49 protein-coding genes, 2 pseudogenes and 1 riboswitch (2 of these 52 running past the window's edge) are annotated in these 56842 nt (G+C 68.5%); of the genes and pseudogenes, 26 read left to right on the top strand and 25 right to left on the bottom strand.

The features are described 5' to 3' along the window. From cysG to K368_RS0115180, 10 genes are all read right to left on the bottom strand, one after another. Positions 1-347: the start of a siroheme synthase CysG gene (gene cysG / locus K368_RS0115225; RefSeq protein WP_027173082.1), read on the bottom strand. 1144 nt of this gene lie to the left of the window's left edge; only the first 347 of its 1491 coding nucleotides appear in the window; its start codon is at positions 345-347; its stop codon lies beyond the left edge, outside the window. A 15-nt stretch (positions 348-362) separates the two neighbouring features. Next, positions 363-3047 (bottom strand): nitrate reductase, encoded by a 2685-nt coding sequence (locus tag K368_RS0115220; protein WP_027173081.1) that lies wholly within the window; start codon positions 3045-3047, stop codon positions 363-365. Between the two features lie 157 nt (positions 3048-3204). Further along, complete coding sequence (locus K368_RS0115215) at positions 3205-4815, bottom strand: sulfite reductase subunit alpha (protein ID WP_027173080.1); 1611 nt, start codon at positions 4813-4815, stop codon at positions 3205-3207. Beyond that, positions 4812-6599: a NirA family protein gene (locus tag K368_RS0115210; RefSeq protein ID WP_027173079.1), complete on the bottom strand. Its 1788-nt coding sequence runs from the start codon at positions 6597-6599 to the stop codon at positions 4812-4814. Before K368_RS0115210 ends, K368_RS0115215 begins: the two co-directional genes overlap by 4 nt. Positions 6600-6610: 11 nt before the next feature. Beyond that, complete coding sequence (locus tag K368_RS24715) at positions 6611-7834, bottom strand: FAD-dependent oxidoreductase (protein WP_051439881.1); 1224 nt, start codon at positions 7832-7834, stop codon at positions 6611-6613. A 16-nt stretch (positions 7835-7850) separates the two neighbouring features. Continuing rightward, on the bottom strand, positions 7851-8645 hold the full coding sequence (locus tag K368_RS0115200; protein WP_027173078.1) for an ABC transporter ATP-binding protein: 795 nt from the start codon (positions 8643-8645) through the stop codon (positions 7851-7853). Between the two features lie 76 nt (positions 8646-8721). Further along, the gene (ntrB, locus tag K368_RS0115195) at positions 8722-9591 is read right to left on the bottom strand and encodes a nitrate ABC transporter permease (protein ID WP_027173077.1); all 870 of its coding nucleotides are present in this window, start codon (positions 9589-9591) and stop codon (positions 8722-8724) included. Beyond that, positions 9591-10880, bottom strand: coding sequence for a CmpA/NrtA family ABC transporter substrate-binding protein (locus K368_RS0115190; protein ID WP_027173076.1), 1290 nt, complete (start codon positions 10878-10880; stop codon positions 9591-9593). The genes ntrB and K368_RS0115190 overlap by 1 nt, the downstream gene beginning before the upstream one ends. 320 nt (positions 10881-11200) lie before the next feature. Beyond that, positions 11201-12217, bottom strand: a complete 1017-nt coding sequence (locus tag K368_RS24710; protein WP_036266378.1) for a CmpA/NrtA family ABC transporter substrate-binding protein — start codon at positions 12215-12217, stop codon at positions 11201-11203. Beyond that, positions 12214-12801 carry an ANTAR domain-containing protein gene (locus K368_RS0115180; protein ID WP_027173075.1) on the bottom strand — a complete coding sequence of 196 codons (588 nt, stop codon included), beginning with the start codon at positions 12799-12801 and terminating at the stop codon, positions 12214-12216. The genes K368_RS24710 and K368_RS0115180 overlap by 4 nt, the downstream gene beginning before the upstream one ends. A 313-nt stretch (positions 12802-13114) precedes the next feature. On the opposite strand from K368_RS0115180, the gene K368_RS0115175 reads away from it, so the two are divergent. The 8 genes and pseudogenes from K368_RS0115175 (at position 13115) to K368_RS24705 (ending at position 23501) form a co-directional block, all read left to right on the top strand. Continuing rightward, positions 13115-13714 carry a hypothetical protein gene (locus K368_RS0115175; protein ID WP_155935154.1) on the top strand — a complete coding sequence of 200 codons (600 nt, stop codon included), beginning with the start codon at positions 13115-13117 and terminating at the stop codon, positions 13712-13714. Positions 13715-13874: 160 nt separating this feature from the next. Then, positions 13875-15761, top strand: a complete 1887-nt coding sequence (locus K368_RS0115170) for a glycoside hydrolase family 15 protein (RefSeq protein ID WP_036266376.1) — start codon at positions 13875-13877, stop codon at positions 15759-15761. 34 nt (positions 15762-15795) lie between these two features. Beyond that, a complete protein-coding gene (tkt, locus tag K368_RS0115165) occupies positions 15796-17871 on the top strand; it encodes a transketolase (protein ID WP_027173072.1) in 2076 nt (691 codons plus the stop codon). A gap of 232 nt (positions 17872-18103) precedes the next feature. Next, a complete protein-coding gene (locus K368_RS0115160) occupies positions 18104-20959 on the top strand; it encodes a bifunctional transaldolase/phosoglucose isomerase (RefSeq protein WP_027173071.1) in 2856 nt (951 codons plus the stop codon). Positions 20960-21141: 182 nt separating this feature from the next. Further along, the gene (gnd, locus tag K368_RS0115155) at positions 21142-22116 is read left to right on the top strand and encodes a phosphogluconate dehydrogenase (NAD(+)-dependent, decarboxylating) (protein ID WP_027173070.1); all 975 of its coding nucleotides are present in this window, start codon (positions 21142-21144) and stop codon (positions 22114-22116) included. A gap of 14 nt (positions 22117-22130) precedes the next feature. Then, complete coding sequence (pgl, locus tag K368_RS0115150; RefSeq protein ID WP_027173069.1) at positions 22131-22862, top strand: 6-phosphogluconolactonase; 732 nt, start codon at positions 22131-22133, stop codon at positions 22860-22862. A gap of 94 nt (positions 22863-22956) precedes the next feature. Next, positions 22957-23182 (top strand): annotated as a pseudogene (locus K368_RS26055) (antitoxin MazE family protein). Further along, positions 23179-23501 (top strand): annotated as a pseudogene (locus K368_RS24705) (type II toxin-antitoxin system PemK/MazF family toxin). Before K368_RS26055 ends, K368_RS24705 begins: the two co-directional pseudogenes overlap by 4 nt. A gap of 60 nt (positions 23502-23561) precedes the next feature. On the opposite strand, the gene speG reads toward K368_RS24705, so the two are convergent. From speG to apaG, 3 genes are all read right to left on the bottom strand, one after another. Then, a complete protein-coding gene (gene speG, locus K368_RS0115135; RefSeq protein WP_018044098.1) occupies positions 23562-24146 on the bottom strand; it encodes a spermidine N1-acetyltransferase in 585 nt (194 codons plus the stop codon). A 10-nt stretch (positions 24147-24156) separates the two neighbouring features. After that, positions 24157-25329 carry an acetylornithine deacetylase gene (gene argE, locus K368_RS0115130; RefSeq protein WP_027173068.1) on the bottom strand — a complete coding sequence of 391 codons (1173 nt, stop codon included), beginning with the start codon at positions 25327-25329 and terminating at the stop codon, positions 24157-24159. Positions 25330-25436: 107 nt separating this feature from the next. Further along, positions 25437-25829, bottom strand: coding sequence for a Co2+/Mg2+ efflux protein ApaG (gene apaG, locus K368_RS0115125; RefSeq protein WP_018044100.1), 393 nt, complete (start codon positions 25827-25829; stop codon positions 25437-25439). 132 nt (positions 25830-25961) lie between these two features. Here apaG and K368_RS0115120 point away from each other — a divergent pair, with 132 nt between their 5' ends. Together K368_RS0115120 and K368_RS0115115 are read left to right on the top strand one after the other, a co-directional pair. Further along, positions 25962-26378: a hypothetical protein gene (locus tag K368_RS0115120; protein WP_027173067.1), complete on the top strand. Its 417-nt coding sequence runs from the start codon at positions 25962-25964 to the stop codon at positions 26376-26378. Positions 26379-26479: 101 nt separating this feature from the next. Then, entirely contained in the window at positions 26480-27610 is a 1131-nt protein-coding gene (locus tag K368_RS0115115) for a 2'-deoxycytidine 5'-triphosphate deaminase (RefSeq protein ID WP_245259582.1), read from the top strand. Positions 27611-27623: 13 nt separating this feature from the next. On the opposite strand, the gene K368_RS0115110 is transcribed toward K368_RS0115115, so the two are convergent. The 3 genes from K368_RS0115110 to K368_RS0115100 all read right to left on the bottom strand — a co-directional run bounded on the left by K368_RS0115110 (position 27624) and on the right by K368_RS0115100 (position 31291). Then, entirely contained in the window at positions 27624-28622 is a 999-nt protein-coding gene (locus K368_RS0115110) for an Hsp33 family molecular chaperone (protein WP_027173065.1), read from the bottom strand. A gap of 450 nt (positions 28623-29072) precedes the next feature. Next, on the bottom strand, positions 29073-30017 hold the full coding sequence (gene argF, locus K368_RS0115105) for an ornithine carbamoyltransferase (protein ID WP_027173064.1): 945 nt from the start codon (positions 30015-30017) through the stop codon (positions 29073-29075). A gap of 80 nt (positions 30018-30097) precedes the next feature. Next, positions 30098-31291 carry an aspartate aminotransferase family protein gene (locus K368_RS0115100; RefSeq protein WP_027173063.1) on the bottom strand — a complete coding sequence of 398 codons (1194 nt, stop codon included), beginning with the start codon at positions 31289-31291 and terminating at the stop codon, positions 30098-30100. Between the two features lie 316 nt (positions 31292-31607). Between K368_RS0115100 and K368_RS0115095 the strand changes: the two genes are divergently transcribed. Together K368_RS0115095 and K368_RS0115090 are read left to right on the top strand one after the other, a co-directional pair. Continuing rightward, positions 31608-32081 (top strand): RidA family protein, encoded by a 474-nt coding sequence (locus K368_RS0115095; RefSeq protein WP_027173062.1) that lies wholly within the window; start codon positions 31608-31610, stop codon positions 32079-32081. Between the two features lie 2 nt (positions 32082-32083). Then, complete coding sequence (locus K368_RS0115090; RefSeq protein WP_027173061.1) at positions 32084-32836, top strand: glycerophosphodiester phosphodiesterase; 753 nt, start codon at positions 32084-32086, stop codon at positions 32834-32836. A gap of 56 nt (positions 32837-32892) precedes the next feature. On the opposite strand, the gene K368_RS0115085 is transcribed toward K368_RS0115090, so the two are convergent. Beyond that, complete coding sequence (locus K368_RS0115085; protein WP_027173060.1) at positions 32893-33300, bottom strand: hypothetical protein; 408 nt, start codon at positions 33298-33300, stop codon at positions 32893-32895. A gap of 158 nt (positions 33301-33458) precedes the next feature. Between K368_RS0115085 and K368_RS0115080 the strand changes: the two genes are divergently transcribed. From K368_RS0115080 to K368_RS0115070, 3 genes are read left to right on the top strand one after another with little or no spacing between them, the layout of a single operon-like run. Continuing rightward, a complete protein-coding gene (locus tag K368_RS0115080; protein WP_027173059.1) occupies positions 33459-34718 on the top strand; it encodes a GNAT family N-acetyltransferase in 1260 nt (419 codons plus the stop codon). After that, positions 34715-35875: a M20 aminoacylase family protein gene (locus K368_RS0115075; protein ID WP_027173058.1), complete on the top strand. Its 1161-nt coding sequence runs from the start codon at positions 34715-34717 to the stop codon at positions 35873-35875. Before K368_RS0115080 ends, K368_RS0115075 begins: the two co-directional genes overlap by 4 nt. Next, positions 35872-36360, top strand: coding sequence for a glutathione peroxidase (locus tag K368_RS0115070; RefSeq protein ID WP_027173057.1), 489 nt, complete (start codon positions 35872-35874; stop codon positions 36358-36360). Before K368_RS0115075 ends, K368_RS0115070 begins: the two co-directional genes overlap by 4 nt. 3 nt (positions 36361-36363) lie before the next feature. Here the strand turns inward: K368_RS0115070 and K368_RS0115065 are convergent, their stop codons facing one another. Continuing rightward, entirely contained in the window at positions 36364-37308 is a 945-nt protein-coding gene (locus K368_RS0115065) for a cation diffusion facilitator family transporter (RefSeq protein ID WP_027173056.1), read from the bottom strand. 115 nt (positions 37309-37423) lie between these two features. Here K368_RS0115065 and K368_RS0115060 point away from each other — a divergent pair, with 115 nt between their 5' ends. Beyond that, positions 37424-37870 (top strand): HIT family protein, encoded by a 447-nt coding sequence (locus tag K368_RS0115060; RefSeq protein WP_027173055.1) that lies wholly within the window; start codon positions 37424-37426, stop codon positions 37868-37870. A 1-nt stretch (position 37871) separates the two neighbouring features. Here K368_RS0115060 and K368_RS0115055 read toward each other — a convergent pair whose 3' ends face one another. The 3 genes from K368_RS0115055 to K368_RS0115045 form a co-directional block, all read right to left on the bottom strand. Further along, entirely contained in the window at positions 37872-38261 is a 390-nt protein-coding gene (locus K368_RS0115055; RefSeq protein ID WP_027173054.1) for a PilZ domain-containing protein, read from the bottom strand. Positions 38262-38351: 90 nt separating this feature from the next. Continuing rightward, the gene (locus K368_RS0115050; RefSeq protein WP_027173053.1) at positions 38352-38579 is read right to left on the bottom strand and encodes a hypothetical protein; all 228 of its coding nucleotides are present in this window, start codon (positions 38577-38579) and stop codon (positions 38352-38354) included. Positions 38580-38646: 67 nt separating this feature from the next. Then, entirely contained in the window at positions 38647-40704 is a 2058-nt protein-coding gene (locus K368_RS0115045) for an NAD(+) synthase (protein ID WP_027173052.1), read from the bottom strand. A 288-nt stretch (positions 40705-40992) separates the two neighbouring features. Between K368_RS0115045 and K368_RS0115040 the strand changes: the two genes are divergently transcribed. Next, the gene (locus K368_RS0115040; RefSeq protein ID WP_036266371.1) at positions 40993-44427 is read left to right on the top strand and encodes a DNA translocase FtsK; all 3435 of its coding nucleotides are present in this window, start codon (positions 40993-40995) and stop codon (positions 44425-44427) included. A gap of 161 nt (positions 44428-44588) precedes the next feature. Next, a complete protein-coding gene (locus K368_RS0115035) occupies positions 44589-45500 on the top strand; it encodes an outer-membrane lipoprotein carrier protein LolA (RefSeq protein WP_027173050.1) in 912 nt (303 codons plus the stop codon). A gap of 43 nt (positions 45501-45543) precedes the next feature. Here the strand turns inward: K368_RS0115035 and K368_RS0115030 are convergent, their stop codons facing one another. Beyond that, complete coding sequence (locus tag K368_RS0115030; protein ID WP_027173049.1) at positions 45544-46341, bottom strand: lysophospholipid acyltransferase family protein; 798 nt, start codon at positions 46339-46341, stop codon at positions 45544-45546. A gap of 79 nt (positions 46342-46420) precedes the next feature. Between K368_RS0115030 and K368_RS0115025 the strand changes: the two genes are divergently transcribed. Both K368_RS0115025 and K368_RS0115015 read left to right on the top strand, forming a co-directional pair. Beyond that, positions 46421-47230, top strand: a complete 810-nt coding sequence (locus K368_RS0115025) for an exodeoxyribonuclease III (protein ID WP_027173048.1) — start codon at positions 46421-46423, stop codon at positions 47228-47230. Positions 47231-47532: 302 nt separating this feature from the next. Continuing rightward, positions 47533-47644: riboswitch (SAM-I-IV-variant riboswitch) on the top strand. 50 nt (positions 47645-47694) lie between these two features. Continuing rightward, complete coding sequence (locus K368_RS0115015) at positions 47695-48762, top strand: low specificity L-threonine aldolase (RefSeq protein ID WP_027173047.1); 1068 nt, start codon at positions 47695-47697, stop codon at positions 48760-48762. 90 nt (positions 48763-48852) lie between these two features. Here the strand turns inward: K368_RS0115015 and K368_RS0115010 are convergent, their stop codons facing one another. Further along, positions 48853-49152 carry a hypothetical protein gene (locus tag K368_RS0115010; RefSeq protein WP_027173046.1) on the bottom strand — a complete coding sequence of 100 codons (300 nt, stop codon included), beginning with the start codon at positions 49150-49152 and terminating at the stop codon, positions 48853-48855. 456 nt (positions 49153-49608) lie between these two features. Between K368_RS0115010 and rpsO the strand changes: the two genes are divergently transcribed. Beyond that, positions 49609-49878: a 30S ribosomal protein S15 gene (gene rpsO / locus K368_RS0115005; RefSeq protein WP_018044126.1), complete on the top strand. Its 270-nt coding sequence runs from the start codon at positions 49609-49611 to the stop codon at positions 49876-49878. Between the two features lie 215 nt (positions 49879-50093). Then, positions 50094-52265 carry a polyribonucleotide nucleotidyltransferase gene (gene pnp, locus K368_RS0115000; RefSeq protein WP_027173045.1) on the top strand — a complete coding sequence of 724 codons (2172 nt, stop codon included), beginning with the start codon at positions 50094-50096 and terminating at the stop codon, positions 52263-52265. Between the two features lie 254 nt (positions 52266-52519). Here the strand turns inward: pnp and K368_RS0114995 are convergent, their stop codons facing one another. Next, positions 52520-53581 carry a tartrate dehydrogenase gene (locus tag K368_RS0114995; protein ID WP_027173044.1) on the bottom strand — a complete coding sequence of 354 codons (1062 nt, stop codon included), beginning with the start codon at positions 53579-53581 and terminating at the stop codon, positions 52520-52522. 103 nt (positions 53582-53684) lie between these two features. Between K368_RS0114995 and K368_RS24700 the strand changes: the two genes are divergently transcribed. Together K368_RS24700 and K368_RS0114985 are read left to right on the top strand one after the other, a co-directional pair. Further along, entirely contained in the window at positions 53685-54641 is a 957-nt protein-coding gene (locus tag K368_RS24700) for a LysR substrate-binding domain-containing protein (protein WP_081739580.1), read from the top strand. 73 nt (positions 54642-54714) lie between these two features. Next, the gene (locus K368_RS0114985) at positions 54715-54936 is read left to right on the top strand and encodes a DUF2892 domain-containing protein (RefSeq protein ID WP_018044130.1); all 222 of its coding nucleotides are present in this window, start codon (positions 54715-54717) and stop codon (positions 54934-54936) included. A gap of 131 nt (positions 54937-55067) precedes the next feature. Here the strand turns inward: K368_RS0114985 and K368_RS0114980 are convergent, their stop codons facing one another. Then, positions 55068-55331, bottom strand: coding sequence for a GlsB/YeaQ/YmgE family stress response membrane protein (locus tag K368_RS0114980; protein WP_018044131.1), 264 nt, complete (start codon positions 55329-55331; stop codon positions 55068-55070). 208 nt (positions 55332-55539) lie between these two features. Here K368_RS0114980 and K368_RS0114975 point away from each other — a divergent pair, with 208 nt between their 5' ends. Then, positions 55540-55902 carry a RidA family protein gene (locus K368_RS0114975; RefSeq protein ID WP_027173043.1) on the top strand — a complete coding sequence of 121 codons (363 nt, stop codon included), beginning with the start codon at positions 55540-55542 and terminating at the stop codon, positions 55900-55902. 26 nt (positions 55903-55928) lie between these two features. After that, positions 55929-56842, top strand: partial view of a polyamine ABC transporter substrate-binding protein gene (locus K368_RS0114970; protein ID WP_027173042.1) — the 5' portion only. Its footprint extends 253 nt past the window's final position; the window shows 914 of its 1167 coding nt (coding positions 1-914); it begins with the start codon at positions 55929-55931; the stop codon falls past the right edge of the window.

The following is a 56842-nucleotide window of genomic DNA, read 5'->3' as shown; positions in this document are numbered from 1 at the left end:
TCGGCCTCGTCCTCCATGGCGCCGATGCAGAAGGCAGCGCCCTGGAGGTCGGCGGGCTGCCATTGGCGCTCGTGCAGGGTGACGCTTCCAGCGACGATCTCGCCCGGCACCGCGCGCAACTCGTCGCTGGGCTCGGGGGCGTAGACGTCCACATCGGCCCCGGCGGCGGCGAGCAGCTTCACCTTCCACGGCGCCCCGCCATTGGAGCCGGCAAGCACTGCGCGCTTGCCCTGCAGCGGCACGAAGACCGGCAGCACCGCAAGCGGTTCGAGGCCGGCATGTCCGGCGCCCTCACGGGCGGCGATTCCGGCGGGTCGGGTTTCCCGGGGTTGGCGGGGCGTGCTCATCCTATGAAAATGAGCTTATGCGGCGTCGCGCGCAAGCGCCTGCGGCAGCAGCTTGCGGATCTCTGGGATGCACGATCCGCAATTCGTGCCGGCCTTGCAGGCTACGCCCACCGCCTCGACGCTGTGCGCCCCGGCCGCGATGGTGGCGGCGATGACGTCGAGCCCGACCCCATGGCAGGCGCAGACCGTCGGTCCGGCCGACGCCGTCTCGGCCCGGCCGGAGAGGAGCGCGCGGCGGGCGGAGGGTTCGAGGTCGTCGGCGGCGAAATAGGCCTTCTCCGATTCCCAGCCGGGCTTGGCCTCGCCGGGGGCCAGGGCGAGGCAGGCGACGAGGCGGTCGCCGTCATAAGCGGCGAAGCGGTAGCGGCCACGGGCGTGGTCGGCGTATTCGGCGATCTCGAGGCCCTGGAACATCCCCCGCAGCATGAGTGCGACCTCGCGCGAGCTCTCCTGGGTGGCGAAGTGCAGCCCGGATCCGCCCAGGATCGTGGCGCGTGCCCACCACCAGCCGGCGGGAAGCGACCTCTGATCGCGGGTCAGCAGGAAGCCGCGGCTGCGATAGACCGCCGGCGCGATGGCGGCCGGCGTCGCCTTCAACTCGGGCTGGCCGGAAACCGGATCGGGGATGCCGCGTGCGAGGGCGCCGACCCGGCCCTCCGAAGCCGTGGCCCCGCTCCAATGAAAGGCGGCGAAGAGGTCGCCCCGGCGCATCCCGTCGGTGACCATGATTTCGAGGACCGCAGCGCCGTGGGCGGTGGACACCGTGGCAAGACCGCCATGGGTGACACCCATCGCCGCCGCGTCGTCGGGGTGGATCTCGACGAAGGGCACGTCGCGGTGAGCCGAGAGGCGCTGGCTCTTTCCGGTCCGGGTCATGGTGTGCCAATGGTCACGCACGCGGCCGGTATTGAGCACGAAGGGGAAGTCCTCGCTCACGGCTTGCGCCAGGGCCGGCGGCTGCACCGCGACGAAGCGGGCGCGCTTGTCGAAGGTGAAGAACTGCCCATCGGCAAAGAGGCGCTGCTTGCCGTCCTTGCTGGCCCCTCGCTTCGTCAGCGGCCATTGCAGGGGTTTCGCGCCGGCATAGGCCGCGTCCGAGATGTCGCTCACCGCGCCAATGTCGAAGTCGCGGGTGCCATTGTTCTCGAAGGCCGAGAGCGAGGCATGCTCGCGGAAGATCGCGGCGGCGTTCGGATAGGCGAAGGCCTCTCCGTGGCCGAGCCGCTTGGCCACGTCGCTGATGATCGCCCAATCGGCCCGCGCCTCGCCGGGGCTCTTGAGGAAGCTGCGCTGGCGCGAGATGCGCCGCTCCGAATTGGTGACGGTGCCGTCCTTCTCGCCCCAGGCCTGGGCCGGTAGGAGGATGGTCTTCCTCCCGGTGGCGCAGGCGGTGTCACTGTCGGCCACGGCCTCCGAAACGACGTAGAGATCGAGCCCCTTGATCGCCTCGCGGATCGCGTCGGCGCGGGGCATCGACACGACGGGATTGGTTCCCATCACCCACAGGGCCTTGATCTTGCCGCGCTCCACCGCCTCGAACAGGGCGACGGCCTTCATGCCCTCGCCGGTGATGATGTTGGGCGCCGACCAGAAGCGGCGGACCCGGTCCACCTCCTCGGGGGCGAAATGCATGTGGGCGGCCAGCATGTTGGCGAGGCCGCCAACCTCGCGCCCGCCCATGGCGTTGGGCTGACCGGTGAGGGAGAACGGCCCCGCGCCCGTCTTGCCGATGCGGCCGGTGGCCAGATGGCAGTTGATGATGGCGTTGCCCTTGTCGGTCCCCTGAGCCGACTGGTTCACTCCCTGCGAGAAGGCGGTGACGACGCGCTTCGTGCGGGTGAACAGCGCGAAGAAGGCGCCCACATCCGCTTCCGGGAGGCCGGTGGCGGCAGCCGTCGCGGCGATGTCCGGCGCGATCGAACGAGCGCGTTCGAGCGCCCCCTCGAAGCCCGTCGTGTGGTCGAGGACGAAGCGATAATCGAGGGCGCCCGCGCTCGCGAGATGTACGAGGAGGCCGGAGAACAGGGTCGTGTCGGTGCCGGGCTTGAGCCCGAGGAAGAGGTCCGCCTCCTCCCCCGTCTGGGTCCGGCGCGGGTCGATCACCACGAGCTTGGTACCGCGCTTGGCGCGGGCATCGACCATGCGGCGGAACAGGATCGGATGGCACCAGGCAGTGTTGGACCCCACCAGCACGATCACGTCGGCCTCGTCGAGATCCTCGTAGCAGCCCGGCACCGTGTCGGAGCCGAAGGCGCGCCGGTGGGCCGCCACCGCGCTCGACATGCAGAGGCGCGAGTTGGTGTCCACATGCGGCGTGCCGAGGAAGCCCTTCGCAAGCTTGTTGGCGACGTAGTAATCCTCGGTGAGAAGCTGGCCCGAAAGATAGAACGCGATCGCATCCGGGCCGTGCTGCTCGGCGACCTTGCGCAGGCCGCCGGCCACGGTGCCGAGCGCCGATTCCCAGCTCGCGCGCACGCCGTCGACGGAGGGGTGCAGCAGGCGGCTGTCCAGGGACAGGGTCTCGCCGAGGGCCGAGCCCTTGGAGCAGAGGCGGCCGAAATTCGCCGGATGCTCGGTGTCGCCGGCAATCCCCGCCCCTCCGAACCCGTCGGGGGTGGCGAGCACGCCGCAGCCGACGCCGCAATACGGGCAGGTGGTTTTCACCACGGTCGGGGCGGGTGCCTGGACGTGCGCATTCATGGCGGGATCCTCGGCGAATTCCAGGGTTCGAAGGGCAGCAAGAGTCGGGCCGGCGCGCGATGTGGCTCTCCTCCCCACAAGGGGGAGAGGGACCTGTTCTGCCAGCAAGATCGGGTATTCGAATCCGATAGCCCGCAAAGGGGGGGCTTCGCGCGGCTCAGTACACGTCGGCCTGGTATCGCCCGGTCTTCTTCAGGGCGGTGAAATAGGCCACCGCCTCGTCCGGGTTCTTGCCGCCGTGGCTCGCGGCGACGTCGATGATGGCGCGCTCCACATCCTTGGCCATGCGCTTGGCATCGCCGCAGACGTAGAAATGGGCGCCGCCCTCGAGCCAGTCCCAGAGCTCCGCTCCGCTCTCGCGCATGCGGTCCTGGACATAGGTCTTCTCGGTGCCGTCGCGGGACCAGGCCAGCGACAGGCGGGTCAGCACCTTGTCGTCCTTCAGCCTGGTCAGCTCGTCCTTGTAGAAGAAGTCGGAGGCTTGGCGCTGGTGGCCGTAGAAGAGCCAGTTGCGTCCCGGAGCTTGGGTTGCCGCGCGCTCGCGGAGGAACGCGCGGAACGGCGCGATGCCGGTGCCCGGCCCGCACATGATCACGTCCTTCGACAGATCCTCCGGCAGGGCGAATCCGTGCGCCTTCTGCAGGTAGACCTTCACCGTGGTCTTCTCGGAGATGCGTTCGCCGAGATGAGTCGAGGCGACGCCCAGACGTAGCCGTGAGCGGTGATTGTAGCGCACCGCATCGACGGTGAGCGACACCCGGCCCGGATCGGCCTTGGGCGAAGAGGAGATCGAGTAGAGTCGCGGCTGCAACTCGTCGAGGGCTTCCAGGAACACTTCCGCATCAGGCCGCGCACCGGGGAACTTGTGGAGGGCGCCGAGCACGTCGAGATAGGCGGCATCGCCGTCCGGGTCCTCGCCGGCCGACAGGGCCTGCGCCTTCTTGCGCGCCTCGCCTGAGGTGAGGAGGGAGAGGAGCTGGTAGAGCCCGTCCGGCGCACCGCCCAGCGCGTAGTCCTTGAGCAGCCGGTCGCGCAGGGTCTGGCCGCCGATGATCCGTTCCGGCCGGGCGCCGAGTTCGGCGATCACCGCATCCACCAGGGCCGGCGGATTCGATGGGAAAAGGCCGAGGGAATCGCCGACCACGTACTCGATGGGCGTGCCCGTGAGATCAATCTCGATGTGCCACGTCTCCTTCTCGCCGCCCGGCTCGTTGAGGCGGGTGCGGGACAGGAACACGGCCTCCACAGGGTTCTCGCGGCAATAGCCCAGTGGTCCGAGGGGCGCTTCCGCCTTGGCCGCGCCCTCCCCCGCCTCGGCCGTCTTGGCCGTCTTGGCGGTGCCGCCGCTCGCGCCGAACTCCTCATCCAGCTTCTTGAGCATCCGGAGGGTGTCCTTGCCCCCCGGCTGGCACAGGTTCAGGCGCTCTTCCTTCTTCAGGAACAGCGCGTTGGCGTAGTCCGCGCAATTGTAGCCGCACTGGCCGCAATCCTGCTGCGCCATGGCCGCCATGAGCTTCTGCGGCTCCGGTCGTTCCTTGGCGAGCTCCATCCGATCGGGAAGAGGCATCGACGGGTCGTGCCAGGGCGCGTCGTCGTTGTCGGCGAGCTTCGGGCCGCCCCCGGAATCGCCCGGGGCCAGGGCCGTGGCGCCCTCGATGGCGGGGCCGAGGAGGGCGGCGAAATAGCCCGACAGCCACGAGCGCTGGTCGGGGTTGAACGGGGCGTTCTCGGGGATGAGAACGAGCGGGGGCGTGACGTGCTCGCTCATGCTGCGGCCTTCAGGACGGGTTGCTCTTCGGCGAGGTTGCGGAGGGTCTCGGGTCCGGTGCGGGCGGTGAAGGCCTGGAAGCTCTCCTCGCGGCTCTCGCGGCGGGTGAGGTAGCTGCGCAGCAGCGCCTCGATCCGGGCCGGACAATCCTCGGCCTTCACGGCCTTCCAGATCCCGGTGCCGATCTTCGGGCTGTCGCCGAAGCCGCCGCCCACGACGATGTCGTAGCCCTCCACCGTGTCGCCCTCCTCCGAGACGACGACCTTGGCCCCGATGAGGCCGATATCGCCGATGTAGTGCTGGGCGCAGGAATGGTGGCAGCCGGTGACGTGGACGTTCACCGGCACATCGAGTTCGATGAGGTTGGCCTCGATGTAGTCGGCGATGATGAGCGCGTGGCCCTTCGTGTCGGAGGCCGCGAACTTGCAGCCCTTGTTGCCGGTGCAGGCCACGAGGCCGGCGCGGATGCTGGAGGCCTCGGTGGTGAGGCCGAGGGCGGCGACGCGCGCCTGGACCTCGGCGACCTTGGCGTCCGGCACGCCGGAAAACAGAAAGTTCTGCCAGACGGTCATGCGGATGGCGCCGTCGCCGCATTCCGACGAGATCTTCGCCAATTCCCGCATCTGGTCGGAGGTCATCTTGCCCACGGGCAGGATCACGCCGATCCAGTTGAGGCCGACCTGGACCTGTTTGTGGACGCCCACATGGGAGAAACGGTCCATCGGCCCGCGCGGTGCGATGTGCGTTGGGTCGACCCGGTCGAGCTTGTAGCCGAGCTCGTCTTCCACGGCGGCGAGGTACTTGTCGAAGCCCCAGGCGTCGAGGACGTACTTCATCCGGCTCTTGTTGCGGTTGGTCCGGTCGCCGTTCTTGATGAAGACCCGCAGGATCGCGTCGGCGACCTTGTTGCAGGCCTCGGGGCGCAGCACCACGCCGGTATCGCGGGCGAGATCGCGGTGGCCGGAAATGCCGCCGAGCACGAGGCGCATCCAGATGCCGGGCTCGACGGCGGCGCCGTCGAGCACCTTCACCGCCTGGAAGCCGATGTCGTTGGTCTCTTCCAGCACCGGCATGACCCCGCCGCCGTCGAAGGCGACGTTGAACTTGCGCGGCAGGCCGTAGAGGGAGCGGTCGTTGATGATCCAGTTGTGCCAGGACTTGGCGAGCGGGCGCGTGTCGAGGAGTTCCTGGGCGTCGATGCCGGCCACCGGCGAGCCGGTGACGTTGCGGATGTTGTCGGCGCCGGAACCGCGCGCGGTCAGCCCGAGATCGATCAGCCCGTCGAGGAAGGGCTGGCCGTGCTCCGCCGTGATCTCGCGGACCTGCAGGTTGGCGCGGGTGGTGACGTGGCTGTAACCGCCGCCATGGGCATCGGCCAGATCGGCGATGCCGGAAAACTGCCAGTGCTGCAGGATGCCGTTGGGGATGCGCAGGCGGCACATGAAGTCGCCGCTGGCCGGGGCGAGCCAGAACAGGCCGTGATAGCGCCAGCGGAAATTGTCCTCCGGCTTCGGGGCCTTGCCGGTGGCGGCCTCGGCGATGAGGCGGTTGTGCCCTTCGAACGGATTTTCGGCACGCTTCCACTTCTCCTGGTCGCAGAGCTTGCCGCCGGCCTTCACCGTGGCGTCCTGGGCCTTGATGTGGATCGCGTCCGGCCCGGTGGGCTCGGAGGGAGCGGCGGCACCCTGCCCGAGGGCGAGGCCGCCGGTGAGGCGGGCGGCGGCGATGCCCGAGGCGAAGCCTTCGAGGTAGCGCTTCTGCTCGGCGTTGAAGTCGTCGGCCATGGAAGCCTCCATCATGCTGCCAGGGATTGGGAATCGGGGGCGTGGACGCGCCCGAACATCAGGTCGTCGCGGTGGTCGGCGATGGGTTCGCCGGTGCGGATCAGCGTCTTGCACCAGCCCTGTTCGGCGATGTCGCCGACGAAGACGGCGCCGAGGAGCTTGCCGTCGCCGACGATCAGCTTGCGGTAGAGGCCGAGGCCGGGATCGGACATCACGATCGTCTCGGCGCCGTCGGGCGCATCGATCAGCCCGGCGGAGAAGACCGGCAGGCCGGACACTTTCAGGCTGGTGGCCAGCGACGTGCCGGGATAGGCGGCCTCCTCGCCGACGAGATGGCGGCTCAGCACCTCGGCCTGCTCGTAGGCTGGCTCGACGAGGCCGTAGACCATGCCGCGATGCTCGGCGCATTCGCCCAGCGCAAAGATGCGCGGATCGGAACTCGTCATCCGGTCGTCGACCTTGATGCCGCGCCCGACATCGAGCCCGGCGCCCTGGGCGAGGACGGCATTGGGGCGCACCCCCACCGACATCACCACGAGGTCGGCCGGCAGCACGGTGCCGTCCGACAGGACGAGGCGCTCGACCCGGCCGTCGCCCTCCACATGGGCAGTGTCGGCCTTGAGGAGTACGCGGACGCCGCGGGATTCCATGGCCCGCTTCACCAGGCCGGCGGCGTGGTGGTCGAGCTGCCGCTCCATCAGGCGGTCCATGACGTGAAGCAGCGTGGTGTCGACCCCGAGACGGGCGAGGCCGACGGCAGCCTCCAGCCCGAGCAGGCCGCCGCCGATGACGATGGCCCGCGCGCCGGTGACCGCCGCCTTGCGGATGGCCGCCACGTCGGCGAGATCGCGGAACGTGATGATGCCGGGCAGGTCCATGCCGGGCTTCGGCAGGCGGATCGGCAGTGAGCCCACCGCCAGGACCAGCTTGTCGAAGGGCAGGACATGGGTCTCGCCGACCATGACCAGGGCGTTCTCCCGGTCGACCTGGGTGACGGGCGCGCCGGTGATGAGACGGATGCCGTGCGCCTCGTACCAGTCGAGACCCCGGAACGCGCAGGCCGCCTCGTCCACCTCGCCGCCGAGCAGCGACGAGAGCAGGACGCGGTTATAGGCCGCCTGCGGCTCGGCGCCGACGACGGTGACGTCGTAGGCGCCGGGCGCGCGCTCGGTGAGCCGTTCGAGAAAGCGCAACGACGCCATGCCGTTGCCGATCACCACCAGACGTTCCTTCATCACGGAGGTCCGATACTCAAGCCGCCATGGCGGGCTTGGCGTGGCGGGCATAGAGGAATTCGAGCACCGCCGCGCGGGCATGGGTGTAGGTGGCGTCCTCCACGAGATCGAGGCGGCGGCGGGGCCGCTCCAGATCGACCTTCAGGATCTCGCCGACGGTGGCCGAGGGGCCGTTGGTCATCATCACGATGCGGTCGGAGAGCAGCACCGCCTCGTCGACGTCGTGGGTGATCATGATCACGGCGTTCTTCAGCCGCGCATGGATGTCCATGAGCGAGTCCTGGAGATGGGCGCGGGTCAGCGCGTCCAGCGCCCCGAACGGCTCGTCGAGGAGGAGCACCTTCGGCTCCATGGCGAGCGCGCGGGCGATGCCCACGCGCTGCTTCATGCCGCCCGAGATCTCGTTGGGGCGCCGGTCGGCGGCGTGGGTCATGTTCACCAGCGCGAGGTTGTGGTCGATCCACTCGGAGCGTTCGGCCCGGGACTTCTTGCCCTTGAGCACCTTCTCCACGGCCAGCGCCACGTTCTCGCGCACGGTGAGCCAGGGCAGCAGGGAGTGGTTCTGGAACACCACGGCGCGGTCGGGGCCGGGGCTGTTGACCTCCTTGTCCTCGAGAAGGACGCCGCCGGTGGAGGCCTTGAGCAGGCCGGCGACGATGTTGAGCACCGTCGACTTGCCGCAGCCGGAATGGCCGATCAGCGAGACGAACTCGCCCTTGTCGATCTTCACGCTGACGTCGCGCAGCACCTCGTTGGTGCGCCCGGCGCGGGTGAAGCTGATGCCGACATTCTCGATGCTGAGATAGCTCATGGGTCTCGTGTCCCTCTGCGAGAGGCGGTCGGGGCACGGCGCGGCGGGAAGACCCCGGCGCGCCGCGCGAAGGCGTTCAGGCGGTGGCGCCGCGGGTGACGAGGGTGCCGATGAAGGCCACGAACCGGTCGAGGAAGAACCCGATCACGCCGACATAGACGAGGGCGACGATGATCTCGGAGATGTGCGACGAGTTCCAGGCATCCCAGATGAAGAAGCCGATGCCGACGCCGCCGATGAGCATTTCCGCCGCCACGATGGCGAGCCATGACAGGCCGACGCCGATGCGGAGGCCCGTGAAGATGTAGGGAGCCGCCGAGGGCAGCATGATCTTCACGAAGAATTCGAGGGGGTTCAGCCGCAGCACCGCCGCCACGTTGCGGTAATCCTGCGGGATGTTGCGGATGCCCACCGCCGTGTTGATGATGATCGGCCAGATCGAGGTGATGAAGATCACGAAGATGGCCGAGGGCTGGCCGTCGCGGAACGCCGCGAGGGAGAGCGGCAGCCAGGCGAGCGGCGGGATCGTGCGCAGCACTTGGAAGATCGGGTCGAGGCCGCGCATGGCCCAGTCCGACTGGCCGATCAGGGTGCCGACCATGATGCCGACGACGGTGGCCAGGGCGAAGCCGAAGGCGACGCGCTGGATGCTGGCATAAATGTGCCAGAACAGGCCCTTGTCGGTGCCGCCATTGTCGTAGAACGGGTGGGCGATGATGTCCCACGCCTCGGTGACGACGCGCGAGGGCGGCGGCAGGCCGGCGGTGGGCCGCGAGCACAGCAGCTCCCAGATCACCAGGAACGCGATCAGGACCACGACCGGTGGGATCAGGTTGACGGCGATCCGGCGGAACGTCGCCAGGGTCACCAGGGGCTTGCGGGGCGCCTTGACCGCCGCCGGCTTCGCGGCGGCCCCCGGCACGGCGATGGTGGAGGTGTTGGCCATCACGCGATCCTCTTGATGCCGAGGCTGGACAGGTAGGCGGCGGGATCGGCGGGATCGAAGACCTTCCCGTCGAAGAAGGTCTCCTTGCCGCGCGACGTGGAGCTCGGGATCGCGGTGACGCCCAGCGCCTTGGCCGCGTCGCGCCAGATGTCCTCGCGGTTGACCTTGGCGATGAGCGCCTTGGTGTCGGTCTGCGCGTCGAACTTGCCCCAGCGGATGTCCTCGGTGAGGAACCAGAGGTCGTGGCTCTGGTAGGGGTAGGAGGCGTTGTCGGCGAAGAACTTCATGACGTAGGGGCTGTTCTCGACCACGCGGCCGTCGCCGTAATCGATGGTGCCCTTCATGCGGCCGGCGACATCGCCGACGGGGATGTTGATCCACTGACGCTTGGCGACGATTGCCGAGAACTCGTCCCGGTTCTCGGGCTTGTCGCACCACATCTGCGCTTCCAGCACCGCCATGGTCAGGGCCTTGGCGGCGATGGGATTCTTCTCGACCCAGGAGGCGCGCATGGCGAACGCCTTCTCCGGGTGGTCCTTCCACAATTCGCCGGTGGTCAGGGCGGTGTAGCCGAGGCCCTGCTGCACGAGCTGCGCGTTCCACGGCTCGCCGACGCAGAAGCAATCCATCGTGCCGACCTTCATGTTCGCCACCATCTGGGGCGGCGGCACGACGATGGTCTCGATGTCCTTGTCGGGGTCGATCCCGCCGGCGGCGAGCCAGTAGCGGATCCAGAGGTCGTGGGTGCCGCCGGGGAAGGTCATGGCCGCCTTCACCGACTTGCCGGCGGCCTTCTTCTTCTCGATGGCGGTCTTGAACACCTTGGAATCGAGGGCGACCTTGGCGTCCAGATACTCCTTGGCCACGGAGACGCACTGGCCGTTGGTGTTGAGGCGCGCCAGGATCTGCATCGGCACGGGAACGTTGTTCTGCGTCACCCGGCCGGCGCTGATGAGGTAGGGCATCGGCGAGAGGATGTGGGCGCCGTCGATGCCGTTGCCCTCGGAGCCGAGCACCAGGTTGTCGCGGGTGGTGCCCCAGCTTGCCTGTTTCAGCACCTCCACGTCGGGCATGCCATGCTTGGCGAAGAAGCCCTTTTCCTTGGCGACGAACAGCGGCCCGGCATCGGTCAGCGCGATGAAGCCGAGCTTGGCGCCCTTCACTTCGGGGCCGGCACCCTGTGCGAAGGCGCCGCCGGGCAGCGCGGTGCGCGCCAGGGCGGCCAGCGACAAGGTCGCGGCGGCGCCCTTCAGGAGGCTGCGTCGGCTGTTCTGAAACCCGTCAGTCATGGAGAAATCGATCCCTCGAAGCGTGAGCCGCCGACCTGAACACACAAAAAAACCGCCGCCCAAACGCAACCGGAGGCAGCCGCGAAAGCGCGCCAACGGGTTACTTGGGTCAGCGGCTCTGCCGACATTCGTGCCCGTCGCCGTTGACGAGCGGAGAGATCTCAGCAGGTTCCGTGCCAAACGCCGTTCAGCCTGTAACGGCTCTAGGTTCGGGGGTGGGATCGATGGTGCGCGGGCCATCGCGGCTCTGGGCCGGGCCGGGGCGTGCGATGCACAATCGGAAGGCTTATTTTGCCGTCAAAAGCGGCGTCCGGCCCCGATCAGCCGCTCAGAGCGGCATCGAACAGGTCCGGGCGGTAGACCGCGCGGGCCGCGACACGCAGATCGTCGGAAGCCTCGAGCTGCCCGGCGCGCTGCGCCTGGTCGATGAACCAATCCGCGTGGGCGGGATCCGGCCGGTGCGCCGCTTCCCCGAACAGGGCGAAATGCGGGTCCCGCCGCCGGCGCCCGTCGAGATCGACGACGACGTCCCCCGTGATCGCCCGTTCGAGGATCGGCGCCGACGTTCCCAGATAGGCCTCACGCGCGAGGATGGACGCGAGTTCGGCGCTGTTGCCGGGATCGGCGCACCAGCGCCCGGCCCGGTCGAGGGCCCGCACCAGGGGGGCGCACCGCAGGGCCTCGGATTCGGGCAGGGCGAGGACCTTTTCCGGGCACCCGGGCACGAGCTCGCTGCACAGCACGGCGATGCGGCCATAGCCCTCCGCCACGGCGACGCTGTTCCAGGGGCTGCCGACACAGAACCCGTCGATGAGTTCGCGCCGCAGTGCCTCGGCGATCTGCGGCGGCGGGATCACCACGAGGCGGGTATCCGCATCGAGATCGAGGCCGCCGCGCTCGGCGAAGATCCTGAGCTGGTAGGTGTGGCTGGAGAACGGATGCACCGTGCCCAGCGTCAGGGGCCGTCCCTCCCGCGCCCGCCGCCGGGCGATGCGAGCGAAGGCGGCGGCCACGGTGTCCACCTCGTCGTCCGCGGCCTCCATCGCGTCCCATAGGGGCCGAGACACCGTGACGGCGTTGCCGTTGAGGTTCAGCGCCATGGGCACGCAAAGCCGGGTCTGGGGACCGCTGAGCCCCAGCGTGCTGGCGATGGCGAGGGGTGCCAGGATATGCGCGCCATCGAGATGGCCCACCGCCAGCTTGTCGCGCAGGGTCGCCCAGGATGGCTCGCGCACGAGATCGAGGGTGAGCCCCTCTGCCTTGGCGAAGCCGAGTTCCGCCGCCGCGATCAGGCTCGCGGCATCCACGAGGGGGACGTATCCGAGGGCGAGCCTCATCCGAACAGGTCCGCCGCGGTGACGATCGCGCGGGCGATGTCGGCGATCTTGCGCTTCTCGTTCATGGCCTTGCGCCGCATCAGCTTGTAGGCCTCCTCCTCGCTCATGGAACGGGCGGCCATGAGGATGCCCTTGGCGCGCTCCACGATCTTGCGGTCGGCGAGCTCGCCTCGCGCCTCGACGAGTTCCCGCTGCAGCCGGGCGAAGGCCTGGAAGCGCAGGATGGCGATGTCGAGGATCGACCGGATGCGCTGGGGGTGGAGCCCGTCCACCACGTAGGCCGAGATCCCGGCATCCACCGCCGCCTGCATCATCGGCGCGTCGGAGCGGTCGACGAACATCGCCACCGGCCGCTCAACGTGGCGCGACAGGCCCGACATCTGTTCGAGGATATCCCGGCTCGGGCTCTCCAAATGGATCACCACCACGTCCGGGTTGAGGGCGGCCACCTGCGCGGGCAGGTCGGCGGTATCGGGGATGATCACCACATGCGCGATCCCGGCGGCGCGCAGCCCCTCTTCGAGGATCGCAGCGCGGGCCCGGCTCGGATCGATCACGGCGACGGTGAGGGATGGGTCTGTCATCGGGGCCCAATGGGCGGCGGGACGGCCGGTGCATGCCGGCGGGAGAGGGCAAGACGCATACCGAACGGGCCGCTCGCCGAACAGGCCGCTCGACCGCATGGATCTACCCAAGCCCGATGGCGCGGAAAAGGAGCGTCATCGATTTATCGTCTCCGGTCTATTTCGATACGATCGGGAAAGGAAATGGCCCAGCTTCCGCCGCAAACGCAGGCGCTTATGGCTGGGTCGAGGCACGGGGTGGGGTATTCGGATGGTGGAGTGCCGCATATCGCAGCCGGTTGAGAACGCCCTCGCCTCCGAGGCGGGTTCCGGCATGGCGCTTCCCCTGCTGCCGACGATCGTCGTCGCGATGATCGTGTCCGCCGCCTCTTTCCTCTGCCAGACGCCCTCCGCGCCCGTTCCCGAGACGCCCGCCAGCCCGCGGATGGTCGAGATGGAGAGCCGCACGGCGCAGGCGGAGCCGATCGAGACCGCCGATTTGGGGGCGGCTTTCGTCCCCGCCGCCTTCGCTTTCCGCGATCAGTTTCCGTTGCGCGATCCTGTGGCCATGACCGCCGGCGCCGCGCCACGCCGCGCGACCTCCCGCACCGCCGCCGCGAAACCCTCTCAACGGCGGTCCGACTCCGCCCGGTCGGAGATGGCGAAGGCCGAAGCCACACGCCCCGACGCCAGCCGAGCCCCATCGGTCGTCGCAGCGAAGGCCGCCGCCGTGTCGCCCGAGCCGTTCCGGATCGAGGCCGAAGCGGACGAGGATCTCGTTCCTCGTCTCGCCCTGCCCTTCGCGCCGGCGATCTCCGCGATCAGCCGTGCGGGCAGCTTCGTGGGTACCCAGAGCGCGGCGGTGGGTGCCGAAGCTATGGCCCTCGGCAATGTCGTGACCGGACTCGTCGACCGCCTGCCGTTGCGCCGCTGACCGCGCCGGGCCGCGCATCACTCGCGGTTCTGGCCATGACCGGCCTCTCTTTCCGAACGTTGCCGCTGGATTCTCTCCCTGCCGGGGACTAGGTGAGCCTTCATCGAGTAAACGGGCGCGACGACTGGAATGCCGCGGAGTCCCGGCGGCGAGGATGGGCATGGCGGGACGCATCGAGGATTACGCGCTGGTGGGCGATGGCCGCACCGCCGCTCTCATCGGGCGGGACGGCAGCGTCGACTGGCTCTGCTGGCCGCGCTTCGATTCCGCCGCCTGCTTCGCATCTCTGCTCGGCACGGAGGAGCACGGCTTCTGGAAGCTGTCACCGGCAGACGGCGACGCGACGATCTCCCGCCGCTATCGCGAGGGCAGCCTCGTCCTCGAGACGCGCTACGTGACCTCTACTGGCGAGGCCAGGGTCACCGACTACATGCCGGCCAATGACGGCTCGCACCTCGTCCGCATCGTCGAAGGGCTTTCCGGCTCGGTGGACATGCGCATGGTGTTGTCCGTGCGCTTCGATTACGGGCTCGCGGTGCCCTGGGTCTCGCACAACGAGCTCGGCGACCTGCGCGCTATTTCCGGCCCGCACAAGGTGGTGCTGCGCACCCTGGCCCCCCTCGACGGGGTCGGCCAGACCACCGTCTCGGCCTTCAGCGTGGCCGAGGGCGAGAGCATGGCCTTCAGCCTCAGCTACGGCCCCTCCCACGAGGACGACCCGCCGCCGATCCAGCCGCGCAAGGTCCTCTACGAGACCGACCGCTACTGGCGCGACTGGTCGAGCCGCGCCGCCTCGGGCACCCCGTGGGACGCCATCCTCAAGCGCTCCCTCCTCACCCTGAAGGCACTGATCTATCAGCCCACCGGCGGGATCGTGGCCGCGCCCACCACCTCTCTGCCCGAAGAGCTCGGCGGCGTGCGCAACTGGGACTACCGGTTCTGCTGGCTGCGCGATTCCACCTTCACCCTCATCGCCCTGATGGATGGCGGCTATCTCGACGAGGCCCGCGCCTGGCGCGACTGGCTGGTGCGGGCGGTGGCCGGCAACCCGGAACAGGCCCATATCCTCTACGGCATCGCCGGCGAACGGCTGCTGCCCGAGATCGAGCTCGATTGGCTGCCTGGCTACGAGGGATCGAAGCCGGTGCGGATCGGCAACGCGGCCGTCGACCAGTTCCAGCTCGACGTCTACGGCGAGATCTTCGACGCCCTCTATCAGGCCCGCCAGCGCGGGATGCTCGGCGATGCCGACGGCTGGCGCGTGGGCCTCGCCCTCCTCGAGCACCTGGAGAAGGTCTGGAGCGAGCCTGACGAGGGCATCTGGGAGGTGCGCGGCGGGCGCCGCCACTTCGTCCATTCGAAGGTCATGGCCTGGGTCGCCTTCGACCGTGCCATCCGCTCCTTCGAGATGGGCGACGGGCCGCCCGCCCCCGTGGATCGGTGGCGCGCGATCCGCGACCACATCCATGCGGAGGTCTGCGAGAAGGGGTTCGACAAGGAGCTGAACAGCTTCGTGCAGTATTACGGCTCGAAGACCCTCGACGCGAGCCTGCTCCTCATCGCCCATATGGGCTTCCTGCCCCAGGACGACCCGCGCGTCGTCGGCACGGTGGAGGCCATCGGCCGGAAACTGATGCGCGGCGGGTTCCTGCTGCGCTACGACACCGAGGATGACAATACCGATGGTCTGCCCGGCGGCGAGGGGGCTTTCCTGCCCTGCAGCTTCTGGTACGCCGACAATCTCATTGGCCTGGACCGTTGCGACGAGGCCCGTGACCTGATCGAGCGGCTGATCGGGGTCTGCAACGATCTTGGTCTGATCGCGGAGGAATACGACGTGGACGCCAAGCGTCTGGTGGGCAATTTTCCCCAGGCCTTCAGCCATGTCACGCTGGTGAACACGATTCTGAACTACAGCCGCGCCTACGGGCCGGCGCGGGAGCGGAGCGGGAAATCCGCCCTCGCCCGCGCCACCGCCCCCAACCGGGCGAGTTCCCCCAGCGAGGGCGGCGCAGACTTAACGGATGCCGCGGCGCAGCGCAGCTGAGCGCCGCCGCCACAAACGACGGGAAGACGAGACCATGAGCGGAGCCGACAACAGGCCGACCGAGGCCCTGAGCGAGATCGACAAGCTGTCGATCGATACGCTGCGCACCCTGGCGATCGACGCCGTGCAGAAGGCGAATTCGGGACATGCCGGCGCGCCGATGGCGCTGGCGCCCGTGGCCTACACCCTATGGAACCGCTATCTCCGCTACGACCCGGCCCATCCGCACTGGCCCAACCGCGACCGCTTCGTGCTCTCGGCCGGCCACGCCTCCATGCTGCTCTACGGTCTGCTGCATCTCGCCGGCGTCGCTCAGACGGATGGCGGCAACGAGCCGGCCGTCAGCATCGAGGACATCAAGAACTTCCGCCAGCTCGACAGCAAGACGCCGGGCCATCCGGAATACCATTTCACCACCGGCGTCGAGACCACCACCGGGCCCCTGGGCCAAGGGGTCGCGAACTCCGTCGGCATGGCCATGGGCGGGCGCTTCCTCGGCGAGACCCTGAACCGTCCCGACCTGCCGCTGTTCGACTTCAACGTCTACGCCATCTGCTCGGACGGCGACCTGATGGAGGGCGTGGCCTCGGAGGCCGCCTCCATCGCCGGGCACCTCCGCCTGTCGAACCTGTGCTGGATCTACGACAACAACACCATCACCATCGAGGGCCATACCGAGCTCGCCTTCTCGGAAGAGGTGGCGACGCGCTTCCTCGCCTATGGCTGGCAGGTGCTGCGGGTGGCCGACGCCAACGACGTCCATGCCGTGTCCAGCGCCCTGGAGACCTTCCTCCAGTCCGGCGACCGCCCGACCCTGATCGTCGTCAACTCGATCATTGGCTATGGCGCGCCCAACAAGCAGAACACCTCGAAGGCGCATTCGGACGCCCTGGGCGTGGACGAGGTCAAGGCCGCCAAGCGCGCCTATGGCTGGCCCGAGGACGCTCAGTTCCTGGTGCCGGACGGAGTGAAGGAGAACTTCCAGGCCGGGATCGGCGAGCGCGGTGCCGCGCTCTTCGCCGATTGGGAGCGGTTCATGGCGGAGGCCAAGGCCGACGAGCCGGCGCTTGCCGAGGAGATCGACGCCCTGCTCGCCGGCCGCCTGCCCGAGGGCTGGGACAAGGATATCCCGGTCTTCCCGGCCGACGCCAAGGGCATGGCCACGCGGGAATCCTCCGGCAAGGTCCTCAACGCCATCGCCAAGAACGTGCCCCACATGCTCGGGGGCTCGGCCGATCTCGCGCCCTCCAACAAGACGAAGCTCGAATTCGAGGGCGCCGGCACCCTGTCGCCGTTCGAGCCGGGCGGGCGCAACATCCATTTCGGCGTGCGCGAACATGCCATGGGGTCGATCGTCAACGGCCTCGGCCTCGTCGGCCTGCGCGCCTACGGCGCGACGTTCCTGGTCTTCGTCGACTACATGCGCCCGCCCATCCGCCTCGCGGCGCTGATGGAGCTGCCGGTCTTCCACGTCTTCACCCACGATTCCATCGGCGTCGGCGAGGACGGGCCGACCCACCAGCCGGTGGAGCAGCTCCTGACGCTCCGCGCCATTCCGGGCCTCGTCACGCTCCGCCCGGCGGATGCCAACGAAGTGGCGGAAGCCTACCGCGTCATCATGGGCCTGAAGGACCAGCCGGCCGTGCTGGCCCTCTCCCGCCAGCCGTTGCCGACCCTCGACCGCTCGACCTATGCCAGTGCCGCCGGCACCGCCAAGGGCGCCTACGTGCTCGCCGACAGCGAGGGTACGCCCGACGTGATCCTCATCGGCACCGGCTCCGAGGTGCAGCTCTGCGTTGCCGCCTACGACACCCTGAAGGCCGAGGGCATCAAGGTCCGTGTCGTCTCGATGCCGTCCTGGGAGCTGTTCGAGCGCCAGGACGAGGCCTACCGCAACAGCGTCCTGATCCCGGACGTTCTGGCCCGCGTCGCCGTGGAGCAGGGCTCGGTGATCGGCTGGGACCGTTATTCCGGCTCGTCGGGCGCGATCATCGGCATGCACACCTTCGGCTCCTCGGCGCCGATCAAGGACCTGCAGACCAAGTTCGGCTTCACCCCCGAGAAGGTGGCGCAGGCCGCCCGCGACCAGATCGCACGGCACAAGAAGTAAGGTTCGGAGGTTCCCTGCGGGACGAGGCGGTCGGGGTATCCCCCCGAACCACCTCATCCTGAGGCGCCGGAGCGTAGCGGAGGCCTCGAAGGAGGCGTCCAGTTCGCGCATCGGTCCCTGGAGGCCTCCTTCGAGGCCCGCTGACGCGGGCACCTCAGGATGAGGTCCGGACTTGGTGAGATGATGCCGCCTGTTCCCGAGCGGCGTGACGACCACGACGAGGAGTTTTCGCATGAACCCGCTCAAGGCTCTCTTCCCGGAACAGGGCCAGGCCGTGTGGCTCGACTTCGTCGCCCGCGGTTTCATCGCCGATGGACGCCTCAAGGCGCTGGTGGACGAGGACGGCCTGCGTGGCGTCACCTCGAACCCGTCGATCTTCGAGAAGGCGATCGGCGATTCGAGCGAGTACGACGCCGCGCTGAAGGAGGTCATGGATACGGGCGACGCCCGCGTCATCGACCTCTACGAGGGCTGCGCCATCGCCGACATCCAGGCCGCCGCCGACGTGCTGCGCCCGGTCTACGAGGCGAGCGACGGGGCCGACGGCTATGTCAGCCTCGAAGTCTCGCCGTATCTCGCCCTGTCCACCGAAGACACTCTCGAAGAGGCCCGCCGCCTGCACGAGACCGTCGCCCGCGACAATCTGATGGTGAAGGTGCCCGCCACTCCCGCCGGCATCCCGGCGATCCGTGCCCTGACGGCCGACGGCATCAGCATCAACGTCACCCTGCTGTTCGGGCAGGATGCCTACGAGGAGGTGGCCCGCGCCTTCATCGCCGGCCTCGAAGAGTTCGGCGCCAAGGGCGGCGACGTCTCGAAGGTGGCCAGCGTCGCGAGCTTCTTCATCAGCCGCATCGACGTCGCCGTGGACAAGGCCCTGGACGCCAGGATCGCCGAGGCCAACGATCCCGACGAGAAGGCGGAGCTGGAAGCCCTCAAGGGCAAGGTTGCCATCGCCAATGCCAAGCTCGCCTACCAGCGCTACAAGCGCATCTTCGCCGAGCCGACATGGCAGGCGCTCGCCGCGAGGGGCGCCAAGGCGCAGCGCCTGCTCTGGGCTTCCACTGGGACCAAGAACAAGGCCTATTCCGACGTGCTCTATGTCGAGGAGCTGATCGGCCGTGATACCGTCAACACCATGCCGCCGGCCACCATGGACGCGTTCCGCGACCACGGCACGGTCAAGCCCGCCATCGAGGAGAATCTCGGCGACGCCGAGGCGGTTATGGCGCGCCTCGCCAAGGCCGGCATCGACATCGGTGCGGTGGCCGACACGCTCGTGGAGGAGGGCGTCCAGCTCTTCATCGATGCCGCCGACAAGCTCCTTGGCGCGGTGGCGGGCAAGCGCGCCGATTTCCTCGGCGCCAAGCTCGACGGTCAGACCCTGATCCTCGGCGATGCCATCGGCGCGGAAGCAAAGAAGGCCGTGGAAGCGTGGCGCGCCTCGGGCTCGATCCGCCGGCTCTGGGCCCATGACAAGACCGTGTGGTCGAATGCCGACGAGGATCAGTGGCTCGGCTGGCTTCGCATTGTCGAGGACGAACTCGCCCACGTCTCCGAGTATCAGGCCTTCGCCGAGGACGTCCGCCAGACCGGCTTCACCGACGTGGTCGTCCTCGGCATGGGCGGCTCCAGCCTCGGCCCGGAAGTGCTGGCCGAGACCTACGGCACCCGCGACGGCTTCCCGACGCTGCGCATCCTCGATTCCACCGATCCCGATCAGGTCCGCGCCACGGAGAGTGCGGTGAACCTCGAGACGACCTTGTTCATCGTCGCCTCGAAATCCGGCTCCACCCTCGAGCCCAACGTCTTCCGCGACTACTTCCTCGGCCGGATGAAGGCTTTGGTCGGCGAGCGGGCCGGCGCGCATTTCGTCGCCGTCACCGATCCCGGCTCGGCCATGGAGGCAGCGGCCAAGGCCGACGGTTTCCGCCGGATCTTCTACGGCGTGAAGCAGATCGGCGGGCGCTATTCGGTGCTCTCTGCCTTCGGTCTGGTCCCGGCAGCGGCCTCCGGCATCGACGTGAAGCAGTTCCTCGACACGGCGCGGACCATGGTCCGCTCCTGCGGCCCGGCCGTGCCGCCCGCCCAGAATCCCGGCGTTCTGTTGGGCACCGCCATGGCGGCGGCGGCACTCCATGACGGTCGCGACAAGGTGACGTTCATCGCCTCGCCGGGCATCGACACGTTCGGCGCCTGGGCCGAGCAGCTCATCGCCGAATCCACCGGCAAGGACGGCCGGGGCCTCATCCCCGTCGATGGCGAGCCGGTGGGCGTGCCGGCGGTCTATGGCCGAGACCGCTTCTTCGTCTACCTGCGTCTCGACAACCGGGCGGATGCCCGGCAGGACGAAGCCGTGCGCAGCCTGGAGCGCGAGGGGCACCCCGTCGCCCACATCACCATGGCCAACGAGGAGCAGCTGCCGCAGGAATTCTTCCGCTTCGAGATCGCCACGGCGGTGGCCGGCGCGCTCATCGGCATCAACCCGTTCGACCAGCCGGACGTGGAAGCGAGCAAGATCGAGACGAAGAAGCTGTTCGACGCCGCCGAGAAGAGCGGTTCGCTGCCCTCCGAGACGCCGCTCGTCGAAGACGAGACCATCGCCCTCTATGCCGACCCGGCCAATGCCGGGGCGCTGCCGCAGACCGCCGAGGGCTTCGAGGCGGCACTGAAGGCCCATCTCGCGCGGATCAAGGACGGCGATTACGCCGCCCTGCTGGCCTACGTCGCCCGCAACGAGGCGCACCACGCCATCCTGCAGGAGGCGCGCATCGCTCTGCGCGACAAGCGCAAGGTCGCGACCTGCCTCGAATTCGGGCCGCGCTTCCTCCATTCCACCGGCCAGGCCTACAAGGGGGGGCCGGATACCGGGGTGTTCCTGCAGATCACCGCCGATCCGTCCGAGGATCTCGCCATCCCCGGCCGGGCGCTGGGCTTCGGCACCGTGGTGGCCGCCCAGGCGCGGGGCGATTTCGCGGTGCTGGCCGAGCGCGGCCGCCGGGCGCTGCGCGTCCACATCAAGGGTGGCGACGTGGAGGCCGGGCTGAAGCGCATCGCAGCGGCGATCAAGGCGGCCCTGGCCGGATAATCGCACCGCCTCCGAACACCTCAGACGGGCCCCTCTCCCGTCTGGGAGAGGGTTGGGGTGAGGGTCGTGGACTGTCCGGAAAGGTCACACTCCTCACCCTGTCCCTCTCCTTCCAGGAGAGGGGACCCGCGCCCGGCGACGGCAAGTTGGCACGTTCCGAAATCCAAGCACGGAGATCCCCAATGCAACTCGGCATGATCGGCCTCGGCCGGATGGGCGGCAACATCGTCCGGCGCCTGCTGCGGGACGGGCACACGGCCGTGGTGTTCGACCAGAATCCGGAGGCCGTGGCGGCCCTCGTCGCCGACGGCGCCACCGGGGCGGCGAGCCTGGAAGAGTTCGTCGACAAGCTCGATGCGCCCCGCGCCGCCTGGGTGATGCTGCCGGCGGGGGCCATCACCGAGGCCACGGTGGCAAAGCTCGGCAACCTGATGGCCTCCGACGACGTCATCATCGACGGCGGCAATTCCTTCTACAAGGATGACATCCGCCGGGCCGCCGAACTCAAGCTCAAGGGCCTCCACTACGTCGATGTCGGCACCTCCGGCGGCGTCTGGGGCCTGGAGCGCGGCTATTGCATGATGATCGGCGGCGATACCGACGCCCTCGACCGCCTCGACCCGATCTTCAAGACCCTGGCGCCGGGAACCGGATCAATCCCCAAGACGCCCGGCCGCGAGGGCCGCGATTCCCGCGCCGAGCAGGGCTATATCCATGCCGGGCCGAGCGGGGCCGGCCACTTCGTCAAGATGATTCATAACGGCATCGAATACGGGCTCATGCAGGCCTATGCCGAAGGGTTCGACATCCTCAAACACGCCAATTCGAAGGACCTGCCCGAGGGGCAGCGCTTCGACCTCAACATCGGCGACATCGCCGAGGTCTGGCGGCGGGGCAGCGTGGTCTCGTCCTGGCTCCTCGACCTCACGGCGGGAGCGCTGGCGGGCGACGAGAACCTCACCGACTTCTCCGGCTTCGTCGCCGATTCCGGCGAGGGACGCTGGACGCTGAACGCGGCCATCGAGGAATCGGTGCCGGCCAACGTCCTCTCGGCCGCCCTCTACGCCCGCTTTCGCTCCCGCGAGGATGCGTCCTACGCCGACAAGCTGCTCTCGGCCATGCGCAAGGGATTCGGCGGGCACGTCGAGCCGAAATAGCCGGGAGCCGCAGCATGATCCCACTGCCCAACAACGCCGAAATCTTCCCGGACGCGGACAGTGTCGCCCGCGCCGCGGCCGACCGGCTGGTCGCGCTCTGCGCCGAGAGCAAGCAGGAGCGCATCGCCATCTGCCTCTCGGGCGGCTCCACCCCGAAGCGGCTCTACGCGCTGCTCGCCGGGCCGGATCATGTCGGCGCCCTCCCCTGGGAGCGCCTGCACTGGTTCTTTGGCGATGACCGGTTCGTGCCCTGGACGGATGAGGCGAGCAACGTGCACATGGCCCGGACGGCGTTCGGCGACGCGCCGATCCCGGAAGGCCATCTCCATGGCATTCCCACCGACGGGACGCTGGACGCGGCAGCCTCCGCCTATTCCGAGACCCTGCGCGACTTCTACGGCGCCGATAGCCTCGACCCGGCCCGCCCGTTCTTCGACCTCGTCCTCCTCGGCCTCGGCGAGGACGGCCACACCGCCTCCCTGTTTCCGGGCAAGCCCGCCGTGAACGAGCGCGAGGCCTGGGTCGTCGCCGTGCCGGAGGCCGGGCTCACGCCGTTCGTCCCACGGATCACCCTGACCTTCCCGGCGCTCGCCTCCTCGCGCCATCTCCTCGTGCTCGTGACGGGGGCGGGCAAGCGCGAGCCCCTCACTCGCATCGCCGGCGGCGAGGACCTGCCCGCGCGTCACATCTCAAGTGTCGGCACCCTGACATGGCTCCTCGACCGCGCGGCGGCGGATCTCGGCTGAGACCGAGGACCGGCGGTCGGTGAATGTCCTGGTGCCTTGGCATCGTCGCAGGCGGAGCCTACGTTACATGTAACGCCTCGGGAACGGTCTCGTCATGTCGGCATCTGTCGGTCAGCGCGTCAGCAAGCGTCGTGATGCGCTCCGGGCGGCCGGCCTGCGGCCCATCTTGATTTGGGTGCCCGACCGCCCGAAGGGCGGGCTTTGCCGAAGAATGCGGGCGACAGGCTCGGGTCGTGGCGGCGACAGACGCGGCCGATCGGGAACTGGATGCCTTCATGGAGGCAGCGCTCCTCGATATGCTCCCTGAGCGTGAGGCATGAAGCGGGGCGATGTCGTCACCATCGCCATGCCGGCGAGTCCGGCAAACCGCGTCCAGCGCTCATCATCCAATCGGACGCGTTCGTCGAGACCGGTACGGTCACGGTGCTGCTGATATCCGGCACGCTGGCCGAGGTGCCCCTGATCCGCACGACCATCGAGCCGACTGAGGCCAATCGCTTGAAAAAGCGCTCACAGGTCATGGTGGACAAGGCCATGTCGGTGAAGCGTGAGAAGATCGGCGCACGGATCGGGCATCTCGATGCCGAGACGATGCTGGCGGTAACGCTGGCGCTGGCTGTGTTCTTCGCCATTGCCTGAGGGCAGATCGCTGCCGGGGCGATCGCACGAGGCCGATCAGAGACCTTTCGGGATCGACGGCTACGACTTCAGTACCGGCTCCGAAATATCGCCGCTGCCGCGCCGCGCCAGGTATTCCGGCTGGAACAGGCACATGCGCACCGCGTCGCGGTACTTCCCGTTGACGAAGAACTCGTCCTTCAGGATGCCCTCGGGGACGAAGCCGCAACGCTCGTAGATGCGGACGGCGCGGGCATTGTCCTTGTCCACGTGCAGGTAGAGCTTGTGGATGTTGAGGACACTGAAGGCGTAATCCATGGCGATGCGGGTGGCGCGCGGGGCGTAGCCCTGGCCCTGGAAAGCCGGATGGATCGCGATCTGGAACTCGCAGCGCCGGTGCAGGTGGTTGATCTCCACCAGCTCGACGAGGCCGGCCGGCGCGCCCTCCGAATTGGCGATGATGAAGCGCCGCTCGGTCTGGTTGTGGATGTTGCGCTCGTAGAGCTGCGCCAGTTCGGCGAAGGACTCGTAGGCCTCCTCGAACCAGTAGCGCATGATGCTGTCGTTGTTGTTGAGCTGATGCACGAACATCAGGTCTTCGCGCTCCAGGGGGCGGAGCTTCACCGGGCCGTCGGCGGCGATGGTGCGGGGAGCGAACTTGCTCATGGGGTGAGGCTCATGGGGTCACGCATTCCGTGATGAGACGGCGCATGAACGCCTCGCCGGCCTCGAGGGCGGCGAGGGTGATGTACTCGTCGGGCTGGTGGGCCTGGTCGATGGAGCCCGGTCCGCAGACCACGGTGGGGATGCCCGCCGCCTGGAAGCGTCCTGCCTCGGTGGCGTAGGGCACGGAGATGGTGTGGTTGCGCTCCGCCACCCGCAGAGTCAGGCGCTCGGCCTCGGAACCCGGCTCGGGGGCAAGGCCCGGCACCGCCACCTCCTCGATGGTCTCGATCCGCCCGTAATCGCCGTAGCGGTTGAGCCGCCCCGTCAGCACCGTCTCGACCTTGGCCGCGAACAGGGCCGGGATCTCGCCCATGTCGAGGTCGGGCAGGCCGCGGAACTCCCAGTGGAAGGTGCAGATCTTGGGCAGGATGTTGCGCGCCGTGCCGCCGGAGATCGTGCCCACATGCACCGTGGTGGCGGGTGGATCGAACCGCCCGGAGGCATCGCCGCGCTCGATCATCGCATCGGCGATGCGATTCAATTCGGAGACGAGCTCGGCCGCCGCCATGACCGCGTTGGCGCCGAGCATGGGCTTGGCCGAATGCGCCTCGTGACCGTGCACGGTGGTGAGGTAAGTGACGATGCTCTTATGCGCGTCCGCCACCTCGAGATCGGTGGGTTCGCCCACGATCACCGCGCCCGGCCGGGGAAGGTCCTCGCCGAACCGGGCGATGGTGTCGGTGACGCCGAGGCAGGTGGTCTCCTCGTCATAGGAGAGCAGGATGTGGATCGGGCGCTTCAGGTCGGCGGCGAGCATGTCCGGCACGGCGGAGAGTGCCAGGGCGCAGAAGCCCTTCATGTCGACGGAGCCGCGTCCATAGGCGCGCCCGTCCGCGATCCGCAGGGTAAAGGGGTCGCTGGTCCAGGCCTGTCCCGCGACCGGCACCACGTCGGTATGACCGGAGAGGACGACGCCGCCATCCACCATCGGGCCGATCGTGGCGAAGATCGCCGCCTTGTCGCCCTCGGCGTTGGGGATGCGCACATGGCTCACGCCCCAGCCATCGAGATAGGCACAGACGCTGTCGATCAGCGCGAGGTTGGAGCGCGAGCTCTCCGTATCGAAGGCGACGAGGCGCGCCAGCAGGTCGAGCGTGCTCAGCCGTTCTCCGGCACGGGACATCGGCCTAAGCAGGTTTCGCAAAAGTGGCCCCCGGTTTTGCGGCAGAAACCTGCGTCAGAGCAAAAACCCAAGCAGGGTGAAGCGTTGGCCTGCCAACGCGAACCTGCTTAGTGGACGCTGCGGCGGACGTGCGGCGAATCGAGGGAGAAGGCGGGGATCTCGGCCTCGAAGCTCTCGCCGGCGGTGGTCGACATGGTGTAGCTGCCGGCCATCAGCCCGTCGGGCGTGGTGAGCGGGCAGCCGCTGGTGTAGCTGAACGACTCGCCGGGGCCGAGCACCGGCTGTTTGCCGACGACGCCGGCGCCGCGGACTTCCTGGGTCTCGCCGCGGCCATCGACGATGCGCCAGTGGCGCGAACGCAGCTGCACCTGCTCGGAACCGTTGTTCACGATCTCGACGGTGTAGGCGAAGAAGTAGCGGCTCTCGTCGGGCGAGGACTCCTCCTCGACGAATCGGGGCTGGACGGTCACGCTGATGCCGCGCGTCTGGGCCTTGTACATCGCCTTCAAAGCCTCCCGTGCCGTCGCCCACCGATAAGCGACATAGCCTTTTCGCCGTGGTACGTCCCGGGCGAAATCGCGTCAATCGTGCTGAATGCGGGGCCGCCCGCCCCAATCGGAAGGTGGTGCCCCGTGGTCGAGGAGACCGTCTCGCCCCTGCCCGCTCCGTTTCCGAGCCGGGCCGTCCTCGCCAGCCTCGCCATCGCTGTCCTGGCTGCCGCCTTCGCCTGGAACGCGCCGGAGCGGAACGGCTGGGCAGCGCTCGCCCTGGGGGGAGCGCTGGTGCTCGACGGCCTCGCGCTCCTGGCGGGCGCATGGCTGGCCCGGCGCGGCCCGGCGCCCCGGATCGCCGGGCTGCCCTCCGTGGTCCTGGCCTTCGGCCCGGCGGCGGGACTCGGCGCCGTGCTCTTCGCCGTGGCGCTCCTGCTTCGGCCCGCCTGGTTTCCCCCCGTGGCGAGCGCGCTGGCGGGCCTGATCGCCATGGGGGCCATCGCCCGCCTCGTCGTCGCCTGGATCGTGCTGCGGATCGCCAGAGACGAGGAGGGTTAACCGCGCCTTCAGCGATCCGGTAGGATGGTGCGTCGAACCATGCGGCATTCCGATCCCCAGCCGGGGAAGGCGGCCCAGTGCAGAGCGGGCGACGCGAGACCATGCCGGATACCAAGCAGGACACGGCGCCGACGAGCCCGCCCCCTTCCCTCCGCCACAGGTCCGGGGGCATTCTGGCGGCACAAGGGATCCAGGCCCTGCATGCGGCCGGTGCCATCCTCCCCGAAAGCCCCTTCGCGGCCGATCAGGTCCAGCCGGCGAGCCTCGACCTGCGCCTCGGCTCGCGCGCCTTCCGGGTGCGCACCAGCTTCCTGCCCGGTGCACGGCCGGTCTCCGCCTGTATCGCGGCCTTCGCCCTCCATGAGATCGACCTGACCGCCGGCGCAGTGCTGGAGACCGGCTGCGTCTACATCGCCGAAGTACAGGAAACCCTGGCCCTTCCGGCGGATGTCGCGGCCAGCGCGAACCCCAAAAGCTCCACCGGCCGCATCGACGTGTTCACCCGCGTCATCACCGACCGGGGTCAGGCCTTCGACCAGGTGGAGGCGGGCTACCATGGTCGGCTCTATGCCGAGATCTCGCCGCGCACCTTCCCGGTCCGCGTCCGCACCGGGTCGCGCCTGTCGCAGATCCGCTTCCGCCGGGGCGAGCCGCGCCTCACCGACGCCGAACTCGCCGCCCTGCATGCGGCCTCGCCGCTCGTCGCCTCCGCCGCCCCGTCCTTCCAGGGCGGCATCGCCGTCTCGGTGGATCTCGCCGGCTTCGAAGGGCTCATCGGTTACCGCGCCAAGCGCCATACCGGCCTCGTCGATGTCGACGCGCCGGGCCGGCACCGGACCGCGGATTTCTGGGAGCCGCTGCCCGCGGACGGCTCGGGCGCGCTGATCCTCGATCCCGGCCAGTTCTACATCCTCGCTTCCAAGGAAGCGGTGCAGGTGCCGCCGGATTTCGCCGCCGAGATGGTGCCGTTCGATCCGCTGGTGGGCGAATTCCGCGTGCATTACGCCGGCTTCTTCGATCCCGGCTTCGGCTTTGCCGGGGCAGGGGGAGCCGGCGCGCGGGCGGTGCTGGAAGTCCGCTCGCGCGACGTCCCGTTCCTGCTGGAGGACGGCCAGATCGTCGGCCGCCTCGTCTACGAGCGCATGGCCGAGCGCCCCGCCGCCCTCTACGGCGCCGATGCCGGGTCGAACTACCAGGCGCAGGGACTGAAACTGTCCAAGCACTTCGCCTGAGGTCGAAGGCGCCCTACTGCGCCGGATCGATCTCGGCCTCGGCCGGGTCGATGTCGTAGCGGCGCGAGCAGAACTCGCAGGTGATGCCGATGCGGCCGTCCTCCGCGATCATGTCCCGGCGTTCCTGCGGCGAGAACGAGCGGATCATCCCCATGACGCGCTCGGGCGAGCAGCGGCAGCGCTCGTGGATGGCCTGCGTCTCGAACACCCGCACACCGCGCTCGTGGAAGAGCCGGTAGAGCAGGCGCTCGGAGGAGACCTCCGGATCGACCAGTTCGTGGTCCTCCACCGTGTTGACGAGGCTGCGTGCCTCGACCCAGGCATCGTCCTCCGGCGTCGCACCCGCATCGAAATGGGCATGGCCCTCGGGGATGTCGCCGGGGGGGAGGTCGGCGAGGCGGGCGCGGTCGATGGATTGCGGCAGGAACTGGATCAGCAGCCCGCCGGCACGGTAGGTCTTGTCGCCGCCCGCGAACTGTTCGGCCACCGCGAGGCGGACCTGGGTGGGGATCTGCTCGGACTGGCGGAAATACTGGTGGGCCGCCTCTTCCAGACTCTGGCCCTCCAGGGCTACGACGCCCTGGTAGCGGCTGAAATCGTTGCCCTGGTCGATGGTCATGGCGAGATGGCCCTGCCCGATCAGGTCGGCATCCTCGAGAGGGGCGCTCCCCAGAGCTTCGATCCGCGCGGCGTCGAATCGTGCCGTGGCACGCAGGCGGTCCGGCGCCTCGAAATCCACCACGATCATCTCCACCGGGCCATCGGTCTTGGTCTGGAGCTGGAACCGACCCTCGAACTTCAGGGACGAGCCGAGCAGTACGGTGAGCGCCGCCGCCTCACCCAGCAGACGCGCCACCGGGTCGGGATAGCCGTGGCGGCGCAGGATGGTGTCGACGCTGGGGCCGAGCCGGACCACGCGGCCGCGCACATCCAGCGCTTCCACCGAGAACGGCAGGGCGACGTCATCGGCGCCCTCGATGATCGTGGGGGAAATCTCGTGTCCGGAGGTCATGGCCTCTCCATATTTCTCTTCTCGACCTCATCCTGAGGTGCCGGAGCGAAGAAGGCCTCGAGGGAGCCAGCCAGTCCGCGCAATGGGTACTGGGGGGCTCCTTCGAGGCCGCTTCGCGGCACCTCGGGGTGAGGTCGCGCGGGGGGGCGAGCAACGCTACGGGGATCGCGATCCTCGGCATCCACGAGCCGGACGTTCAACCGCCGATCGCGCATCCAGAACCCGATATAGACACGAGGCGGCCATTTCGCATGGCCTTCACCCTCGGTCGAACTCGACATCCGCCACCCGCGAATGCGGCAAGTCCCCGGTCGAGCGCGTCGAGAACGTCGTTCATGCCCGCTTCTCGTCCATGCCCGTTTTTCGTCCTGGCCCTTCTCCTGTTCCGCCTTCCCTGACCGCGACGGGATCGACGTCAGCGCGTAAAGGCGAGTGCGTCCGATCTGGGCCTCATGCCCCCAGGCACCACGCCAGGATGCCCTTCTGCGCGTGGAGCCGGTTCTCGGCCTCGTCGAACACCACCGAGCGCGGGCCGTCCATGATCTCGGCGGTCACCTCCTCGCCGCGATGGGCGGGAAGGCAATGCATGAAGATCGCGTCGGCCTTGGCCGCCGCCATCAGCTTGGCGTTGACCTGATAGGGCGAGAGCAGGTTGTGCCGGTAATGCTCGTCCTCGTCGCCCATGGAGACCCAGCAATCGGTGACGACGGCATCCGCCCCGTCCACCGCCTCGAAGGCGTCGGTAGTGACGTTGATGCGCGCGCCCTCAGCCCTGGCCCAGGCGAGGAGGGCCGGCGGGGCCGACAATTCCAGGGGGGCGGCGATGTTCAGGGTGAAGTCGAACCGTGCCGCCGCGTGCACCCAGGAGGCCAGCACGTTGTTGGCGTCCCCCGACCAGGCGATGGTGCGCCCCTGGATCGATCCGCGATGCTCCTCGAAGGTCAGCACGTCGGCCATGATCTGGCAGGGATGCGAGACCTTGGTCAAAGCGTTGATCACCGGCACGTCGGCATAGTCGGCCAGTTCCAGCATGGTGTCGTGGTCGAGGATGCGGATCATGATCGCGTCGATGTAGCGCGACAGCACGCGGGCGGTGTCGCCCACGGTCTCGCCCCGGCCGAGCTGCATCTCGCTGCCCGTCAGCATCAGTGTCTCGCCCCCGAGCTCGCGCATGGCGACGTCGAAGGAGACGCGGGTGCGGGTGGAGGGCCGGTCGAACACCATCGCCAGCATCTTGCCCGTCAGCGGGCGCTCGGCGGCGATCTCGCCCTTGCGGCGGCGGCCCTTCATGGCGGCCGCGGAGGTCAGGACGGCGCGGAGATCCTCGCCGGAGAAGTCCTTCAGGTCGAGGAAGTGGCGGGGCCCGGTGGCGGTCCCGTTGGTCTGGGGAATCATCGGCTCGTTCTTCGTGTTGGGCATATCGGCAGTGCGGGCGCCGCGGTCCGGCAATGAGGACGGACCCGGACGGCCATGCGTTACTCGGCGGCTCCGCGCATCTGCGCACCGAGCCGTCCGGCCGTGGCGTCGAGACGCTCGACCGCCTCGGCCACGTCCGCCTCGGAGACGATCAACGGCGGCAAGAGTCGGACCACGTTGTCGCCGGCGGGAATCACCAGCAGACGCTCGTCGCGCGCCGCTGCGGTGAAGGCGGTGTTGGGCACGCCGAGCTTGAGCCCGAGGATGAGGCCGGTGCCGCGAATTTCCGAGATCACGCCCGGATGCCGGTCGATGACGGCGCCGAGCCGCTGCTTGAGGAGCAGGCCCATCCGCAGGACATGGTCGAGGAAGCCGTCCGCGAGCACCACGTCGAGGACGGCGTTGCCCACCGCCATGGCCAGCGGGTTGCCGCCGAAGGTGGTGCCATGGCTTCCCGCCGTCATGCCGCGCGCGGCTTCCGCCGTGGCGAGGCAGACGCCGAGGGGGAACCCGCCGCCGATGCCCTTGGCCGCGCTCATGATGTCGGGGGTGACGCCCGCCCATTCATGGGCGAACAGGCGGCCCGTGCGGCCGACGCCGGTCTGGACCTCGTCCATGATGAGGAGCAGGCCGTGCTCGTCGCAGAGCGCCCGCAGGTCGCGCAGCATCTCGGGGGGCACCGTGCGGATGCCGCCCTCCCCCTGGATCGGCTCGATCATCAGGGCCGCCGTCTCCGGGCCGATCGCCGCCACCAGCGCGTCGTGATCGCCGAAGGGCACCTGATCGAACCCGTCGACTTTCGGGCCGAAGCCGTCGATATACTTCTGCTGTCCGCCCGCCGCGATGGTGGCCAGCGTCCGCCCGTGGAACGCACCCTCGAAGGTGACGATGCGGAAGCGCTCCGGGTGGCCGCCCGCCGCGTGGTACTTGCGCGCCATCTTGATGGCGGCCTCGTTGGCCTCGGCCCCGGAATTGGCGAAGAACGCCACGTCCGCGAAGGTCGCGTCCACGAGCCGCCGGCCGAGGCGCTCGCCCTCGGGGATCTCGAACAGGTTCGAGGTGTGCCACAGCTTCTGCGCCTGGGTGGTCAGGGCCTCCACCAGGTGCGGGTGGGCGTGGCCCAGGGCGTTGACGGCGATGCCGGCGCCGAAATCGAGATATCGCTCGCCGTCGCGCGTCACGAGCCAGGCGCCCTCTCCGCGCTCGAAGGCGATCGGAGCCCGGGCGTAGGTCGGCAGAAGGGCGGATGTCACGATCCCGACTTCCCATCGTCAAAGCGGACACGTGGACGAGCCACGGTACCAAATGAAAGTGCCGCCTCGAAACCGGGCGGCACCGCTGCGATTACTAGAGAATTGACCGGTTCTGTCAATGATCGGCCGGGTTCATATGCCTGACATGCCTAAGGATTAAGCTGTCCCGCAGGGCACGATCCGTCGGTCGCACGATGCCCGCGCGGCGGGGGTGGCTCGCGCGGCTCGAGCTTGCGTGGCTCGGAGCAAGTGTGCTCTGTCCCGCCCCGTCGGGCATGACCCCAGGGATCGCATGCCTTCAGGGAAGGACGGACGGATGAGCACGGTCAAGGAACGCCTGGATGCCCTCGGCCTGGTACTGCCGAAAGCCGCGGCGCCGGTGGCGAACTACGTACCCTTCATCCGCACCGGCAATCTGGTGATCATCTCCGGCCAGATCTGCTTCGGCGCCGACGGCACGCTCGCCGACGCCCACAAGGGCAAGCTCGGCGCCGAGATCTCCCCGGAGGCCGGCATCGCCGCCGCCCGGCTCTGCGCCCTCAACGTGCTGGCTCAGGTGCAGGCGGCCGTGGGCGATCTCGACCGCGGCGTGGTGCAATGCCTGCGCCTCGGCGGCTTCATCAATGCCGTGCCGACCTTCGCCGGCCTCGCCGGGATCATGAACGGGGCCTCCGACCTGATGGTCGAGATCCTGGGTGATCGCGGCCGGCACGCCCGTTCCACCGTGGGCGTCGCCGAACTGCCCCTCGACGCCTCCGTCGAGGTCGAGGCGATGTTCGAGGTGAAGTGAGGATGGGGTCGAACGCCCCCGCCTGGCTTACCGCGACGCCCATCGCCCATCGCGGCCTGCACGACCGGGCCGCCGGCATCCCCGAGAACACCCTGGCGTCGGCAAAGGCCGCCATCGCCGACGGCTATGCCATCGAGTGCGACGTGCAGCTCAGCGCCGACGGCGAGGCCATGGTGTTCCACGACGAGGCCCTGGGGCGCCTCACCGGCGCCGTCGCCCTCGTGGCCGAGATGCGGGCGGACGCCCTGCGATCCCTGGCGGTGGCCGGCTCGCCCGAGACGATCCCCACCCTGCCCGACACCCTCGCCGCCATCGCCGGCCGGGTGCCCCTCGTGGTCGAGGTCAAGTCGCGCTTCACCGGCGACCTGCGCCTGGTCGAGCGCGTGGCCGCCATCGTCTCAGGGTATGACGGCCCGGTGGCGGTGAAGTCCTTCGACCCGGTGCTGATCGAGGCCTTCGCCGGTCTCGCGCCGGACATCCCGCGCGGAATCGTCGGCGAGACCGCCCAGGATGATCCGGCCTATGCGCTGATGCCGGAGAGCCTGCGGCGCTCGCTCTCGGACCTGCTGCATCTCGGGGCGAGCCGCCCCGACTTCCTGTCCTGGCGGGTGGACGACCTGCCCTGCGCCGCCACCTATCTCTGCCGCCATCTCGGCCGGATGCCGCTGATGACCTGGACGGTGCGCAATCCCGACCAGCGGAAGCGCGCGCACGAGCATGCCGACCAGATGGTGTTCGAGGGGTTTCGGCCCTGAGGATCGGCCTGATGGGGGCTGTCTTCCCGTGCAAAGACGATGCGAGGGCCGACAGTCTATTTCGGCATGGGGACAAGTCCGTCGAGGAAGGCCGTGACCTCGCGGCGGTTCCAGGATGCGCCATCGGTCCAGAATCGCAGCAGCGCGACGTGGTTGAGCCGCACCCATGCGATCACGCGCGGTCTCGCCAGGCGGGAAGCGCCCTTGGGCAAGAAATCGTCGCGCACCTTCGGATCGGCTCCGATGGACACGATCAGGCAGGGCAGGTCGCGACCGGCACGGTCGGGATACCATTTCACCCGAGGGCCGTTCGAACCCAGCGCCGTCGAAACGAAGATCGTGCCGGGGACGTTGGTGTCCTGTTCGTCGAGATTGGCCATCTCGATCAGGACATCGTCGGCGAAATCATCCGGCGGTGTCCGCCTTTCGCTGCCGGGGCGGACATCGAGAGCCGTCGGTCCCATCTATCTCATCCCTCCTCGGGAATCGTTGCCGTCATTGTTCATCCAAGGCCATTCGAGCCGCAAGGGCGGCGTTCGCCGGGATCGGACTCCGGAGGTCACTGGTGTCTGCGTCCGCACCGCGCGCTTGTCCCCTCGCCCGACAGGGTTAGATTGCGGTCATGGAAAAGACCGGACCGGTAGCCGAGCCAGAGCTGGATCCCGCACCGACCCTGCAGGTGCGCGCGGTCACCGGCCTCGCCGAGATCCCGGCGGCGGAGTGGGATGCCTGCGCCACGTCGCCAGAGACCCTGGCGGCGGGGGACGAGACCCACAATCCCTTCGTCTCGCACGCCTTCCTCTCGGCCCTGGAGGATTCGGGCTGCGTCTCGCGCAGGACCGGGTGGCTGCCCCTGCATGTGGCGGTGGAGCGCGAGGGGCGGCTCGTCGGGGTCGCGCCCTGCTATCTCAAGTCGCACAGCCAGGGCGAATACGTGTTCGACCATGGCTGGGCCGATGCCTACGAGCGCGCGGGCGGGGCGTATTACCCCAAGCTCCAGGTCAGCGTGCCGTTCACGCCGGTCACCGGCCCGCGCTTCCTCATCGCGCCGGGCCAGGACGTGACCGAGGCCGCCTCCGCGCTGATCGCCGGATTGCGTGCGCTCCGGGCGGAGACCAAGGCCTCCTCGATCCACGTCACCTTCATGCAGGAGCGGGAATGGGAGCAGGCCGGCGCGCTGGGGCTTCTCCAGCGGCTCGACCAGCAGTTCCACTGGGACAATGCCGGCTATGCCGCGTTCGAGGATTTCCTCGGGGCGCTCTCCTCGCGCAAGCGCAAGGCGATCCGGCGCGAGCGCCGCGACGCCCTGAGCCAGGGCATCACCATCGAGCACATCACCGGCGCCGACCTGACGCCGGCCCATTGGGATGCGTTCTACGAGTTCTACGCCGATACCGGCGCCCGCAAATGGGGCCGGCCCTACCTCAACCGCCAGTTCTTCGGCCTCATCGGCGAGCGGATGCCGGAGCGCATCCTGCTCATCATGGCCAAGCGCGAGGGCCGCTATGTCGCCGGCGCCATCAACTTCATCGGCGACGTGGCGCTCTACGGGCGCAACTGGGGTTGCAACGAGGATCACCCGTTCCTGCATTTCGAGGTCTGCTACTATCAGGCTATCGATTACGCGATCCGGCATGGGCTGAAGCGCGTCGAGGCCGGGGCGCAGGGAGAGCACAAGCTCACCCGCGGCTACCGGCCGGTGCTGATGCATTCGGCCCACGACATCGCCGATCCCGCCCTGCGCCGGGCGGTCGCCGATTATCTCCGCCGCGAGCGCGACCACGTGCTCGAGGCGGCCTCGGTGCTTGGCGAGATGACGCCGTTTCGCCGGGACTGCATGATAGCCGATCCCGAGACCCAAGAGGACGAAGAGCGCCCATGAGCCCGATCGACCGTATCAAGGCCTTCGCCGACGACCTCACGGCGATCCGCCGGGACATCCATGCCCATCCCGAGATCGGGTTCGAGGAGGTGCGGACCTCGAACCTCGTGGCTGAGGAGCTGCAGCGCTACGGTATCGAGGTTCATCGAGGGCTCGGGGGAACCGGCGTGGTCGGCGTGTTGCAGGGGCGCACGGCCAATGGCCGCCGTATCGGGCTGCGGGCGGAAATGGACGCGCTGCCGATCGAGGAGGAGACCAACCTCCCCCACCGCTCCACCATTCCGGGCAAGATGCACGCCTGCGGCCATGACGGCCACACCACCATGCTGCTCGGCGCGGCCCGCTATCTTGCCGAGACGCGGGATTTCGACGGGACTGCCCTCTTCGTGTTCCAGCCGGCGGAGGAAGGGCTCGGCGGCGCCCGCGCCATGCTCGCCGACGGTCTGTTCGCACGCTTCCCCTGCGACGAGATCTACGGGCTCCACAACACCCCCAGCGGCCCGCACGGCAAGCTCAAGATCCGCCCCGGCCCGATGATGGCGGCGGCGGACTTCTTCGATATCCGCATCACCGGGCGCGGCGCCCACGCGGCCGAACCGCATCGCGGTCTCGATTCCATCGTGGCGGCCTCGGCCCTTGTCCAGGCGCTGCAATCCATCGTCTCGCGCAATGCCGACCCGCTGAAGAGCGCGGTGCTCTCGGTGACCCAGATCCATGCGGGCGCGGCCTATAACGTCATTCCCGAGGGCGCCCATCTCGCCGGCACGGTACGGACCTTCGATGCGGGCGTGCGCACGCTCGTCTCGCGCCGCATCCGAGAGGTGGCCAAGGGCATCGCCCTCGCCCACGGGGTCGAGATCGACGTGGAGATCCGCGACGTGTTCTCGGTGCTGGAAAACAGCGCAGCCCATGCCGCCGCGGCGGCCGAGATCGCCCGCGAGATCTTCGGGTCCGAGGACGTCGACGACGACACGGTGCCGCGCATGGGCAGCGAGGATTTCGCCGACATGCTGAGGGTGGTGCCCGGCGCCTATGCCTGGATCGGCGCGACGCCGGGGCCGGGCCTGCACAACGCCGCCTTCGATTTCGACGACAGCATCATCCCCCTGGGCAGCTCCTACCTCGCCCGCCTCGTCGAGAAGCGCACCGCTGCATGACCAGCCTGTTCGATTTCACGCCCAAGGCCGCCGACGGCACGCCCTATCCCCTGGATCAGCACCGGGGACAGGTCGTGCTCGTGGTCAACACCGCCTCGAAATGCGGCTTCACCCCGCAATACGAGGGGCTGGAGGCCCTCTGGCGCAAGCACCGCGAGGACGGACTCGTGGTGCTTGGTTTCCCCTGCAACCAGTTCGGCGCCCAGGAGCCGGGCGATGCCGGGGAGATCGCGCAGTTCTGCAGCCTGACCTACGACGTCAGTTTTCCCGTCCTCGCCAAGGTGGAGGTGAACGGGGCCGGCACCGACCCGGTCTTCGCCCATCTGAAACAGGAGAAGCCCGGTCTCCTCGGCACCAAGGGCATCAAGTGGAACTTCACCAAGTTCCTGGTGGGCCGCGACGGCAGGGTCATCGGCCGCTACCCGCCCACCGCCAAGCCGGCGGATCTCGAAGGCGACATCTCGGAAGCCCTGGCCGGACGCTGAGCGTCAGACGGCGGAGTCCCTGGCCTGGATCTCGATAAAGACCCGCTTCACCGCCGGGTTCTGCGCCTTCAGCCGGGCATCGAGACGGCCGACCATGGCCTCGACCTCCCCGGCCTTGAGGTCGTCCTCCATGTCGAGGCTGACATTCACCAGGATGTCGGAGGGGCCGAGATGCTGGGTCAGCACCGCATTGACGTGGCTAACGCCGGGCTCCGTCCGCACCGTCTCCTCGATGGCGGCCACGGTCTCTGGGGCCGCCGCCTCGCCGACCAGGAGGCCGTGGGTCTCGATCATCAGGAACAGCGCCATCCCGATCAGGATCGCGCCGATGCCGATGGACGACCAGCCGTCGAGGCTGGGCATCTTCAGCCATTCGGCGAGGATCACGCCGGCCAGGGCCACCATCAGCCCGAGGAGGGCGGCGACGTCCTCGATGAGGACCGTGAACAGGGCCGGGTCCTTGCTCCGGCGGATCGCGGTGATCGCCTCCCGGTCGCCCTTCTCGGCCCAGAACGCCTTGAGGGCGACGGCGCAGGAATAGCCCTCGGCCAGCACGGCGAAGCCGAGGATCGAGAGGTTGACCCAGAAGCCCGGAATGGTGCGGCCGAAGATCACCGCGTCGGCGGAGGCCTCCGGGTAGTGGATCTTGTGGATGCCCTCGTAGACCGCGAAGGCGCCGCCGCCGAGGAAGATGAACAGCGCGACGATGAAGGCGTAGAAATAGACCTCCCGGCCGTAGCCGAAGGGGAAGCGCGCATCCGCCGGCTTCTTCGCCCGCGACAGGCCGACGAGGAGGAGGATCTGGTTGGCCGTGTCCACCAGGGAATGGACGCCCTCGGCCAGCATGGCCGAGGATCCGGTGAAGAACGCGCCCACGAACTTCGCCGCCGCGATGGCGAGGTTGGCTCCCGCGGCGGTATAGATCGCGCCGTTGCTTTCATGCGCCATGCCGGCGAAGCTCTCTCGAAAGGGACGGCCCGCGCGCCGTGGACGCCGGGGGCCAGTCTGTGCAAGGTCCGGCCGGAAATCCGCAGACGAACATCCGCGATGGAGACCGGCCCCGATGTCCTCAAACGCCGAAGCTGCGCAGTACGATCCGCAGAACGTCTTCGCCAAGATCCTGCGCGGCGAGATCCCCGCCCATAAGGTCTACGAGGACGAGCACACCCTGGCCTTCATGGACGTGATGCCCCAGGGGCCGGGCCATACCCTGGTGATCCCCAAGGCGCCGGCCCGCGGCCTCCTCGATGCCGACCCCGCATCCCTGGCCGCCGTCGCCGCCACGGTGCAAAGGGTGGCCCGCGCGGTGAAGACCGCCTTCTCCGCCGATGGTCTCACGGTCTTCCAGTACAACGAGGCGGCCGGCGGGCAGACGGTGTTCCACCTCCACGTCCACGTCGTCCCCCGGTTCGACGGCGTGGCCCTGGGCCGGCACACGGGCAAGATGGCCGACCAGGATCTTCTCGGCATCCATGCGGCCCAGATCCGGGCGGCGCTGGACGGCGCGTGAGTCAGTCGGGACCGGCGGGGGCCGGCGTCGCGGCGACGAGCCGGCGCAGGACGGCGTTCTCGGCTTCGAGTTCGCCGATGCGTTGGATCAGGGCCAGCATCGCGCCCGGCTCGGCCAGCGGCACCGGAGCGGCGGCCGCCGTTTCGTCCACGAAGGCGACGCCGATGCCGTCGGTGCGGCGCCAGCGAAGACTCGCTCGATAGGTCCGCTCCTTCTGGGGGATGAACAGGTCGAACAGATCCGGAAGGGTCGCGGTCTCCGTCAGCGCGAGGCGCGCGCCGACCGACGACAGGTCGCGCACGAGGCAATCCATGCTCGACGCGCCGTTGTTGAAGATGATGCGGCCCTTGAGGAACGTCCTCTGCCGCGCTTCCTTGCGTTTGTCCGACATGACGGTCGGCCTCCGACTCCGCTTGGTGCGACCGGCCGGACCCTCGCATGACGCTTCTTAAGGAAAGATCGCCGCGATGGACGAGTCCGCTCAGTTGAAGCGCCGATCCATGGTCTCGAAGAGGTAGAAGCCGTTGAAGCGCACCGCCGTGGTCGCGGCCCGCTCATCGAAATCGGCCGGCGCCTCGGCCTCGTCGCTCAGGCGTCCGCTGAACGCCCAGTTCCGTCCGCTGAGGAAGCTCGGCACGGCGCGGCTCTCGGGCACCGCGCAGCACAGGCCGCTGACGCTCTTCAGGCAGAACACGTTGTAGCTTTGCATCGGTCGGTCTCCGACTGGCCACCCCGACTCGGGCTCATAGTGGCATAATCGGACGGGACTGTGTCGGTCAGTTTTCCGGAACGTTGCGGGCGAGCTCGTCGAGCCAGATCCGCGCGTTGCCGTCGGACGGCGCACGCCAGTCGCCGCGCGGGGAGAGGGCGCCCCCGGCCGCCACTTTCGGGCCGTTGGGCATCGCCGAGCGCTTGAACTGGCTGAAGCCGAAGAACCGCTGCAGGAAGACGCCGAGCCAGGAGCGGATTTCCGGCAAGGCGTAGGTTTGACGCTTGGCCTCGGGAAAGTCCGGCGGCCATGCGCCGCGCTCCGCATCGCTCCAGGCATGCAGGGCGAGGAAAGCGATCTTCGAGGGTCGGAAGCCGTAGCGCAGGGTGTAGAACAGGTTGAAATCCTGAAGCGCGTAGGGGCCGATCCTGGCCTCCGTGCTCTGGGGCGAGCCGCCCTCCTCCGTGGGCACGAGTTCGGGCGAGATCTCGGTGGCGAGGATCGCCTGTAGGGTGGCGTTGGCGCCGTCCCCGATCTGGCCGCTGGCGATGACCCAGCGGATCAGGTGCTGGATCAGGGTCTTGGGCACCCCGGAATTGACGCCGTAATGGCTCATCTGGTCGCCGACGCCGTAGGTGCACCAGCCCAGCGCCAGTTCCGACAGGTCCCCCGTGCCGATGACGATGGCGCCGCTCTGGTTGGCGAGCCGGAACAGGTAATCGGTCCGCAGGCCCGCCTGTACGTTCTCGAAGGTGACGTCGTAGACCGGCTCTCCCCGCCCGTAGGGATGGCCCATATCGGCGAGCATCTGCCGCGCCGCCGGCCGGATGTCGATCTCCCCGGCGGTGGTCCCGAGGGCCGCCATCAGTGCGTGGGCATTGGCCTTGGTGCCGTCCGAGGTGGCAAAGCCCGGCAGCGTGTAGGCGAGGATGTCCGAGCGCGGGAGGCCGAGCTTGTCGAAGGCCTTGGCGACCACGATGAGGGCGTGGGTCGAATCGAGGCCGCCCGAGATGCCGATCACCGCCTTCTTCGTGCCGGTTGCGGCGAGACGCTGGGCGAGCCCCGCCACCTGGATGTTGTAGGCCTCGTAGCAATCCTGGGCGAGGCGGGCGATGTCGGCCGGCACGAAGGGAAAGCGCTCCACCCGCCGCATCAGTCCGAGATCGCCCGATGGCGGATCGAGGCGGAAGCGGATCGTGCGGTAGGAGAGCCCGCGCCCGCGCGCATTGTCGTCGAAGCTTCCCGCCTGCAGCCGTTCCTGGACCAGGAGGTCGAGGTCGATATCGGCCATGGTCGCCACCGGACCGGCGGCGAAACGCTCGCCTTCGGCGAGGCGGATGCCGACCTCGTCGATGCTGGTCTGGCCGTCCCAGGACAGGTCGGTGGTGGATTCACCGAGACCCGCCGCCGCGTAGACATAGGCGCAGGCGCAGCGCATCGACGCCGACCGGGTGAGCAGCGCCCGGGATTCAGCCCGGCCCACGGTGATCGGGCTGCCCGACAGGTTGGCGAGGACGGTGGCACCGGCCAGGGCCGCATCGGTGCCGGGGGAGGCGGGCACCCAAAGGTCCTCGCAGACCTCGATCCCGAGGGTGAAGCCGGGCAGGTCGTCCGCCGAGAAGAGCAGGTCCGTTCCGAACGGCGCATCGACCCCACCGAGGGTGATCGCCTCGCCGAGAATGCCGGCCCCGGAGGCGAAATGGCGCTTCTCGTAGAACTCCCGGTAATTCGGCAGGTAGCTCTTCGGCACCACGCCGAGCACCCGGCCCCGATGGATGGCGAGGGCGCCATTGTAGATCCGGTGGCGCCAGCGCAGGGGCGCGCCGACCACGAGGATGGGCGTCAGCTCGGCCGAGGCCGCAACGATGCGGGTGATCGCCGTCTCCACCGCGTCGAGGAGGGGCGTCTGCAGCAGCAGGTCCTCGATGGCGTAGGCGGAGACGCAGAGTTCCGGGAACACGGCGAGGACCGCGCCCGCCCGATGGCATTCCCCGGCGAGCGCCAGGATCTCGTCGGCATTGCGCTCCGGATCGGCCGGATGGCTGCGTCCGGCGCAGGCCGCCACGCGGGCGAAACCGTGGCGGTAGAGGGACTTGAAGGCGGAACTTCGTGTCGTTTCGACCAAGGGGCGGGGTGCCTCTCGCAAGGGTGACGCAGCGTCCGCAGCGCGCGGGGCTAAGCGGGCAGGGTCCGCCGAGGGAAACCCGTGTGATCCGAGACGCTTCATCGGGTTCCCTCATCTAACCCGTTACGCGCCGGTGCTCCAGGGGGAGGCGGGCGCTCCCGGTCTTCGGAGATCCGACACTTCGCGGCATGCGGGCAAGCGTCTGTTAACGACGTTGGCCCTAGCGTGGGGAAGAACCGCTCCTGTCGAGGACGCGGACCCGTACCCTTCGAGTCAATCCAGAGCATCATGCGCGCATCGGGACGGCCTCCCTATTCTCATCGTGATCCCTCCCGGCCCGGACGCGGCGGCGACCGCCCCGGCCTGACCTTGGGCGCCCTCGCGCACAGGCTGATCAGCCTACGCGCAAGCCTGACCCGGCGCCTCGCCGGACCGCCCCAGCGCCCTAGCCTGGTCTCGCCGCGCCCCGTGCAATCCTGGCTCACGGCCCCCAGGGACATGGTGCACGACGCCCCCGCTCCCCAGCCCCAGCCTTGGCTGGAGCAGGGCGAGTGGGCCGAGGCGCAGGCCTGGCCGGACCACGTCTTCGACGACCGCGCCACTCCCGATCTCGCCCGCTCTTCGGGCATCGCGGCCCTGGACTCGACAGGCGAAAGCCGGATCGACCACGGCGCATCGAGCCCGCGCGTGCTGATCCGCTCGCCGCGCCGCCCCGCTTCGATCACGCCGGAGGGCTACGACGCGCCGGCCCATTCCGCGCCCGAGCCGGACGCCCCGGCGGTGCGCTACACCCGCACCCCCGATCCGGTACTGCAGGAGCGCCGCCAGCGGGCGCTCGATGCCGAGCGCCTGGCGCAGGAGGAGCAGGTCCGCGCCGCGCGGCAGGCCGAGGACGAGGCGCGGCAGGCCGCCGAACGCGCCGCCCTCGCCGCCGCGGAAGCGGAGCGTGCCGCCCAGGAGGCGGCCGAGGCCGCGCTTCTCGCCGCGATCCCCCCCGAGCCGCCCCAGCCCCTGTGGCGCCAGCCCTATACCCCGCCGCCCGGCGTGCGCTTCTTCCGCTCGCCCGACCGCCGGCCGCAAGCCGTCCTCGCCGCCATCGTCGAGGAGCCGCTGCCCATCCCCGCATCGGTGAGCGAGCCGATCCTCGCCGCCGAGCCGGCCCCGCTGCCCGTCGACCGCGACTGGACCGAGGTCCCGGACTGGGCCGCCATGCGCGCCTGGTTCGACGGCGAGGATTCGACGGCCGTGGAGACGTGGTCGGCGATCCAGGCCGATTCCGCCGAGGCTTCGGCTCCGTCCGTGCCGGAGGTTTCTCCGGTGTCGGAGCTTGCCCCGGTGCCGGATCTGGCCCCGATGAGTGCGCAGGAGAACGAGACCTCAGGCTTCACGGTCTCGCCGCCCGTGGACATCTCGCTCCTGCGCCCGCTGCCGCCCAGCCCCGTCTACGTCCTCGACCGGCTGATGCGGTTCGACCGTGGCGGCGCGCCCCTGCCCGCCAACGGCCAGGATAACGGCCAACATAACGGCCAGTCCGCGCCCGTCAGGGACGAGCCGAGCCACGAGGACCGCGTCGCCGAAGTCGCCGAGGCGGCCACCCTGGCTCTCGTCATCGAGCAGACCGGGCCGGCCCCCCAGCGTTCGGTTGCCGTCTCTGCCATGGCCGCCCGCGCGGCGATCCGTCCGGCCCGCATGCCCGCCGCCCCGGTGGCGCAGGCTCCCGTGATGCAAACTCTCCTGACGCAGCCCCCCCTCGCGGACGCTCCCGTGATGGACGCCAACATCGCGCAAACCTCTCCCATCCAGGCCCCCTCCCCTGCCAGGGCCACTCCGGTCTTCACGCCGCTGCCGCCGCGCCCGGTCCTGTTGCGCAATCCAAAGGCCGCCGCCCCGACTCCGGAGCCCGAGCCTCTTGTGGCGGAAGCGCCGGCCGTCTCCGAAGCTGCTGCGCCCGTCGAGATGGAGGAAGCCCCGGCTCCCGTCCTCGCCCTGCCTGCCCCGCCGCCTGCCCCGTCTCCGTCCCGCGCGATCTTCCCCGAGCCCCGCGCCACCCTGATCCCGGCCGGCCGGCACACGCCGATGTCGCTGGTGGAGAACGAGGATTACGAGCACCCCTCGCTCGAACTCCTGGCCGAGCCGCCGCTCACCGGCACCGAGGAGGTCGATGCCGACGTACTCGAGCAGAACGCATTGAACCTCCAGCAGACGGTGCAGGATTTCGGCGTGCGTGGCGACATCCTCGCCGTGCGTCCCGGCCCGGTGGTGACCCTCTACGAGCTGGAGCCGGCCCCCGGTACCAAGTCGAGCCGCGTCATCGGCCTGTCGGACGACATCGCCCGCTCCATGTCGGCGGTCTCGGCCCGCGTGGCGGTGGTTCCCGGCCGCAACGTCATCGGCATCGAACTGCCCAACGAGACCCGCGAGACCGTCTATCTGCGCGAGCTCCTCGCCTCGGCCGATTTCTGCATCAGCAAGCACAAGCTGGCCCTCTGCCTCGGCAAGAACATCGGGGGTGAGCCGATCATCGCCGATCTCGCCAAGATGCCCCACCTGCTGGTGGCCGGCACCACGGGCTCGGGCAAGTCGGTGGCGATCAACACGATGATCCTGTCGCTGCTCTACCGGATGAAGCCGGAAGAGTGCCGCCTGATCATGGTGGACCCGAAGATGCTGGAACTCTCCGTCTATGACGGCATCCCGCACCTGCTTTCCCCCGTGGTCACCGACCCGAAGAAGGCGGTCATCGCCCTCAAATGGGCCGTGCGCGAGATGGAGGAGCGCTACAAGAAGATGTCGAAGGTCGGTGTGCGCAACATCGACGGTTTCAATGCGCGGCTGGCGGAGGCTCGTGGCCGGGGCGAGATCCTGACCCGGGCGGTCCATACCGGCTTCGACCGCGAGACCGGCGAGGCGGTGTTCGAGACGGAGGAGATGGATCTCTCTGCGCTGCCCTACATCGTGATCGTGGTCGACGAGATGGCCGACCTGATGATGGTGGCGGGCAAGGACATCGAAGGCGCGATCCAGCGCCTGGCGCAGATGGCGCGTGCGGCCGGCATCCACCTCATCATGGCGACGCAGCGTCCGTCGGTGGACGTCATCACCGGCACGATCAAGGCGAACTTCCCGACCCGGATCAGCTTCCAGGTCACGTCCAAGATCGACAGCCGCACGATCCTCGGCGAGATGGGCGCCGAGCAGCTGCTCGGCCAGGGCGACATGCTGTTCATGGCCGGCGGTGGCCGCACCACCCGCGTCCACGGCCCGTTCTGCTCGGATTCGGAAGTCGAGAGCGTGGTCGCCCATCTCAAGCGCCAGGGCCGGCCGTCCTACCTCGAAGCCGTCACCGTGGACGAGAACCCGCCCGAGGAGAAGCCGGCCAAGGCCTCCAAGGCCGAGAAGGCGGCGGCTGCCGAAGCCGAGGAGATCGACGCGCCGATCTTCGATGCCGGTGCCTATGCCGGCGGCGGCATCGATGCGGGGGCCGACCTCTACGACCAGGCGGTGCAGGTGGTGATGCGGGACCGCAAGGCCTCCACGAGCTACATCCAGCGCCGCCTGCAGATCGGCTACAACCGCGCCGCCTCGATCATGGAGAGGATGGAAGTCGAGGGGATCGTCGGTCAGGCCAACCACGCCGGCAAGCGCGAGATCCTGATGGAGACCGCGCCCTCCTCAATGGGGTCGATCGCCATGGCCTCGTCCATGATGGACGACGACGATTGAGCTCCTCCTCCCTCCCCCTCGTGGGGAGGGACCGAGGGTGGGGGGGCTCCGGACGAGGCGAGCCGTCTCCGGCCCCTCACCTCCACCGCATCGACGTCCCATATTCGCCACAGGGTGAGGTTCTAAGCCAGAACCCCCGCGACTTCGGAGAACGCCCCAGGATGACCGGCCGACGCCACCTTCTCGCCGCCGGCTCGCTCCTCGTGCTGGCAGCCAACCTCCATCCCGCGCCGGCCTCGGCGCAGGTCTCGTCCTTCCTCGACGGCCTGTTCGGGCGCAAGGAACAGCCCGTGCCTGCCCCTGCCCCCGAGCCGGAAGCGCCCCCGGCCGCTCCCGCCGCCCCGAAGAAGCCCGCGGCCCAGGCGCCCAAACCCGCCAAGGACGCCAAGGCGGGGTCGGACAAGCCGGCTCCCGGCGCGAAGCCCGCCGCGAAGGCGGCACCTTCGGACGCGCCCGCCAAGGTGGCCGCCGTCGGCGCCCCCACCGCGGCGTCGTCCATGCTGGATGCCGAGCCCGCCGCCGTGCTCGCCCAGGCCAACGCCTATTTCAACGGCATGACCACGCTCAGCGGCAACTTCGTCCAGATCGCCGGCGACGGGCGCCGCATCGGCGGCAAGCTGACCCTGGCCAAGCCCGGCCGCCTGCGCTTCGACTACGACCAGCCCTCCCCCATGGAGGTGGTGGCCGATGGGACCTCGGTGGCGGTGAAGGACCGCAAGCTCAAGACCCAGGACCTCTACTTCATCTCGCAGACGCCCCTGAAATTCCTGCTTCGCGAAAAAATCGACCTCGCCCGCGATCTCACCGTGTCGGACGTCTCCAACGATCCGGGCGGCATCCGCATCTCCCTGGAGGACCGGGCGACGCTGGGCGGCACCTCGAAGATCCAGCTGTTCTTCGATGCCGAGATGAAGACCCTCAGCCAGTGGCGGATCACCGATCCGCAGGGCTACCAGACCACGGTGCAGCTCTCGAACCTGCAGAAGGGCAAGGCCATCGACGGCAGCCAGTTCTTCATCAATTACGGGCGCAGCGAGGACAAGGCGATGGAGAAGCAGATCAAGGCGCAGTGAGGGGCGCGTCCTCCCCCGCAAAGGGGGGGGGAGGGTTTTTCGATCAGGACGCCTGGAGCTCCATTGCCGTTCCGCCTCGCCAGCGGTTCAATTCCGCGTCGATCGCGTCCTGCGTGCCCCGCATGAACTCGCTGCCCGAGAGGCCCGGCTTCAGCGTGGAGAGGTAGCTCACCACCACGGTTCCGGGGATGTGGCGCGAGCCGCCATGGGGCCAGTACAGGCCGGAATTCACCGCCACGGGCAGGACCGGCAGGCCGAGCTTGGCGTAGAGCAACTCGACCCCGCGCTTGAACTGCACCGGCGCGTCGATGGTGCTGCGGGTGCCCTCCGGAAACATCAGGATCGAGCGCCCCTCCGCGATGGCCATCCGGCTCTCGTCGATCATCGTGCGCAGGGCCTGGGTGCCGTTGGCCCGGTCGATGATGATCATCGGCGAGCGGCGCAGGAACCAGCCGACGATGGGGATCGCCACGAGTTCGCGCTTGGCCACGATGGCGACGTTGGGGATCAGGATGAGGAAGGCCAGGGTCTCCCAGGCCGATTGGTGGTTGGCCACGATGAGGCACGGCTCCGCGGGGATGCGGGCGCGCCCCTCCTCCACATAGGTCAGGCCGACGATGTGGTGCAGGCCGAACAGGATGCCGCGCGACCACAGCCGCGTCGCTGCCCGGATCGGCTTCGTCGGACAGCCGAGGGCCGCGAGCACCACGAGGGGAAGCGCGAAACAGGCGGTCCAGGCGGCCCAGTAGACGTTGAAGAGCGCAGAGCGGGTGCGCGACACGACGGGCGATCCTTCCTGAAACGGCGACGGCGCGTCCTTCTCGCTGATGGAACGCGGCATTTGTGCGGCGACGGGCGGGCCGATCCGGTCTATCGAGGCGGCCGATCCCCTCCCCTATCACATCTGTGAGCTAGACCCGTTGCGCCTCTCCGTCACCACCTGGAACATCAATTCGGTGCGGTTGCGCATCGATCTCGTGCTTCGGTTCCTCGCAGAGGTGAAGCCCGACGTGCTCTGCCTGCAGGAGACCAAGTGCCCGGACGATGCCTTTCCGCTCAAGGCCCTGCGCGGGTCGGGCTACGAGCACGTCGTCTTCGCGGGCCAGAAGGGCTATAACGGCGTGGCGATCCTGTCGCGCTTTCCCCTGCTCACCCGCGACGTCATGGCCTTCTGCGGGAAGCCGGATGCCCGCCACATCTCGGCGATGCTCGGGCCGGAGGCGGGGGCGGCGGCGGGCCTCGTGATCCACAATTTCTACGTTCCGGCCGGCGGCGACGTTCCGGATGTCGGCCTCAACCCGAAATTCGCGCACAAGCTCGACTTCCTGCGGGACCTGCGCGCCTGGGGAGGCCGGCGCATGGCCGGCCCGGCGATCCTGGTGGGCGACCTCAACGTGGCGCCGCTCGAACACGACGTCTGGTCGCACAAGCAGCTCCTCTCCGTGGTCAGCCACACGCCGGTGGAGACGCAAGCCCTGGAAGAGCTGCGCGGGGAAGCGGGCTGGATCGACGCCGCCCGCGTGCTCACCCCGGAGCCGGAGAAGATCTACACCTGGTGGAGCTACCGCTCGCCGGACTGGTCCGCCGCCAACAAGGGACGGCGCCTCGACCATGCCTGGATCTCGCCGGACCTCGCCGGCACCGCGCGCTCCGTGGACGTGTTCCGCGAGGCGCGGGGCTGGGAACGGCCCTCCGACCACGTGCCGGTGACGCTGATTCTCGACCTCTGACGGGCGGGCGCATCCCATCCGTACATCCGGCCGAGGAACGCAACGTCCCGCCGATCATTGCTCTTCGGACAGCCGGCTCCGGATGGGGGCCGCATCTTATTCACCGCTCCGGAGCGTCCTCGAAATGCGTAAGCTGATCCTCGCCTTCCTGCTCCCCAAGGTCGTGTCCTACCTCCGCCGCCGTTATGCCGGCCGCTCGGGTCGCCCGACCGCGTGAAGGTAGTCCCCCGCCCGTCCCCGAACCGTCGGAGGACGGGCGGCTCTCGTTGCGTTGTCGCCGGCCCCGCGCCCTGCTAAGCTTGTTGCCGCATCAAGAGTCGCGGTGACGCCCGACGCCAACCTGCTGACCCGAGCAAGGTGGAGCCCTCATCGATAGAAGGGGATGTGGCCGAACCGGCAACGAAACGGGTTTCGCCACGCGTCGCTTCGGCTCCCATGCGGAACCGACGGAAGGCGAAGCGACGATGAAGCCCGACCCCCAGCAATTTGCCAGCGACAATTACGCCGGCATCTGCCCCGAGGCCTGGGCCGCCACCGAGGCGGCCAATGGCGGTTCGGTACCGGCCTATGGCGAGGACGCCTGGACCAAGCGGGCATCGGACGCATTTCGCGACCTGTTCGACAAGCCGGATGCGGAGGTGTTCTTCGCCTTCAACGGCACCGCCGCGAACTCCCTGGCGCTGGCCTCCCTGTGCCAGTCCTACCACAGCGTCATCTGCTCGGCCTCGGCGCATGTGGAGACCGACGAGTGCGGCGCGCCGGAATTCTTCTCCAACGGCTCGAAGCTGCTGGTGGCGGCGAGCGCGGACGGAAAGCTCACGCCTGCCCTCATCCGGGGGCTCGCGACGGGGCGCTCCGACATTCATTTTCCCAAACCCCGCGTCGTGACGATCACCCAGCCGACGGAGACGGGGCAGCTCTACACGCTCCGGGAGATCGCCGAGATCTCGGCCACCTGCCGCGACCTGTCCCTGCGCCTCCACATGGACGGCGCGCGCTTCGCCAATGCCTGCGCCAGCCTCGGTTGCGAGCCGGCCGAGATGACCTGGAAGGTTGGCGTGGACCTGCTCTGCTTCGGCGGGACCAAGAACGGCATGGCGGCGGGCGAGGCGATCCTGTTCTTCGATCCCGCCCTCGCCGAGGATTTCGGTTACCGCTGCAAGCAGGCGGGGCAACTCGCCTCGAAGATGCGCTTCCTGACCGCGCCTTGGGTCGGCATGCTGGAGGGCGGCGCCTGGCTCCGCAACGCGGCCCACGCCAATGCCTGCGCGCAACGCCTCGCCGGGGCGGTGGCGGAGTGTCCAGGCTTTGCCACCATGTTCCCGGTGGAGGCCAACGCCGTGTTCCTGACGGCTTCGCCCGAGCGGCTAGATGCCTTGCGGGACAGGGGCTGGCGTTTCTACACCTTCATCGGCGGGGGCGCCCGGTTCATGTTCGCCTGGGATTCCGAGCCTGAGCGGATCGACGCGCTGATACAGGACATCCGCGCTGCGAGCGCAGATGTCCGGGATCGCCTGCCCGTCTCCGGCTGACTCCGTCCGCCCATCCGGGTTCGCTCAGGCTTCCGGAGTGTCGCGGAGTTCCGGCCGCAGAACCGCCGACCGCTTTTTTTCGAGACCGGCTCAGTCCGCTTTCTTGGTGTCCGGCATTCCGGCCACGAAATCCTTCATGGCGGCATCGTACTGTTGCTTGACGAAGGTCTTCGTCTCGACGGGAACGACAGCCCAGATCACTGCGGCGACGAAGATCAACGCCGCGACGATGTAGGAAAAGCCTTCGAGCACGCCGAGCCACCCGAGCAGCAAGGGGACGAGGCTGAGTGCCGAAGAGATAAAAGGCGAGCCGAACAAGTAATAGCTCGACACGAAAGTAATAACCGCAAATGCTATCGGTCTTCCGATCTTGATGATAATTCGTTCCATTCCGCCCCCAGTTGTTTCTAAAAATCCAATTGCGCTTCTAAATCCAAGTCGGAGCCTTTATCACGGTTGTCTTTGAATGCAAAAGACAGAAGCTGGAATTTGCCAGGGTGTGACCTTCGTAGCGAAATGGAGTCTGAATCGTCGACAGACAATACGATAAATCAAGACGTTAGAGACGAAATGGCCCGAGGCCGCCATGCGCCGGTCCGGTTCCACCGTCAGCGCGGCGCGAATGCCCGGCGCCCGCCCGGGCGGGCGCCGGGATGGGGGTGGCACGAAGCCCGGATTCGTGTATGTGTCCCCCTTGCCTCGACCCGGAAACGGGCACGGGGCTAAAGCTGCTTGTGAACGCGACCGTGCTGGACGACATCCCGGCACAGGCCCCGTCCCAGGCTGAGACGGCCCCTCCCGAGGAGGGTCGTCTCGATCCGAAAACCCGTATCGAAAGGGAATGCGATGTCGATTTCGGCCGAGCGCAAGACTGCGCTCATCAAGGAATACGCGACCGGCGGCAAGGACACCGGTTCTCCGGAGGTCCAGGTGGCGATCCTCACCGAGCGGATCACCAACCTCACCGGTCACTTCAAGACCCACGGCAAGGACAACCATTCCCGCCGCGGCCTCCTGAAGATGGTCTCGCAGCGCCGCTCGCTGCTCGACTACGTCAAGCGCAAGGACGAGGCCCGCTACCGCAGCCTCATCGAGCGTCTCGGCATCCGCCGCTAAGACGGCGTTCACGCGGTTCCGGGCCCGGCCCGGGGCCGCGTTCTGACAGGTCGGGGTGCCGGAATGGGTCCGGCCACCCGAAAACCGGGCGACTTGGAGGCGCGGAAGCGCCGGGGACAGGATCGCGCGGCGCTTTTGCCCAGTCCGGGCCGAAGCGCCGCGCCATCTTGCCCCTGGCGGCGCCGGGTTCGCCCGACCGCAGGAAGGCAAGACATATGTTCGACGTACAACGTGAAGAGCTGATCTGGGGCGACCGCAAGCTGGTCCTCGAAACGGGCAAGGTCGCTCGCCAGGCCGACGGCGCCGTGATGGCGACGTATGGCGAGACCTCGGTGCTGGCCACCGTCGTCTCGGGCAAGGAGCCCAAGGCCGGAATCGACTTCCTGCCGCTCACCGTGAACTACCAGGAGCGCGCCTACGCCGCCGGCCGCATCCCCGGCGGCTATTTCAAGCGCGAAGGCCGCCCTTCCGAGAAGGAGACCCTGGTCTCCCGCCTCATCGACCGCCCGATCCGTCCCCTCTTCGTCGAGGGCTGGCGCAATGACACCCAGGTCGTCGTCACCGTCCTGACCCACGACCTCGAGAACGATCCCGACATCCTCGCCATGGTCGCGGCCTCCGCCGCCCTGACCCTGTCGGGCGTGCCCTTCACCGGCCCGATCGGCGCGGCCCGCGTCGGCTACGTCAACGGCCAGTACATCCTGAACCCGCCGGTGCCCGAGCTCGAGAACTCGACCCTGGACCTCGTCGTCGCCGGCACGCAGGACGCCGTGCTGATGGTGGAATCCGAGGCCAAGGAGCTCGACGAAGAGACCATGCTCGGCGCCGTGATGTTCGGCCACAAGCATTTCCAGCCGGTCATCGAGGCGATCATCCGCCTCGCCGAGAAGGCCGCCAAGGAGCCCCGCAACTTCTCCGCGCCCGAGAACGGCGACGTGGAGCAGGCCGTCCTCGACGTGTGCGAATCGGAACTCCGCGACGCCTACAAGAACACGATCAAGCAGGAGCGCTACGCCGCCGTCGACGCCGTGAAGGCGAAGGTGATCGCGGCTCTCTGTCCGGCCGAGGGCGAGCAGAAGTTCAGCCCTGAGAAGGTCAAGGCCGCGTTCAAGGAAGCGCAGTCGAAGGTCGTGCGCTGGAACATCCTCGACACGGGCTCGCGCATCGACGGACGTGACGTCCGCACCGTGCGCCCGATCGTCTCCCAGGTCGGCGTGCTGCCGCGCGCCCACGGCTCGTCGCTGTTCACCCGCGGCGAGACCCAGGCCCTCGTGGTCGCCACCCTCGGCACCGGCGAGGACGAGCAGTTCATCGACGCGCTGGAAGGCACCTACAAGGAGACCTTCCTGCTGCACTACAACTTCCCTCCCTACTCGGTGGGCGAGACCGGCCGCATGGGCTCCCCGGGCCGTCGCGAGATCGGCCACGGCAAGCTCGCCTGGCGTGCCGTGCACCCGGTCCTGCCGCCGGCCCACGAATTCCCGTACACGATCCGCGTCGTGTCCGAGATCACCGAGTCGAACGGCTCGTCCTCCATGGCCTCCGTCTGCGGCGCCTCGCTGTCGCTGATGGATGCCGGCGTGCCCCTGCGCCGTCCGGTGGCCGGCATCGCCATGGGCCTCATCCTCGAGGGTGAGCGCTACGCCGTGCTGTCCGACATCCTCGGCGACGAGGATCACCTCGGTGACATGGACTTCAAGGTGGCGGGCACGGAAGCCGGCATCACCTCGCTGCAGATGGACATCAAGATCGCCGGCATCACCGAGGAGATCATGAAGGTCGCCCTGCATCAGGCGCAGGAAGGCCGCGTCCACATCCTCGGCGAGATGGCCAAGGCCCTCACCGACGCCCGTCCCGAGCTCGGCGAATACGCGCCCCGCATCGAGACCATGCAGATCCCCACCGACAAGATCCGGGAAGTGATCGGCACCGGCGGCAAGGTGATCCGCGAGATCGTCGAGAAGACCGGCGCCAAGATCAACATCGACGACACCGGCACGGTGAAGATCGCCTCCAGCGACGGCAAGGCCATCAAGGCCGCCTATAACTGGATCCGTTCGATCGTGGCGGAAGCCGAAGTCGGCATGATCTACGACGGCACCGTCGTGAAGTGCATGGAGTTCGGCGCCTTCGTGAACTTCTTCGGCGCCAAGGACGGCCTCGTCCACATCTCGGAACTCGCCGCCCAGCGCGTCGCCAAGGTGACGGACGTCGTCAAGGACGGCCAGAAGGTGAAGGTGAAGTTCCTCGGCGCGGACGACCGCGGCAAGATCCGCCTCTCCATGAAGGTCGTCGACCAGGAGACCGGCGAGGATCTCACCGAGAAGCTCAAGGCCGAGCGCAACGCCGAGCAGGACCGCGCCCGCGGACCCCGCCAGGACGCGTAAGCCGTCTTTAGCCTCCGGGCTGAGGGAGAACGAAGAGCGCGGTCCTGAGAAGGGCCGCGTTTTTTCGTTTGTTCAGACGGAGGTGACGTCTCCGAAGGCGCGCCTCGCCATCCACGACGCGGGCCTCCATCCGTCCTCACCGCTCGATCCCGAGGTGCCGAAGCGGAGCGGACACTCGGAATGAGATGGTGGGCGGGCGAACGGGCCTCCGATCGCTCGCGCTGCGGAGCGTCCGGCGATGCCCAAGTCCCGGATCAGTTCGAGACGGCCTCGGCGATGGCCCGTCCCAGCTCCTGGGTAGTGGCGGTGCCGCCGATGTCGGGCGTGCGCGGTCCCTCGGTCAGCACGGTCTCGATGGCCCGCACGATGGCGTCGGAGGCTTGGCTGTGCCCGAGATGGTCGAGCATCATCGCGCCGGACCAGATCTGGCCGATGGGGTTGGCGATGTTCCGGCCGTGGATGTCGGGAGCCGAACCGTGGACCGGCTCGAACATCGAGGGGAAGTCCCGCTCCGGGTTAAGGTTGGCGGAGGGCGCGATGGCGATGGTGCCCGTGCAGGCCGGGCCGAGATCGGAGAGGATGTCGCCGAACAGGTTCGAGGCCACCACCACGTCGAACCGGTCCGGGTTGCGCACGAAATGCGCGGAGAGGATGTCGATGTGGAACTGGCTCGGCGTCACGTCCGGGTATCGCTCGGCCATGAGCTGGAAGCGCTTGTCCCAATAGGGCATCGAGATCGACATCCCGTTGGACTTCGTCGCCGACGTCACCTGCCGGGCCGGGCGGGACCGGGCCAGTTCGAAGGCGTAGCGCATGATCCGGTCGACGCCACGGCGGCTGAAGACGCTGGTCTGCATCACGACCTCGTCGTCGGTATCCTCGAAGCTGATGCCGCCGATGGCGGAATATTCTCCCTCGCTGTTCTCGCGGACGACGATGAAATCGATGTCGCCCGGCAGGCGGTCGCGCAGGGGCGAGGTGATGCCGGGCATCAGCCGCACCGGCCGGATGTTGGCGTATTGCTGGAAGCCCCGCCGGATGGCGATGAGCAGCCCCCACAGGGACACGTGATCCGGCACGGTCGGGTAGCCCACTGCGCCGAGGAAGATGCCATCGTGGTGGCGGATGGTGGCGAGCCCGTCCTCGGGCATCATGCGTCCGTGCTTGAGGTAGTAGTCGCAGCTCCAGGGCAGTTCGTCCCAGCGGAAATCGATGCCGAACTTCCGGCCGGCCGCTTCGAGGACCCGGATGCCTTCGGGGACGACCTCCTTGCCGATCCCGTCTCCGGCGATGACTGCGATGGTGTGGCTTGGCATGGCGTATCTCCCTGGGCGCTGCGATCTTCGGCGTCCTCCAGGGTGTACGTCCTCCACGTTCGATGCAGAATGGCGAAAGATCGCACTTTGGACGTGACGAAACGTGCACAATCTTCCCGCCCTGCCAGACCTCAAACTGTTCTGCGTGGCCGTCGAGACCGGCAGCCTCGCCCGCGCCGCCGCGGAGATGGGGCTCGCGCCCTCGACGGTCAGCAAGCGGCTCACGGTGCTCGAGGCGGATCTCGGCGTCCGGCTCATGCATCGGACGACGCGGCGGCTCGCGCTCACCGAGGACGGGGACGCCGTCTATGCCTGGGCGCAACGCCTGCTCGGATCCGTCGACGACATGGTGCAGGACCTGTCCAACGCCGGCAGCCGGCCCCACGGCAGGCTCCGCGTCAGCACGAGCACCGGCTTCGCGCGCAACCACATCGCCGTGGTGGTGTCCGCCTTCGCCGCCCGCTATGCGGATGTGGAGGTCCGCCTCGACACCCTTGACCGTCCGGTGGATCCCTCCGCCGAGGGGATCGACGTGGACATCAGGGTCGGCGGCCTGCGCGAGGCCCATCTGTTCGCGCACCTGCTCGCTCCCAACCGCCGCATCCTGTGCGCCTCGCCGGACTACCTGGCGGCCAGCGGGCAGCCCGCGACCCTCGCCGAGCTGGAAAGCCACCGCTGCCTCGTCATCCGCGAGCGGGATCAGCCGATGGGGGCATGGCGTCTCACCGGCCCGTCCGGCATTGAAACGGTGAAGGTCCGCAGCTCCCTGTCCACCACCCTCGGCGAGATCGCCCATCGATGGGCCCTCGACGGGCACGGCATCATTCTTCGCTCGTCATGGGATGTGGCCGAGAACATCCGCACAGGGCGGCTGAGGCACATTCTTCCCGAATACGGCCAGGAGGCCGATGTCTGGGCCGTCCATCCCACGCGGCTGTCGCGGTCGCCCAAGGTCACCGCCTTCCTCGACATGTGCGCGGCGCACCTGAAAAGCCTCTCCCTCGCGATGCCGACCCCGGCCCCGCCGGGCGTCGGACGCGCCGGAGCTGGAGCCGAATGAGCCGGCTCGAGGCGGAACACCCATCCTCACACCGCGTTCGCCCCGCGACGCAACACGAGGAGTAGACTCCACCATGGCAGATCCGATGATTCCGAGCATCTTCGAGGGCGAAGCGAACCTGTCCACCACCGAGCGGGCGGTGTCCGTGGTGCTCGGCCTCGGCATCGCGGCGGCCGCCGCCCAGCCCCGGCCGAACAAGTGGCTGAGCCTGGCCGCCCTCGTGGTCGGCGCCGGCCTCGCCATCCGCGGCGCCACCGGCCACTGCCCGGTCAAGTCGGCCGGCTACATCTCCTGAACCCAAATCTCCTGAACCCAAATCTCCTGAACCCAAGACACGAAAAAGGGGCGCTCCGATGGGGCGCCCCTTTTTTCATGTCCGATGAAACGCGAAAGGCGCGGACCCGAGGCCCGCGCCGTAACGGCCGTTCAGAGGGTGGTGGTGCGACGGCTGGCGATGAAGCCGTAGATGGCCAGCACCACGATGGCGCCGACCACCGCGCCGATGAAGCCCGCACCCTGGTTCGGCCCGTACCAGCCGAGGGCCTGGCCGAGGAAGGTGGCGACGAAGGCGCCGACGATGCCGAGGATGGTGGTGAGGATGAAGCCCGCGGGCTCCTTGTCGCCCGGCATGATGAACTTGGCGACGACACCGGCGAGGAAGCCGATGATGATGGTCCAGATGATACCCATGAGCTGATTCCCGATACGCGGCGGCCGGGATTGTCCCCGCCGGACTTGGCCGTATTGGTCAAGCAACGCCGCATCGCGGGATGGGTTGCGCCCGACGTGGCGAGAATGTCGCATTCCCTGAGGGGGCGCGTCCCCCTGCCCCTTTACGGGCGGCCCTCCCGCACGGCACAACGCGGGGCCACCCTCCCCCATTTCCGAGTTTGTCCTCATGACCACGATCACCCGTTTCGAATCCGGCGCCCGCATGAGCCAGGCCGTCACCTATGGCGACATGGTCTATCTCGCGGGCCAGGTGGCCGGCACGGTGGTGGGGGCCGGCGTCACCGCGCAGACCCAGGAGATCCTCGCCGAGATCGACCGGCTGCTCGCCCAGGCCGGCAGCGACAAGAGCCGGATCCTCTCGACCACGATCTATCTGGCCGACATCGCCACCTTCGCCGAGATGAACGCCGCCTGGGATTCCTGGGTCTCGAAGGACAACCCGCCCGCCCGCGCCACGGTGGAGGCCAAGCTCGCAGCACCCGAATACCTCGTGGAGATCGTCGTCGTCGCGGTGAAGCGTCCCGCCTGACGCACCGACAAGCGAGGAGCCAGCCGATGCGCCGGATCGTTTTCGTCATCCTTCTGATCGCGCTGGCGCTCAGCCTCGCCGGGTCGCTGTTCCTGGCCTTCGCCTTCCTCAATTCGGCGCAGGCCCAGGCCCAGGCCCAGGCCCAGGCCCAGGAGCCCAAGGGCCCCGAGCGCGTGGTCAACATCTACAACTGGTCGGACTATATCGACCCCAGGATGCTGGACGCCTTCACCAGGGAGACCGGCATCAAGGTCGTCTACGACACCTACGACAACAACGAGATCCTAGAGACGAAGCTGCTCGCCGGCCAGTCCGGCTACGATCTCGTGGTGCCCACCGGCCCGTTCCTGCAGCGCCTCATCAAGGCCGGTGTGTTCCGTCCCCTCGACAAGACAAAGATCCCCAACCTCAAGCACGCCTGGCCCGAGATTGCCCAGCGTCTGGCGGTCTACGACCCCGGCAATGCCTATGCGGTGGACTACATGTGGGGCACCACCGGCATCGGCGTGAATCTCGGCCCCGTGCGCGAGCGCCTCGGCGCCAACCAGCCCCTCAACACCTGGACCCTGGTGCTCAACCCCGCGCTGATGGCCAAGCTCAAGGATTGCGGGGTGATGATGCTCGACAGCCCCGAGGACCTGATCCCCAGCATGCTGCCGGCCTACGGCTTCAAGCCCGACACCAAGCGCTGGGACGACATCTCCCAGGTCACCGACGCCCTGTTCAAGGTGCGCGGTTCCGTCCGCAAATTCCACTCGTCGGAATACATCAACGGCCTCGCCAACGGCGACCTCTGCCTCGCGGTCGGCTATTCCGGCGACGTGATGCAGGCCAAGAAACGCGCCGAGGAATCGAAGAACGGCGTCGAAATCGCCTATTTCATCCCGAAGGAAGGCGCGCTGATGTGGTTCGACGCCCTCGCCATCCCCAAGGACGCCCC

The organism is Methylobacterium sp. 10, from assembly GCF_000519085.1.
Taxonomy (GTDB): domain Bacteria; phylum Pseudomonadota; class Alphaproteobacteria; order Rhizobiales; family Beijerinckiaceae; genus Methylobacterium.
Note: the sequence above shows the minus strand (reverse complement) of the source record. Positions and strands in the feature narration are given on the sequence as shown.

What these genes read in the sequence shown, in the direction of transcription:
- K368_RS0115220 (WP_027173081.1), bottom strand. Translation starts at nt 3,047, where the DNA reads ATGAATGCGCACGTCCAGGCACCCGCCCCGACCGTGGTGAAAACCACC.
- K368_RS0115215 (WP_027173080.1), bottom strand. Translation starts at nt 4,815, where the DNA reads ATGAGCGAGCACGTCACGCCCCCGCTCGTTCTCATCCCCGAGAACGCC.
- K368_RS0115210 (WP_027173079.1), bottom strand. Translation starts at nt 6,599, where the DNA reads ATGGCCGACGACTTCAACGCCGAGCAGAAGCGCTACCTCGAAGGCTTC.
- K368_RS24715 (WP_051439881.1), bottom strand. Translation starts at nt 7,834, where the DNA reads ATGAAGGAACGTCTGGTGGTGATCGGCAACGGCATGGCGTCGTTGCGC.
- K368_RS0115200 (WP_027173078.1), bottom strand. Translation starts at nt 8,645, where the DNA reads ATGAGCTATCTCAGCATCGAGAATGTCGGCATCAGCTTCACCCGCGCC.
- ntrB (WP_027173077.1), bottom strand. Translation starts at nt 9,591, where the DNA reads ATGGCCAACACCTCCACCATCGCCGTGCCGGGGGCCGCCGCGAAGCCG.
- K368_RS0115190 (WP_027173076.1), bottom strand. Translation starts at nt 10,880, where the DNA reads ATGACTGACGGGTTTCAGAACAGCCGACGCAGCCTCCTGAAGGGCGCC.
- K368_RS24710 (WP_036266378.1), bottom strand. Translation starts at nt 12,217, where the DNA reads ATGAGGCTCGCCCTCGGATACGTCCCCCTCGTGGATGCCGCGAGCCTG.
- K368_RS0115180 (WP_027173075.1), bottom strand. Translation starts at nt 12,801, where the DNA reads ATGACAGACCCATCCCTCACCGTCGCCGTGATCGATCCGAGCCGGGCC.
- K368_RS0115175 (WP_155935154.1), top strand. Translation starts at nt 13,115, where the DNA reads ATGGCGCTTCCCCTGCTGCCGACGATCGTCGTCGCGATGATCGTGTCC.
- K368_RS0115170 (WP_036266376.1), top strand. Translation starts at nt 13,875, where the DNA reads ATGGCGGGACGCATCGAGGATTACGCGCTGGTGGGCGATGGCCGCACC.
- tkt (WP_027173072.1), top strand. Translation starts at nt 15,796, where the DNA reads ATGAGCGGAGCCGACAACAGGCCGACCGAGGCCCTGAGCGAGATCGAC.
- K368_RS0115160 (WP_027173071.1), top strand. Translation starts at nt 18,104, where the DNA reads ATGAACCCGCTCAAGGCTCTCTTCCCGGAACAGGGCCAGGCCGTGTGG.
- gnd (WP_027173070.1), top strand. Translation starts at nt 21,142, where the DNA reads ATGCAACTCGGCATGATCGGCCTCGGCCGGATGGGCGGCAACATCGTC.
- pgl (WP_027173069.1), top strand. Translation starts at nt 22,131, where the DNA reads ATGATCCCACTGCCCAACAACGCCGAAATCTTCCCGGACGCGGACAGT.
- speG (WP_018044098.1), bottom strand. Translation starts at nt 24,146, where the DNA reads ATGAGCAAGTTCGCTCCCCGCACCATCGCCGCCGACGGCCCGGTGAAG.
- argE (WP_027173068.1), bottom strand. Translation starts at nt 25,329, where the DNA reads ATGTCCCGTGCCGGAGAACGGCTGAGCACGCTCGACCTGCTGGCGCGC.
- apaG (WP_018044100.1), bottom strand. Translation starts at nt 25,829, where the DNA reads ATGTACAAGGCCCAGACGCGCGGCATCAGCGTGACCGTCCAGCCCCGA.
- K368_RS0115115 (WP_245259582.1), top strand. Translation starts at nt 26,480, where the DNA reads ATGCCGGATACCAAGCAGGACACGGCGCCGACGAGCCCGCCCCCTTCC.
- K368_RS0115110 (WP_027173065.1), bottom strand. Translation starts at nt 28,622, where the DNA reads ATGACCTCCGGACACGAGATTTCCCCCACGATCATCGAGGGCGCCGAT.
- argF (WP_027173064.1), bottom strand. Translation starts at nt 30,017, where the DNA reads ATGATTCCCCAGACCAACGGGACCGCCACCGGGCCCCGCCACTTCCTC.
- K368_RS0115095 (WP_027173062.1), top strand. Translation starts at nt 31,608, where the DNA reads ATGAGCACGGTCAAGGAACGCCTGGATGCCCTCGGCCTGGTACTGCCG.
- K368_RS0115090 (WP_027173061.1), top strand. Translation starts at nt 32,084, where the DNA reads ATGGGGTCGAACGCCCCCGCCTGGCTTACCGCGACGCCCATCGCCCAT.
- K368_RS0115085 (WP_027173060.1), bottom strand. Translation starts at nt 33,300, where the DNA reads ATGGGACCGACGGCTCTCGATGTCCGCCCCGGCAGCGAAAGGCGGACA.
- K368_RS0115080 (WP_027173059.1), top strand. Translation starts at nt 33,459, where the DNA reads ATGGAAAAGACCGGACCGGTAGCCGAGCCAGAGCTGGATCCCGCACCG.
- K368_RS0115075 (WP_027173058.1), top strand. Translation starts at nt 34,715, where the DNA reads ATGAGCCCGATCGACCGTATCAAGGCCTTCGCCGACGACCTCACGGCG.
- K368_RS0115070 (WP_027173057.1), top strand. Translation starts at nt 35,872, where the DNA reads ATGACCAGCCTGTTCGATTTCACGCCCAAGGCCGCCGACGGCACGCCC.
- K368_RS0115065 (WP_027173056.1), bottom strand. Translation starts at nt 37,308, where the DNA reads ATGGCGCATGAAAGCAACGGCGCGATCTATACCGCCGCGGGAGCCAAC.
- K368_RS0115060 (WP_027173055.1), top strand. Translation starts at nt 37,424, where the DNA reads ATGTCCTCAAACGCCGAAGCTGCGCAGTACGATCCGCAGAACGTCTTC.
- K368_RS0115055 (WP_027173054.1), bottom strand. Translation starts at nt 38,261, where the DNA reads ATGTCGGACAAACGCAAGGAAGCGCGGCAGAGGACGTTCCTCAAGGGC.
- K368_RS0115050 (WP_027173053.1), bottom strand. Translation starts at nt 38,579, where the DNA reads ATGCAAAGCTACAACGTGTTCTGCCTGAAGAGCGTCAGCGGCCTGTGC.
- K368_RS0115040 (WP_036266371.1), top strand. Translation starts at nt 40,993, where the DNA reads ATGCGCGCATCGGGACGGCCTCCCTATTCTCATCGTGATCCCTCCCGG.
- K368_RS0115035 (WP_027173050.1), top strand. Translation starts at nt 44,589, where the DNA reads ATGACCGGCCGACGCCACCTTCTCGCCGCCGGCTCGCTCCTCGTGCTG.
- K368_RS0115030 (WP_027173049.1), bottom strand. Translation starts at nt 46,341, where the DNA reads ATGCCGCGTTCCATCAGCGAGAAGGACGCGCCGTCGCCGTTTCAGGAA.
- K368_RS0115015 (WP_027173047.1), top strand. Translation starts at nt 47,695, where the DNA reads ATGAAGCCCGACCCCCAGCAATTTGCCAGCGACAATTACGCCGGCATC.
- K368_RS0115010 (WP_027173046.1), bottom strand. Translation starts at nt 49,152, where the DNA reads ATGGAACGAATTATCATCAAGATCGGAAGACCGATAGCATTTGCGGTT.
- rpsO (WP_018044126.1), top strand. Translation starts at nt 49,609, where the DNA reads ATGTCGATTTCGGCCGAGCGCAAGACTGCGCTCATCAAGGAATACGCG.
- pnp (WP_027173045.1), top strand. Translation starts at nt 50,094, where the DNA reads ATGTTCGACGTACAACGTGAAGAGCTGATCTGGGGCGACCGCAAGCTG.
- K368_RS0114995 (WP_027173044.1), bottom strand. Translation starts at nt 53,581, where the DNA reads ATGCCAAGCCACACCATCGCAGTCATCGCCGGAGACGGGATCGGCAAG.
- K368_RS0114985 (WP_018044130.1), top strand. Translation starts at nt 54,715, where the DNA reads ATGGCAGATCCGATGATTCCGAGCATCTTCGAGGGCGAAGCGAACCTG.
- K368_RS0114980 (WP_018044131.1), bottom strand. Translation starts at nt 55,331, where the DNA reads ATGGGTATCATCTGGACCATCATCATCGGCTTCCTCGCCGGTGTCGTC.
- K368_RS0114975 (WP_027173043.1), top strand. Translation starts at nt 55,540, where the DNA reads ATGACCACGATCACCCGTTTCGAATCCGGCGCCCGCATGAGCCAGGCC.